Below are 57,671 nucleotides of genomic sequence, written 5' to 3'. Positions count from 1 at the left end.
GGCACAGGCAAAAATAGGCCGTATCAAGATTCTTGAACATATGATGACAACCATATCTTCGACTCGTGAAGAGTTGTCTGAATACGCACCGAAGATCGTGGTTATCCACATTAATCCGGACAAGATCCGCGACGTAATCGGACCTGGCGGCAAAGTCATCAATAAGATCATTGAGGAAACTCAAGTGAAGATTGATACCGAGCAGGACGGTACAATTTACATTTCATCACCGAACTCTGAAATGAATGCGAAAGCTAAGAGTATGATTGAAAATATCGTGCGTGAAGCAAAAGCGGGCGAATATTACTTAGCTAAAGTAAAACGTATTGAGAAATTCGGAGCATTCTTAGAAATCTTCCCTGGCAAAGACGGCTTATTGCATATTTCCGAAATCAAGGAAGGCCGTACGAAAGAAGTGGAAGACGAACTGAAGCTTGGAGATGAGCTGTTCGTCAAAGTAATTGAAATTGACAGACAGGGCCGCGTAAACCTTTCACGGAAAGTTGTGCTTGAAGAAGAAAAAGCTAAAGAAAATAAAGAGTAAGACAGAAGCGAACAAGCCTCTTCCTGCACAAGTTGCGGCGAAGGAGGCTTTTTGTACTTTTAAGGAGTGAAGTCAATGATTCAAACACATATATGCCAGAATGGCGTACGGATAGTCCATGAGAAAATGCCCCATGTGAAATCAGTTGCAGTCGGCCTGTGGGTTCATGCAGGATCTGCTGATGAAACAGCGGAACAGGAAGGAATTGCTCATTTCATTGAGCATATGTTATTTAAAGGGACAGCCACCAGAACTGCGCGGATGATTGCGGAACAGTTTGACCAGATCGGCGGAGACCTCAATGCGTTTACGTCTAAGGAAATGACTTGCTACTACACGACGGTACTCAGCCATCATGCATCGTACGCACTGACTATCTTATCGGATATGTTCTTTCATTCGCAGTTTGATGAGAAAGAGATGGAAAAAGAGAAATCCGTTATATTAGACGAAATTTCCTCTGTAGAAGATATGCCTGATGAAGATGTGGATGAAAGATTATGGGCAGCCATGTTTCCTGATGACCCGATCGGTAAGCCGGTAGGCGGCCGCAGCGAGACAATCAAGCGCTTTACAAAAGAGATGGCGGCTGAGTTCATGGAGCAGCATTACGGGCCTGAAAACCTTGTTATATCCATCGCAGGCAGCTATGATGAACGGCTTATCAAATTAATTGAAGCCCATTTCGGCTCATATCAGCGCAAAACCGCATGGCTGTCAGAAAAAAAGCAGCTTCCTGACTTTGCTGCTAAACAGTCGATCAAAGCAAAAGATATTGAACAGGCCCACGTATGCTTCGGCTATCCGTCACTTCCCGCAACACATGACAAAATTTTTGAACTTAGTTTATTCGACAGTATTCTTGGCGGTACGATGTCTTCCAGGCTGTTTCAGGAAGTCCGGGAAAACCGCGGTTTAGCCTATTCTGTGCACACGTATTATTCGGCATACGAAACAGCAGGAGGATTCGTTATTTATTGCGGCACGTCTCCTGAAAATTTTAAAGAGACATATCAGACCATTGAGAATGTTATTGCTGAATTATTGCACGACGGACTAACGGATAAAGAGCTGCATAATGCAAAAGAACAATTAAAAGGCAGCTTTGTATTGGGATTGGAAAGTTCCGAGTCACGCATGTACCGCAACGGTCGCAATGAACTCGTATTAGGCAAGCATGAGTCGATTGAAGAGGTAGTGGAGCGTATTGAACAGGTAGAGAAGCGCAGTGTCTACCGGCTTGGCCAGCAAGTACTGACGAGTGACCGAGCAGTTTCTCTTCTTGCCCCCGAAATAAATATTCATCAGTATAAAAAATTCCGCAACTAGTCGACTTCTCCCTTTCTCTACATATGATGATAGAAGATATGGAGAGAGGGAGGAACATGATGCTTCTGTCAGAGTTGGCGCAAAAAGAATTGATTCAAGTGGAAGAAGGCATGCGTTATGGCTTTTTAGGCGATACAGATTTGCTGTTCAATCCGAAAACCGGTGATATTATCGGATTTGAAATTAGGAAAAAGCTTGGTAAGCAACTGTTTCGTCAAAAAGACCAGGATATCATTGAATATATCCCGTGGCATGAGATCGTACTCGTAGGGGAAGACAGGATCTTATTCGGCAAAACACATGAATTGGACCGCAAGGATGTGTCGGACGATGAGTAAATGGCTGGTGGTCGGAACAGATCAGCGACTTAACATATTGAATGATGTATTAGAGGAAAAGGGACACGAAAGCTGCTATCTCGCCCAGGATTCTTTTGATGATAAATTGAAGCTCATCTTAGAGGAATGGCAGCCAAATCGCATCGTACTGCCGCTGCTGGCTATGAAGCAGCCGATCCCTGCTGAATTGATTGGGAAAGATGCCGTCTTGTATACCGGTCAGACTGCGCCGGGTTGGCTGGCTGAGCTGAATCAGTCCGGTATCAACTATCAGAGTTATTTGGAAAATGAATATTTTATATGGAAGAATGCACAATTGACTGCTGAAGCATTTGTGCAAGTTTTCTATGAACAGACAAAACGGCAAATTGCAGGCAAACATTTTTATATAGCGGGCTTCGGCCGTGTCGGAAAGGCAGTCGCTCATGTACTGCACAGCCTGCAGGCATCTGTCACCGTTGCTGCCCGTGCAGAAGAACAGCTGGCGGAAGCCGGTTTATTAGGCTATACGCCAGTAAGGTTAACACCGACTGTACATTTCCCAGACGGTTACTTAGTCAACACGATTCCTTCACAGTGGCTTGAAGCAGCCAGCTGCCTGCATATATTTGACGTGGCTTCGGCGCCCGGCTGCCTAAAGCCCGGCCAGACTTCTGAATACTATACGATACACCTCAAATTGCCCGGGATACATTTCCCTGCAGACGCGGCAGCAGTTCTGGCTGACGCGATTTTGAGAATGGATACAGAAGAAAGGGGAGCTACATGCTTGAAGGAAAACGAATCGGATTAGGGATTACGGCTTCGCACTGCACATATGACCAGCTGCTGCCGATGATTGCTTCATTACAAAATGAAGGTGCTTCAGTCGTGCCGATTATTACTCATTCTGTACTCCATGCCGCCACGCGATTTGGCACAGGAGAAGAATGGATTAAACGAATTGAAGAAGCGACGGGAGAAAAAGTTATATCGAGTATTGTGGAGGCGGAGCCGTTCGGGCCGACCAATCCATTGGACTGTATGATAATTTCGCCGCTGACAGGCAATTCGATGAGCCGCCTGGCAAATGCGGCGACAGATTCACCTGTATTGATGGCTGCCAAAGCAACACTTCGAAACGGTAAACCAGTGGTGCTCGGTGTTTCGACAAATGATGCACTGGGGCTGAACGGCATGAATCTCATGAAACTGCTGAATATGAAACATGTATTTTTTATACCGTTTGGGCAGGATGACTGCATAAAAAAACCAAACTCATTAATAGCAGATTTTACTTTATTACCGGCCACTGCGGCATCCGCCATACTAGGCAAGCAGCTGCAGCCATTATTGATCTCTCATAAAGATGCATAAAAATAGATTTTTTAAATTCCGCAAAATATGTTATAATTCGTACAATAACAATTAACGAGACGCGGTCTTTTCTAGTGGACCCGAATATTACTTGTTAATCATTGAAAGGGAGATTTAAATGAAGAATGTACATGTTGCCATTGTCGGAGCTACGGGAGCAGTAGGAACAAAAATACTTGAGAAATTGACAGAGCGGAAATTTCCTGCCGATTCGATTAAGTTACTTGCATCCAAACGTTCTGCAGGCAAAGAAATCAAAGCTGGAGGAAAAACTTACACAGTACACGAAACAACACCCGAAGCTTTTGAAGGAATTGACATTGCATTCTTTAGTGCAGGCGGCAGTATTTCAGAGAAATTTGCACATGAAGCAGTGAAAAGAGGCGCGGTAGTAATTGATAACACAAGTGCTTTCCGTATGGATCCGAACACTCCGCTTGTTGTGCCCGAAGTGAATCCGCAGGAATTAGCCAATCACTCAGGAATTATTGCCAATCCAAACTGCTCCACAATTCAGATGGTGGCGGCATTGCAGCCGATCAAAGAAAAGTATGGATTGAACCGTTTAATTGTTTCCACGTATCAGGCGGTTTCCGGTGCAGGAGTGGAAGCAATTGACGAGCTGGCTGAACAAAGCAAGCAGTTTACGGACCGCAGTGAAATTCAGGCGGAAGTATTGCCTTCAGCGTCAGCCCAGCGCCACTATCCAATTGCGTTCAATGCGATCCCGCAAATCGATTCATTTGATGAATCAGGCTTTACATTAGAAGAGCTGAAGATGATCAATGAAACAAAGAAAATATTTAACGATTACGATATGTCAGTAGCAGCTACTTGTGTCAGACTTCCTGTCGTATCAGGGCATTCCGAATCGGTCTACATCGAGATAGACCAGGAAGGCGTCTCAGTAGAGGATCTGAGAGGTTTATTGAAAAATGCTCCGGGTATTGTACTGCAAGATGATCCCGCTGCGCAACTCTATCCAATGCCTCTTTATGCAGAGGATAAAGATGAAGTGTTCGTCGGCAGAATCCGTAAAGATTTAAACGTGCCAACAGGCTTCCATATGTGGATCGTCTCGGATAACCTGCTGAAAGGCGCTGCATTAAACTCGGTGCAGATCGCTGAAGAACTGATTAACTGATTGAAGAACGATTTCTAGGCAAAGTATCAATAGAAAAGAGTTGATCAATGTGGAACTGGGTAATATAGGAACGGCAATGGTCACCCCTTTTTCTCCGGAGGGTACAATCGATTTCAAAAAAACAGCAGATCTGCTGGAACATTTAATCGCAAATGGAACAGATTCTGTTATTGTCAGCGGAACAACAGGTGAATCTCCAACTGTTACAGAAGCAGAAAAAAAGGAATTGCTCGATTTTGTGGTAAAGACAGTGAATAAGCGAATTCCTGTCATTGCCGGAACAGGTACAAACGGTACGGCGGAATCAATCGATTTGACTAGGGCTGCTGAATCAGCGGGAGCTGACGGCATCATGCTCGTCACTCCCTACTATAACCGGCCGGATCAGCAAGGGATGTACGCGCACTTTGCTGCTATCGCAAATGAAACGAAGCTTCCTGTGCTGCTCTACAACATTCCAAGCAGATCCGTTGTCAATCTTCTGCCTGAAACCATTATCGAGCTCTCGAAGATTGATAATATTAAAGCAGTGAAAGAGGCCAGCGGAAGTTTGGAGCAAATGGCCGCCATCATTGAAAATACGGCGGATGACTTTCAAGTGTACAGCGGAGATGACAGCCTGACGCTACCGCTGCTGGCAGTTGGCGGAAGAGGAATTATCTCCGTTTCTGCCCACGTTGTCGGAAATGAAATGCAGCAAATGATTCAAGCCTTCCAAAAAGGCCGGATGAAAGAAGCCGCAAAGATTCATCGTGCGCTTTTGCCAGTATTCAGCGCGTTGTTCTCTGCTCCGAATCCCGTGCCGGTGAAATACGCACTGAAAAAAGCCGGTATATCAGTCGGCGGTGTACGATTGCCGCTTGTGGAATTGGAGCCGGAACAGACGGCTCTCATCGATTTGGCATTAGAAAACTTCAAAAAAAACCAACTTATTCTCTAATAAAGTGAAGCCGGACAAAGAATCCGGCTTTTTTTGTTTGTACTGTGAGCCCACTATCTCGTATAATGGATTCTAGTCGTTGTGAACGGGAAAAGATAATAGGAGGAAACAATGTGACCAAAATTCAAAATGAAATAATTAGAGTGATCCCTTTAGGCGGGGTAGGAGAAATCGGGAAGTCCATGTACGTCGTAGAAATCGATGACGAACTGTTTATCATGGACTCCGGTTTAATGTTTCCGGAAACCGAAATGCTGGGGATCGATATCGTCATACCGGATATGACGTATCTGGAAGAAAATAAAGACCGGATCAAAGGAATCTTCTTAACGCACGGTCATGAAGACGCGATCGGTTCAATTGCTTATCTGCTGCAGAAAGTACAAGCACCGGTGTACGGAACAAAACTGACATTGGCGCTTGCCAAAGAACACCTGAAAAAAATGCCGGCTCCTTCAAACGTACGTTTCTTTGAAGTGACGAATAAAAGCCGCATGAACTTTAAACGCACGCATGTGACGTTCTTTTACACAACACACAGCATCCCGGACTCTCTTGGGATTGTCTTCCATACAAGTGAAGGGGCGATTGTCAATACAGGCGAGTTTAAGTTTGATCAGGCGGCAAAAGGAAAATACCGTCCGGATATCGCGAAAATGGCGACACTTGGAGAAGAAGGCGTCTTCATTTTGATGTCTGATTCTACAGAAGCGGAACGCCCGGGCTATACAACATCTGAGTCCGTAATCGTAAAACGCCTGTCGAAAACATTCCATGAAGCGCAAGGGCGCATTCTAGTGGCGCTGTATGCATCGAACTTTATCCGTATTCAGCAAGTGCTAGATCAGGCAGCTGAGAAAAAGAAGAAAGTAATTGTGATTGGGAAAAGTCTGGAGAGCTATTTTGAAGTCGGCTTGCGTTTAGGTTATCTGCAAGTAGAAGAGGATATCGTGATTCCAGTGAAAGATATGGATAAATACGACGATCAGGATATTGTCATCATCGTAACAGGCAACCAGGGCGAACCGCTTGAAGCACTTGAAAAAATCGTGCGCAAGCATCATAAAGAAATTAATATTAAACAAACAGATACTGTGCTTATCACGTTCACACCATCACCTGTCATGGAAATTTCTATGTTCCAGATGATGAATGAGCTGGCGAAAGCAGGAGCAAAAGTGCTGACTTCTACACGGAATGTCCACGTTTCAGGTCACGGTTCACAGGAAGATCTGAAAATGATGCTGAACTTGATGCGTCCAAAATACTTTATTCCGATTCAAGGGGAATACCGTATGCTGATCGCGCACTCCAAACTGGCGCAGGAAGTCGGATTATCCAAGAACCAGATCTTCATTGCGGACAAAGGTGATATCGTAGAATTTAAAAACGATAAGCTCCGCATGAGCGGCAGAGTACAGGCCGGCAATGTCCTGATTGACGGAATCGGCGTCGGTGATGTAGGGAATATCGTATTGCGTGACCGTAAGCTGTTGTCTCAAGACGGAATCTTCACGGTTGTTGTGACGCTTAACAGAAAACAGAAACGTATTGCAGCCGGACCTGAAGTCGTATCTAGAGGATTTGTGTATGTTCGTGATTCTGAAGAGCTTTTTGAAGAGGCAACTAAGCTGATCCGTAAAATCGTTGAGAAATATGTGAATAAAGAAACCTTTGAATGGACAAACATTAAACAAGAGATCCGTGAAACGTTAAGTTCTTATTTATATCAGCAAACGAAAAGACGTCCGATGATCATTCCGATCATTATGGAATACTGATTAATTACCAAATGAAACAACTACAGGATTTCCATGCCGAATAGGCTGGAAATCTTTTTTTCAGAAAGGGGGAAAACAGATGGCGAAAAAGAAAGCAAAGAAAAAAACGCCGGCCAAAAAAAGACCACAGCAGAAAAAACAAGGTCAGATCCAGCCGCTCTGGTTTGAAATTCTGGGTGTTGTCTTAATTGGACTGTCGATCATCCTGATATTTGAATACGGTGTGATCGGCAGGGGTTTAGCTGCATTCTCCCGCTTTTTATTAGGCAACTGGCATGCTGCATTACCGTTCCTGATCATTGTGCAGGCTTTGGTGTTTATGATCAAGCGGCAAATGGGCGGTTATAAGCATCGCATCGTGCTCGGCTGCTTGTTTATCTTAAGCAGTATGCTGCTGTTCAGCCATATCCATTTATTCCAGACACTTTACGAGAGTAAAGTACTGATGTCTAACTCTGCACTGAAAGAGACGTGGAAAGTGCTTGTGACGGGCGGCGGAATTTTTAATCAGGACGGAACGCTTGGAGGGGGCATGATAGGCGCCGTACTCTTTGCCATGTTCCATTCATTAGTGGATTCAGCCGGTGCCACTGTCGCAGGTGTGCTGCTGCTGCTGATTGGTATCATTTTATTGACGGGCAAAGCACTAATACCTTATGTAGCGGAACAAGCGCCTTTATTTATAGAACGAGTGAAAAAGAAATGGGCGGCAAGAGAGAAGAAGCCAGTGAAATCTCCAGAAGAAAATAGAAAAGAACTGTCGCGCAGCAATCGAAAAAAACAGCAGAAAAAAATTGCAGAACCGGTTATTGAAGAAATAGCAGAGGACATGGAGCCTGCATCAGAGCCGATCATTTCGAGCTTTACGTCCAAAATTGAACCTGTGGCTGAACCGGAGAAAGCAACAGAACCGTCTGAGCAAGAGGTTCAGGAAACACCCGCTGAAGGGGCACCGGAGTATCCGGTTATGGGAGGGGAACAGGAAAACGAATCTTATATACTTCCTTCTACGAGCCTGCTTGAACCGCCTGTTGCGAGCGATCAGTCAGGAGAATATGATTTAATTCAGACGAACGCCAAGAAACTTGAGAAAACGTTTTTGAGCTTTGGCGTAAAAGCGCGTGTGACACAAGTCCATTTAGGGCCGGCAGTGACAAAATATGAAATCTTGCCGGATGCAGGTGTTAAAGTGAGCAGAATTGTCAGTTTAACAGATGATATCGCGCTGGCACTTGCAGCTAACGGAATCCGCATCGAAGCACCGATCCCGGGTAAATCAGCTGTCGGTATTGAAGTGCCGAATAATGCGGTTGCGATGGTCAGTCTGCGGGAAATTCTCGAATCAAAAGAAAATAACCGTGCGCACTCTAAGCTGCTTGTCGGTCTCGGACGGGACGTTACCGGACAGGCTATGATGACAGAGCTCAATAAAATGCCGCATGTTCTGATTGCCGGTGCAACGGGAAGCGGAAAAAGTGTCTGTGTCAACGGAATCATTATGAGTATTATCATGCGGGCGAAACCGCATGAAGTAAAAATGATGATGATTGATCCGAAAATGGTGGAGCTCAATGTTTTTAATGGTATCCCGCATTTATTGGCTCCCGTTGTGACAGATCCGAGAAAAGCCGCACAGGCCCTGCAACGCGTCGTTTCCGAAATGGAAAGAAGATATGAATTGTTTTCCCATACAGGAACGCGGAATATTGAAGGCTATAATAATCACATTGAGCAGTGGAATGAAGATCATGATGAAAAACATCCGCGTATGCCTTATATTGTCGTCATTGTCGACGAGCTTGCAGATTTAATGATGGTCGCTTCAAATGAAGTGGAAGATTCGATTACCCGCTTAGCGCAGATGGCGAGAGCAGCAGGCATCCATTTGATCATTGCGACTCAGCGGCCGAGCGTGGATGTCATTACAGGAATTATCAAAGCGAATATCCCTTCGCGTATTGCATTTGCCGTATCGTCTGCAATCGATTCACGAACGATCTTAGATGGCGGCGGAGCTGAGAAACTGCTGGGCAGAGGAGATATGCTGTTTCTTCCTGCAGGCGCTTCAAAGCCAACGAGAATACAAGGAGCTTTTGTTTCGGATGAAGAAGTGGAAGCGGTCGTTAATTTCATTATTGAGCAGCAAAAAGCGCAATATCAGGAAGAAATGATTCCGACTGAAGTGGAAGTACTGCAGCCGCATGAAGAGACTGATGATTTATATGATGAAGCAGTTCAAATGGTTGTGGATATGCAGACTGCTTCTGTTTCGATGATCCAGCGCCGATTCCGGGTGGGGTATGCCAGAGCAGCGCGCATTGTCGATCAGATGGAAGCACACGGCGTGGTCGGACCGCCGGAAGGCAGCAAACCGCGGCAAGTATTAGTAAGTAAATCTGAACTGGATCAATAATTAATAGTTAATAAAATCAACTGAAATGTGCAACTTCAATGGTAACTCCAACTAGATATTTCCTTCTTCTAAAGAAGATGATATAGTAGAATCAATAGTAATCAGATGTCTGACGTCTTGGGAGGTGGCTAAATGTTCGTGAAGAAAGATCCGCGGCATTTATATATTCAGGTCATCGAGCGGTTAAAGCAAGAAATCCAATCGGGGCTGTTTCAGCGTCATGAACGACTTCCGTCTGAGGCGAAACTGTCAGAGATGCTCGGCGTCAGCCGTGCGACACTGCGTGAGGCGCTTCGGGTGCTCGAGGAAGAGAAAGTGATCTTCAGAAAGCATGGGGTCGGTACATTTGTCGCTTCGCAGCCGATGGTGATGTCAGGAATAGAACAGCTCTCCAGTATCACTACAATGATTCGCAATGCGAATATGGAGCCGGGCACCATCGTGCGGGAAATGTCGGTCATTCCCATGACCGGGGAGTACGCAGAACGGTTTCATTCAGCGGATAAAAAACTGGTGCAAATCAAGCGAATCCGTACGGCTGACGGGGAACCGGTTGTATACTGCGCAGATCTTGTACTGCTGGAATGTCTGCCTGAAGGGATTGAGGGGCTGAATGATATGTCATTATTTGATGCAATTGAGAAGTCCGGGGCGATTCAGATCGGACAGGCAGTTGCCGAAATAGAGCCGGTCAGCCATCATCCAGAAGCATTTGATGCTTTGTCATGCGATGCTGCTCAGTCTTTGTTACTATTGTCTCAAGAGCATTTCAGCGAAGAAGGAAAAATGGTTTTGTATTCTGAAAACTTTTTCCGTGCAGATAAGTTTAAGTTCCATGTAGTCCGGAAACGGGTATAAGACGTTTTACGTCCTGATTTCATACCAATATAAATAAAGGGGAGGTCTTTTGTAATGAAGAAAAGAAAATTTGGTTTGGCTATGTCTGTCGTTTTAGCTGCAGGTACGATGCTGGCTGCGTGTGGATCTGACAAAGCAGACGAAAAAGAGCCGGCTGATAAACCGGCAACAGGCAATGAAGGCGAAAAAAGTGAATTCTCAATTGCCATGGTAACGGACATTGGAGGAATCGATGATAAATCATTCAACCAATCCGCATGGAAAGGTGTTCAGGAATTTGGGAAAGAGCAAGGATGGGAAAAAGGCGATGGCGGATATGATTATTTGCAGTCTACAGGTGCTGCCGACTATACAACGCACTTAAATAACTTAACTCGTCGAAACTTTAGTTTAATTTATGGTGTCGGTTTCTTGATGGAAGATGCAATTGCTGAAATTGCAGCGCAGAGGACTGAAACAGAATTTACCATTATTGATGGTGTGGTCGATGCTCCAAACGTTGCAAGTGTTCTATTTAAAGAGCAAGAAGGTGGATTCCTTGCTGGTGTGGCGGCTGCTTTGATGACAAAGTCTGATAAGATCGGTTTTATTGGCGGTCAGGATATTCCTGTCATCGAGCGTTTTGAAGCTGGTTTCCTTGAAGGTGTTAAAGCGGTTAAGCCAGAGATCAAAGTAGACGCTAAATATACAGGGGCATTTGATAAAGCGGAACTAGGGAAAGCAGAAGCCGGCCGTATGTATTCTTCAGGCGTAGATGTCATTTTCCACGCAGCAGGCGCTACAGGTAATGGTGTATTCTCTGAAGCGAAAGAGCGTAAACAAGCAGATAAAGATGCTTACGTCTGGGTAATCGGAGTAGATTCTGACCAGTATGAAGAAGGTAAAGTCGGCGATGATAACGTAACATTGACTTCTATGTTGAAACGCGTTGATGTAGCTGTTAATGATATTTCTAAATTAGCTATGGAAGGCAATTTCCCTGGCGGTGAAACAAAAGTATATGGTCTACATGACAATGGGATAGCACTTGCAGATTCACGCGGGGCGATTCCGCAAGACGTGCTTGATCAAATTGATGAATATGGAAAAAAGATTGCAGATGGCGAAATCGAAGTTCCTGAATTTGTAGAAAAGAAGAAGTAATCTTCGAAATAAGATAGAGGCCGGTTTTTATGTCCGGCCTTTATTTGATAAAATTTGTAAACTAAAGGTTCTTTGACGATCGTGCTGGAACTTTTATTTTATTAATTTTAACTGTATACAGCAGAAGCTCCGGTTTCCTCAGCGTCATGTTTGAGATTAATAAGACAGTGATATAGCAATTATAATCAGATAGGTATAAAGACAGTGACAACGCTTACAGCTAAAAGCAGTAGTCATTCTGCTGTCTTCGAAAGAAACTCTATTACGGGCAAGGAAGTGATTGGATTGGATTATGTTATTGAAATGCTGGATGTCTCAAAAAAGTTTGGAACCTTCTATGCAAATGACCATATTACCTTGCAGCTGGAAAAAGGAGAAATTCATGCGCTATTAGGAGAGAATGGTGCCGGGAAGTCTACTTTGATGAACGTATTATTTGGTCTGTACCAGCCGGATGGCGGAGAAATTCGCGTGAGGGGAGAAAAAGTGGCGATCACTGACCCGAACGTAGCTAATGATTTAGGAATCGGAATGGTTCACCAGCACTTTATGCTGGTAGAAAACTTAACAGTTACCGAGAACATTATTTTAGGCAGCGAACCGACAAAGTCCGGTGTTATCAACATCAAAGATTCTGCTAAAAAAATAGCGGAGATTTCTAAGACATACGGACTGGATGTTGATCCTTATGCGAAAATTGAAGATATCTCGGTTGGTATGCAGCAGCGTGTTGAAATCTTAAAAACGCTTTATCGCGGAGCGGATATACTTATTTTTGACGAGCCGACCGCTTCACTGACTCCGCAAGAAATTGAAGAGCTCCTGAACATCATGCGCAAGCTGGTGGCAGAAGGGAAATCTATTATCCTGATTACACACAAATTGCAAGAGATTATGAATGTCTCGGATAAATGTACAGTCATTCGTAAAGGCAAGGGAATCGGTACAGTGATAACAGCTGAAACGAACCCGGAAGAGCTGGCGACACTGATGGTAGGACGTCAGGTTACGTTTAAAACTGAAAAAGGTCCTTCTCATCCAACTGAAGAAATATTGAAAATTGAGGATTTATATGTCAACGATTATCGTGGCGTCGCTAAACTGAAAGGTCTTAATCTTACTGTACGCCGCGGAGAAATTGTTGGCATTGCAGGGATTGACGGAAACGGACAATCTGAATTAATTGAGTCGATTACTGGCTTGGCTAAAGTCAAAAGCGGAAAGATTTTGCTTAACGGAGAAGATATTGCAAATAAAAAGCCGAGAAAAATTACAGAAGCCGGGCTCGGTCACATTCCGCAGGATCGTCATAAGCATGGCCTGATCCTTGATTTTTCAGTGGGTTATAACGCAGCACTTCAATCTTACTATCATGAACCGTTTTCTAAGAATGGCCTTATGAACTATAAGGTCGTGAATGAAGAAGCGGAGAAGTTGATTCAGGAGTATGACGTCAGAACGCAGGGCGTACATGAACCTGCAAGAGCACTTTCCGGGGGGAATCAGCAAAAATTAATTATTGGCCGTGAAGTTACGCGTAATCCGGACTTATTAATTGCAGCATTGCCTACACGCGGACTTGATGTCGGAGCTATTGAGTTCATCCACCGCCGTCTGATCGAACAGCGGGACAGCGGAAAAGCCGTGCTCTTGATCACATTCGAACTGGATGAAGTAATGAATGTTTCAGATCGAATTTCGGTTATTTATGACGGTGCAATCGTAGGAACCGTTATACCGCAGGAAACAACAGAACAGGCGCTTGGCTTAATGATGGCCGGCCATTCAAAAGATACGGCTATGAAAGAACAGGCAGCTGCTGAGAAAGATGGTGATGAACATCATGTCGAATAGAATGATCAATATGCTGGTGCCGGTCATCTCCATCGTTTTAGGTCTCCTTGTAGGTGCACTTGTAATGTGGGTCAGCGGTTATAGCCCGGTAACAGGATATAGTGCGCTGTGGAACGGGATATTTGGGGATTCGTACGCAATCGGTGAAACGATTCGTCAGATCAGCCCATATATCCTGGCTGGTTTAGCAGTTGCTTTCGCATTCCGAACAGGACTTTTCAACATCGGGGTGGAGGGGCAGCTGATTGTGGGCTGGTTCGCTGCCGCTTATGTAGGAATGGCGTTTGAACTTCCTAAAATTATACACTTGCCGCTTGCTTTATTGGCAGCTGCGGCAGCGGGCGCATTCTGGGCGTTTATTCCCGGTATTTTACGTGCGACATTGAAAGTCCACGAAGTTATTGTAACGATTATGATGAACTATATAGCTTTGCACGTAGTCAATGCCTTGATTAAGACACTTTCAGGCGGAGGATTCAAACTGGAGCGTATCCATCAATCAGCATCTCTTCGCTCTGATTTCTTATCCAATCTGACTGACTTCTCCACGCTGCACTACGGAATATTTGTTGCGCTGGCAATGGTAGTCGTCATGTGGTTCATATTAGAAAAAACAAAGACTGGTTTCGAATTAAAATCAGTAGGGTTTAATGATCATGCATCCCGCTATGCAGGGATGAGCGTTAAAAAGAATATCGTACTTGCGATGGTCATCTCAGGTGCATTTGCCGGTCTTGGCGGTGCCATGGAGGCACTTGGAACTTTCGGTAATATATCTTCCATGGGCGGTTTTACAGGTATCGGATTTGACGGAATTGCGGTAGCGCTTCTTGGAGCGAACACGCCGCTTGGTGTTATTTTCGGTGCGACGCTGTTCGGCTCATTGAAATATGGTGCAAACAACATGCCGAATGCGGCGGGTATTCCAGTCGAAATTGTTTCGATTATCATTGCATTGGTTATTTTCTTTGTAGCCTGCGGATATATCATTCGTATCGGTCTAATACGTTTACGTAAGAATAAGGAGGCGAAGTAAGATGTTAGATGTGTTATATTTCATTGTACCTATAACGATTGCTTCTGCTGCGCCTCTAATCTTCACTGCCATAGGCGGTGTGTTCTCTGAACGTTCCGGCGTCATTAACATCGGATTAGAAGGTCTGATGATTATGGGTGCGTTCATTGGAATTCTTTTTAACTTGTTTTTTGCAGATACCTTCGGAGCCTGGACGCCATGGATTTCCTTGATTGTCGCTATGCTTGTATCTGCCCTGTTTGCCAGCCTGCATGCGATTGCTTCCATTTCATTCCGGGCCGATCAGGTGGTCTCTGGTGTCGCAATCAACATGCTGGGTTTAGCAATTGCATTGTTCTCTGTTAAAATGATCTTTGATAAAGGACAAACTGATTTCATTCAGCAGAAAATTCCCAGATTCAACGTACCATATCTGCAGGATATCCCGATCATTGGGCCTATGTTCTTTAAATTGGTTTACGGATCTTCCATCATTGCGATTGCCGTGGCAATTATCGCCTGGTTCGTTATTTATAAGACACCGTTCGGTTTACGTCTGCGTTCTGTAGGAGAACATCCTATGGCAGCAGATACGATGGGGATCAAAGTGACGAAAATTCGTTATATCGCAGTGATTATTTCTGGCGGACTGGCTGGGATCGGCGGCGCTGTTTATTCACAGACCATTACGAATGACTTTGGCCATGCGACGATTAATGGGCAAGGATTTATGGCGCTTGCAGCCATGATTTTTGGTAAATGGCATCCGCTGGGTGCAATGGGAGCTGCTTTGTTCTTTGGTTTCGCGCAGGCACTGGCGATCAGTTCATCTAGCATTAAGATTTTAGCCGGAATCCCTTCTGTTTACTTCCTTATATTCCCATACGTGTTGACGATTCTGGCATTAGCCGGTTTCCTTGGAAAAGCAAGTGCACCAAAAGCACTTGGTAAGCCATACATTAAAGGGAATAGATAATAATCGAAAAAGCTATCTGGAGAACTTGGGTCTTCAGATAGCTTTTCTTAGTTTTTTACAGTTGTCTGCGTATACAATGTGTATCATTTTTCATTTGAAGAGTGAAAATGTATAGTGAGGGTAGGATTACATATAATAAGGTAAACGAGAGGTGTTTATATGTTCAATAAAATAAAATTGCAAGACGGCGTTAATTTGTATATACGAAAAACTGAACAATTTAAAACAGTAAATGTAACGATTAAATGGAAAGCTTCATTGGAAGAAAAATCCGCTTCGGACCGTACCGTTCTGGCAAATGTGCTAGAAGAGTCCAACCGCAGCTACCCGACTCAGAGTGAAATGCGAAAAGCGCTTGACCAGCTTTATGGGACCGTATTATTTACGGATGTTTCAAAAAGAAGCTCTCAGCATATCGTTTCTTTATATGCGGAATGTGTAAATGATGAGTTTTTTGAAGGGGAAGACATTTTCAAACAGCTGTGGCGTTTAATAAGAGCCACCGTTTTTGAACCGAAAATTTCGGATGGTGCATTTGAACAGGCTGTAGTGGATCGTGAAAAGCGCAATGTGCGGGATCGGATCCGTTCTATTTATGATGATAAAACGAGATTTGCACAAAAGCGCATGCTTGAAATCATGCGTCCGGACCAGCCGGCTTCTATTTCTGCTTACGGTACAGAAGAAGCAGTGGCAGCCATTACACCTGAAAGTCTTCGTCAGACATATGACGATATGATTAATCAGGATTTAGTTGAAATTTATGTTGTAGGCGATATAGATGAGAAAGAGATTATTGCACAGATCAAAGAGTTCCTGCCTTTTAATGCGCGCAATGTAAAGAAGCAGGATACCATACAATCTGAAAACACGGCAGTACCTGTAAAAACGGTTAAAGAGCGTCAGGATATGAAACAAGGGAAACTTCACCTGGGTTTCAGTACGCCGATTACTTTTCTTCATCCGGATTATAATAAAATGCAAGTAATGAACGGAATTTTTGGCGGTTTTGCCCACAGCAAGCTGTTTATGAATGTTCGTGAAAAAGAAAGTATGGCGTATTATGCAAACAGCGCTTTTGCTTCTCAATATGGGATTGTCTATGTGACAGCCGGCATTGATGCCGAGCTTGAAGACAAAGCAGTTAAACTGATTATTGCTCAACTGGAAACGATGCAGCAAGGCGATATTTCGGAACTAGAGTTAAATCAGACAGTAGCGCTGCTGGAGAACAGTATTCGCAGTTCAAATGATTCGGCACGCAGTCAAATTGAAATATACGACCAATACAAAGAGTTGGATGAAAACTTTACTGCTGAGGAACTGATCAGCAAATGGCAGGCAGTGACAATTGAAGATGTGAAAGAAATGGCAGATACCGTTCATTTAGAAGTGGTTTATCTGTTATCCGGCAAGGAAGGTGAAGAACAATGAAAGAAATAGTATTCGATGAACTGCAGGAAAAGATCTATACTGAAACATTGGATAACGGCTTAAAAGTCGTCATTCTGCCAAAACGCGGCTATTCTAAAACTTTCGTGACATTCACAACGAAATACGGATCAATCGACCGTACATTTAAACCGCATGGTAAAGATGAATTTATTACCGTGCCAGATGGCATCGCTCATTTTCTTGAGCACAAAATGTTCGAAAAAGAGGATGGCGACGTTTTTCAGAAGTTCAGTTTGAACGGTGCATCAGCAAATGCATACACGACGTTCGGCAGAACCGCCTATTTGTTTTCCGCCACGAATAAAGTAAAAGAAAATACGAAAGTTTTGCTGGATTTCGTTCAGGAACCTTATTTTACAAAGGAAACGGTTGATAAGGAAAAGGGGATTATTGCCCAGGAAATTACGATGTACGATGACCAGCCGGACTGGCGCCTGTATTTTGGTTCAATCGAAAATCTTTACGAGAACCATCCGGTAAAGATCGATATTGCAGGTACAGTGGAATCCATTCAAGATATTACCGCCGAACATTTATATACATGTTATGAGACATTTTATCATCCGTCCAATATGCTGTTATTCATCGTCGGCGCAGTAGATCCGCAAGAAATGATGGCTTTTGTGAAAGAGGATCAGGCAAAGAAAACTTTTGATGCGCCTGAGCCGATTGAACGCAAATTCCCAGCAGAACCGAATCACGCAGACATACCTGAACGTACGTTAACAATGGATGTCTCTAAACCGAAGCTGAATATCGGTATGAAGTGCAACGCTGCCGATCAGCAGGGTCAGGAAATGCTTGAAACGGAGCTGTCTGCCAATTTAGTGCTGGACAGTTTATTCGGACGTACGTCACCTTTCTACGAGAAAGCCAATGACGAAGGATTAATCGACGAGTCGTTTTCTTATGAATTTTCAATGGAAGACGGTTATGGATTTGCAATGGTCGGTTCTGATACAGAAGAGCCAGAACGTTTGGAAACACTTATCAAACAGACGATTCAGAATGCAAAAGATTATTGGCCGGTAAAAGAGGAAGATTTAGATCGCATGCGCAGAAAGAAAATCGGGCAGTTCATGCGTTCATTAAACTCCATAGAGTTTATCGCCAATCAATATACGCGTTATGAATTTAACGAAATGAATTTATTTGATGTAGTACCGACATTAGAGAAATTATCTATGGATAAATTAAAGCAGGCATTCTCCACTTTTTCTGATGATCAGAACTATACAATTTTCACCATAATGCCTCCAGCAGCAGAGCAATGAATGCAGTAAGATTTTCACTGGTCTTGGGCGCGTCGGGCGGAATAGGCGAGGCTGTCTGCCGCCAGCTTGCAGACGCCGGATGGTCTCTTTATCTGCACTACCATTCCAATAAACGTCAGGCCGATATACTGATGAACGATCTGAGTGATGAGTATCCTCATTTGGAATTCCGTACAGTTCAGGCGGATTTCCGGACTGACCTGGCAGCAGAGCAGCTGGCAGCAAACATCCAGGGGGTGCAGGCTATCGTCGCAGCGAATGGTCAAGCCCTTGTCAAGCTGCTGTCAGAAACGACAGACAGTGAAATGACAGAACTGTGGCGGGTGCATGTGCAGAATCCCGCACGTCTGATTGCTCTGCTGTCTGTGAAACTCAGAAAAAATCCGGTTTCCTATGTGCTGTTTATCGGTTCCATTTGGGGCAGCGCCGGAGCGGCGGGGGAAGTCATGTATTCTGCCGTAAAAGGTGCACAGCATGCTTTTGTGAAGGCGTATGCCAAAGAAGCTGCTTATTCAGGCATACGGGTTAACGCAATAGCGCCCGGATGGATTGATACACGGATGAATCAGGACTTTTCTGCAGAAGAACGGCAGATGGTCATGGAACAGATTCCGTTGCTGTCTGTCGGTACGCCGCAGGAAATCGCGAATATGGTCGAATTCATGCTGAGCGGCAAAGCGGACTATATGACTGGAGAAATTGTCCAGATCAACGGCGGCTGGTACATGTGATACTAAGAGAAAAGGACGGTTATTGCAGTCCTTTTCTTTTTTTTCTTTAATTCGCTCCTGCTATCCGTTATCATAGAACTAAGTGCAGAATTATGCGTCCTATTTAAAAGAAGCCAAAGGGAGTGTGTCGAATGGGAGAATGGTATGTCGAATATGAGATTCAAGTCAATCGGCCCGGCTTGCTTGGAGATATTGCATCCCTGCTCGGCATGTTGAGAGTGGATATTGTTACCATCAATGGCGTGGACGGCAGATACCGCGGAATGCTTGTACAGACAGATCACGATCAACAGATCAGGCGATTTGAATTGATAGCGTCTACAATGGATACAATTGTCATTCATAAAATTCGAGAGCCGAAATTGCGTGATGTGCTGGCTGTCCGTCACGGGCATTATATCCAGCGGGGGGCAGAGGAACGGAATACTTTTCAGTTTCTTCGGAGCGAACTGGGTATTCTTGTTGATTTTCTGGCTGAGATTTTCAAGCAGGAAGGCCATAAACTGATCGGTGTGCGCGGAATGCCGCGTGTCGGTAAAACCGAATCGGTCGTAGCTGCCAGCGTGTGCGCCAATAAAAAGTGGGTGTTCCTGTCCTCCACAATGATCAAGCAGACAGTGCGGACGAGCATGATGGGCGATGAATTTTCAAACGATAATATCTTTATTCTCGACGGCATTGTTACGCGCAAGTCACCGGACGAACGGCATATGCAACTGGTCCGTGAAGTGATGAGCCTTCCCACCATCAAGGTTGTGGAGCATCCAGATATGTTTGTGAAGCAGTCTGAATATACGATCAGTGATTTTGATATTATTATCGAATTGCGGACACATGTAGATCAGGAAATTACATATGATATCTTGGAAAGAAATGACCAGATGTCCAATCGCAGTTCTATGGGTGGCTTTGATATGTTCAACTAACGTAAATTTATTTTGATTAATTAGGCAGGTGTTAAAATTGACCGGATTAGGTGCTCGTCTGAAAGAAGCGAGAGTCGCGAAAGGCTATACACTGGATGATTTGCAAGGTATGACAAAAATTCAGAAGCGGTATCTTTCGGGAATTGAAAATGAAGATTACAGTATGATGCCGGGCGCGTTTTATATTAGGGCATTTATTAAGCAGTATGCAGAAGCTGTTGACTTGGATGCGGATGAAATGCTGGCACTCTATAAAGAAGAGTCCGGAAGCGTCCCTGAACCTGAGCGTGAAACAGTAACACCTCCTCCGCTACAGCGCAGCGGAGGATTGAAAAGCAACAGCCGGTTAAAAGAAGTGATGCCGAAAGTAATTGTGGCTTTGTTTATTGTGATGATTATCGTCGTTGTCTATATTTTATTCAGGGAGAAAGCGGCTGATAAATCCCCTGAGTCTGACAATGCTTCACAAAATGTACCGGCAGTGATCGAACAGCCATCAGAAAACCCTGAGAAGGAGCCGGCCGTTGATAAAGACGAGCCTGCAGAAGAACCAGCCGATGATGCAGAGGATGCCGAAGAGCCGGCAGAGGACACAGCTGCAGCTGGCCAGGTTGAATTCCAGTCTTCGTCAGGCGAAACATCGACATTCAAATTAACCGATTCACAACAGCTTAAATTGGTAATTAACACTTCGGGAGATTCTTGGATTTCCGTTACAGACCAAGCAGGTACAGAGAGAATGCCGCAGCCGGGTGGCAGGATTATGACGACGGGTGAGTCTGTCGAAATAGATGCGGCTGATGCGGCAAGTCTGCGTATCCGTGTCGGCAGGACTAACTCTACGGAATTGGTTATCAACGGTCAGACGGTAGAATATCAGAACGACCTTCAGACACAAAATATCATTATTCAAAAACCATAGTAAAAAATAGTCATCTCAAGGGATGACTATTTTGTTATTCTAAAGAACTTATTATGTTAGAGCCGGAAAGGTGGAATATTAATGAATTTACCTAATAAAATTACTTTATCACGCGTCTTGATGATTCCTTTCTTCATCCTGTTTATGGCAGTCGATTTTGGCTGGGGAATCATCCAGATCGGCGGTGTCGAAATGCCGGTTGAACATCTGGTCGGCGCCATTATCTTTATCATTGCTTCTACCACGGACTGGCTTGACGGCTATTTGGCCAGAAAAAATAATTTAGTAACGAATATGGGGAAATTCTTGGACCCGCTTGCCGATAAACTGCTGGTTTCTGCCGCTTTTATCTTACTCGTGGAAATGGGTTTTGCACCGGCTTGGATTGTCATTATCATCATCAGCCGTGAGTTTGCAGTCACGGGCCTGCGATTAATTTTGGCAGGCGGCGGAGAAGTAGTGGCGGCGAACCAGCTGGGTAAAATTAAAACAGTTACTCAGTTACTGGCGATCTCATTCCTTTTGCTGCATAATATATTTTTTGAACCGATGGGCATACCATTCGGAACGATCATGCTGTATATTGCGTTAGTCTTTACGGTCTGGTCAGGTGTTGACTATTTCATCAAAAACCGTAAAGTGTTAGTCGAGTCTATGTGAGGAGTTGGATTCATTTATGAAAGCAGAGATCATTGCAGTTGGTTCGGAACTTTTATTAGGTCAGATTACGAATACGAATGCCAAATTCATTTCAGGCAGGCTGGCGGAAGCAGGGTTTGATGTTTATTATCATACCGTGGTAGGAGACAATCCGGAACGGCTTGCAGATTCCATCCGTCTGGCACAGCAGCGTGCGGATATATTGATTTTCAGCGGCGGGCTGGGGCCGACGAAAGATGATCTGACGAAGGAAACCATTGCGCGTGAGCTGGGCAGTGAATTGATTTCTGATGACGAAGCAATGAACACGATTTTGCAGTATTTTAAACAAGTCGGAAAAGAGATGACTGAAAACAATAAGAAGCAGGCTTTGGTGCTTAAAGGCGCAAAAGTATTGCCTAATCGTCACGGCATGGCACCCGGAATGGGGCTTGAAAAAGACGGCAGGCAGTATATTTTATTACCGGGCCCTCCTCATGAACTGGAACCAATGTTTGAAAATGAAGCCATCCCTTATTTAATGGGTGTATATGGAAAGCAGGATATCATTTCATCTAAAGTGTTGAAACTGCAGGGAATCGGTGAATCTGAATTAGAAGTCCGTATTCAGTCATTGCTCGAGAAACAGACCAATCCTACGATTGCACCGCTGGCATCCCCCGGAATGGTGAAACTGCGGATTACTGCCAAAGCGGGATCAAAAGAAGAAGCACAAAAACTCATTCTTCCGGTAGAACAGGAAATCCGTTCGATTGTCGGGGAATTTATTTACGGAACAGACGACGATACGCTGGCATCGAAAACGACAGAGCTGCTTTTGCAGAACGATTGGTCAATTTCCGCCGCGGAAAGTCTGACTTCGGGTATGTTTATGGCTGAACTTGGTTCGGAGCCTGGAATCGGCAACGCATTAAAAGGCGGCACGGTCGTTTATAATAAAGAAATGAAAATAGAACAACTCGGTATACTGCCTTCATTGCTCGACTACCATGGCATCGTCAGTTCTGAGTGTGCAGAAGCGCTGGCAGAAAGTATCAGGGAGAAATTCTCTACGACGTTTGGCGTCGGACTGACAGGTGCGGCAGGCCCTGAACCGCATGACGGACAGCCGCCAGGCACAGTTTGGATCGGGATTGCATCTGAAGACATGGAGACAGTATCCTTTAAACTTCAATTGTCGGGATCGCGCAACTCGAACCGCAAAAGATCTGTGCAGTTTGCCTTGCATTATCTGATTCAGAAAATGAAAGAAAAAAAAGAGTTGAAATATTGATTTTGCCGCTGAAATCGCCGGTAAAAGTTAAAATTACTCCCATTTCCGATAGTATTATTTAATTTTCCAACGCAATTAATCGAATACCCGTTCGTTTATTTGTTGTGTATTTCAGTAGAAAAAGGTATAATAGAAATAGAAAAAGAGTTTGAGGAGGAATTTTAATTGAGCGATCGTAAAGCGGCATTAGATATGGCATTAAAACAAATAGAAAAGCAATTCGGTAAAGGTTCTGTGATGAAGCTTGGAGAGAAAACAAATCTTCAAATTGCAACTTCATCTTCGGGTTCACTGGCACTTGATTCCGCACTTGGAATAGGCGGATACCCGCGCGGCCGTGTAATCGAAGTATACGGACCGGAAAGTTCGGGTAAAACAACTGTCGCTCTTCATGCGATTGCAGAAATTCAGGCAAACGGCGGCACTGCAGCATTTATTGATGCTGAACACGCACTGGATCCTATTTATGCACGAAACTTGGGTGTAAATATAGATGATTTGCTATTGTCACAGCCGGATACAGGAGAACAGGCATTGGAAATTGCTGAAGCGCTTGTGCGAAGCGGTGCAGTGGATATGATCGTAGTGGACTCAGTGGCAGCATTGGTGCCGAAAGCTGAAATTGAAGGTGAAATGGGCGATGCGCACGTTGGTCTGCAGGCCCGCTTAATGTCCCAGGCTCTGCGTAAGCTTTCAGGCGCCATCAATAAATCCAATACCATTGCAGTATTCATTAACCAAATCCGTGAAAAAGTCGGCGTCATGTTCGGTAACCCGGAAGTAACACCGGGCGGCCGAGCGTTGAAGTTCTATGCTTCTGTACGTTTGGAAGTACGGCGCGGAGAAGCAATTAAGCAAGGCAATGACATAATGGGTAATAAAACAAGAATCCGTGTCGTGAAAAACAAAGTTGCTCCTCCGTTCAGAACTGCTGAAGTGGATATTATGTATGGAGAAGGAATTTCAAGAGAAGGCGAAATTCTGGATCTGGGTTCAGAATTGGAAGTTGTTCAAAAAAGCGGCGCCTGGTATTCATATGAAGGCGAGCGTTTGGGACAAGGACGGGAAAATGCAAAAATATTCCTTAAAGAAAACCCCGAAATGCGTGCTGAAATAGCAGGGAAAATCCGTTCAACATACGGCTTGGACAATACCGACTATGTAATCGGAGCACATGATGAAGAAGATGAGCTGGAAGAATTACTGTTGATCCCTGACGAAAAATAAATTGCTGCAGCAGGCCCGTCAATGGAAATTGGCGGGCTTTTTCTTGGCTTGCTGTTTACAATCTATTTAACCTTCGAATTTCCTTGGTGTTTCCTTGACACATGAAAAATACAACTATACAATTAAAGTGGTGTATTCTATACGCCTTACATGGATCAAACCAATGAATTGTTTTTTTGGCGGTATGTTGATTTTAACTTAATTCAGCAAACACTTTGCTCAACTTCAGAGCAGCAGAATGAATGCCAAATAGTCCCGAAACAACAGGGTTCCCGCCCGCATACGGGGCACACCCGTTGGATTAAGTTAGAGCCTTCGGTGCTTTCACAGAAAAGTAGGGACATTACCGGTCTGGTACGGTAAACATGTGAAATCATAACACCAGGGCAAAATTAATTATACGAGCCGACTGAAAAGAAAAGAAAGCAGGAGGAGGTGACCTCAATGGTTATTGAAATACTCATCTCCGTTTTGCTAAGTCTCATCGTCGGTGCAGTTGTTAGCTTTTTTATATTGAAAAATGTGAATGATTCAAAAGTGACTGGTGCCAAGCAAACAGCGAATCAAATCGTTGAAGAGGCGAAGCGTGAAGCGGAGTCAGTGAAAAAAGAGGCACTATTAGAAGCGAAAGATGAAACTCACGAACTGCGAATTGAAGCGGAAACAGAAGTCCGTGAGAGACGGGCAGAATTGCAGAAGCAAGAAAACCGACTCGTACAGCGGGAAGAAAACCTTGATCGCAAGGATGATGCACTCAATAAGAGAGAAGCAGGTCTAGAACGCAAAGAAGATGCGCTTTTAGAAAGACAACAGCATATTGAACAGATGGAACGCAAAGCGGAAGAACTCGTTACCGCTCAGAAGACGGAACTCGAAAGAATCTCTTCTCTGACAAGAGATGAAGCGAAACGGGTCATCCTGGAAGATGTAGAGGAAGAGCTGTCGACTGACATTGCGGTCATGACCAAAGAATCGGAACAGCGCGCAAAAGAAGAATCGGAACGTAAAGCACGTGAGATTCTATCACTTGCATTACAGCGATTTGCAGCCGATCATGTGGCGGAAACTACTGTTTCTGTCGTGAACTTGCCAAACGATGAAATGAAAGGCCGTATCATTGGCCGTGAAGGAAGAAATATCCGTACACTGGAAACATTGACGGGTATTGATCTGATCATCGATGATACACCAGAGGCAGTCATTTTATCAGGCTTTGATCCCGTACGGAGAGAAACTGCCAGACTGGCACTGGAGAAACTCGTACAGGACGGACGAATACATCCGGCACGTATTGAAGAAATGGTGGACAAGTCCAGAAGAGAAGTAGATGAGCTGATCCGGGAGAAAGGTGAACAGACTACATTTGATATAGGCATTCACAATTTACATCCGGATTTGATTAAAATTCTCGGACGTCTGCATTTCCGTACCAGTTACGGCCAGAACGTCTTGAAGCACTCGATTGAAGTGGCCTATCTGACTGGGTTGCTCGCGGCTGAACTTGGTGAGGATGTGAACCTGGCAAGACGTGCCGGTTTACTTCACGATATTGGTAAAGCGATCGATCACGAGGTAGAAGGAAGCCATGTTCAAATCGGTAAAGAGCTTGCAGTGAAATACAAAGAACATCCGGTAGTGATCAACAGTATCGCTTCGCACCACGGTGACGAAGAAGCGACCTCTGTCATCGCCGTGCTGGTTGCAGCAGCAGACGCATTGTCAGCCGCAAGACCTGGTGCTCGCAGTGAAACACTGGAGAATTATATTAAACGTCTGCAAAAACTGGAAGAAATCTCTGAATCTTACGAAGGTGTGGAAAAATCATTTGCGATTCAAGCGGGACGTGAAGTACGGATTATTGTCCGTCCGGAACAAATTGATGATATAACTGCACACCGTCTGGCAAGAGATATTCGAAAACAGATTGAAGAAGAATTGAATTATCCAGGGCATATCAAAGTGACGGTCATTCGGGAGACCCGCGCAGTAGAGTATGCAAAATAACGAATAACTAAGTTAACAGCTTCCGGTTCGATGGGAAGCTGTTTTCATTTTGGAAAGAGGTTTAAAGGATGAGAGTAATTTTTATTGGTGATATTGTCGGCTCAATGGGGCGCGATATGGTGATGGATAATTTATCACGTCTGAAAAGAAAATACCAAGCGGATGTAATTATCGCAAATGGTGAAAATGCAGCATCGGGAAGAGGCATTACAAAAGCCATCTATCAGGATTTGCTGTATGCCGGTGTAGACGTCATTACGATGGGGAATCATACATGGGATCAAAAAGAAATTTTCGATTTTATTGATGATGTCGATTATTTAATCCGTCCTGCAAACTTTTCTGATCAGGCGCCGGGCAAGGGCATGACAGCGGTCACGAAGAACGGGGTAACATTATCGGTTATTAATTTGCACGGCCGGACGTTCCTGCCGCCGCATGATGATCCATTCGCTAAAGCAGATGAATTAATTGCAGAAGCAAAAGAACTGTCACCACTTATTTTCGTTGATTTCCACGCAGAAGCTACAAGCGAGAAAATTGCGATGGGCTGGCATCTGGACGGGAAAGCATCAGTTGTGGTCGGTACGCATACGCATGTGCAGACAGCAGATGAACGCATATTACCAGGCGGCACAGCGTATTTAACTGACGCCGGTATGACAGGACCCTATGATGAAATACTCGGAATGAAAAAAGAGGATGTTCTGTATCGATTCTACACGAATTTACCGACACGCTTCGAAGTGCCGAAAAAAGGCCGGCCGCAGCTGAATGGGATGTTTGTGGAACTGGATGACAGTACCGGGAAAGCCCTTCGCATTGAACGTATTCGAATAAACGAAGATCATCCATTTACAAACTAATCCGAATAGCGTCTAATTCCTCCTGATCTTTCATAGGATGGCTTATGGAATATAGCTTTTCCATAGACATTGCAAAATAAGGAGGAAATATCGTGAGTCCCTTGAAAGTATCTTCCAGATCAAATCCAAACTCCGTTGCGGGTGCATTGGTTGCAGTCATCCGCGAACAAGGCTATGCAGAAATCCAGGCAGTCGGAGCTGGCGCATTAAATCAAGCAGTGAAGGCCATAGCAATTGCAAGAGGTTTTGTGGCCCCGAGTGGCGGAGACCTGATCTGCGCACCTGCATTTACAGATATTGAAATCAATGGAGAAGCAAGGACAGCTCTCAAACTTCTGGTAGAGAAAAAAACTCGTTGAGCTGTTTAGATTCATAATGTTACTCTTCAAACCACAGAAAATAATCTGTGGTCTTTTTTAGGTCTGCGGCAAAATCAGTTCTTGACAACTTGTCATGTTAGAATTACTAAAATCATGCTGCAGGTAAACCCGCTACGACGCGTGATGAGCTTGCTGGCGAAAAGCGTGGCTGCCTGCCAAAGAAGTTTCGCGGATGATCATGCCATCTGCCCAAGCGCTCATAGCCCAGCCTCAGCCGCTCATACACACCGTCCACGTGATCATTCGGCTCGGCCACGTGATCATACCGCAACCCGCCGTGATCATTGAATGGGCCTCTGCGCTCATAGCCGCCCTGCAGCTGCGTCTACGCTGGTATGTCAAATACTCACTCTGTTCATGAAATAGACTATCAAGCACATGTTTTGGAGAAGAGCCCTTTTTTTGATGACAAACCAGCGACAATTTAGTCCTTTGCTGTCATATAAGATAAAAGTTCAGTATAATAACATCATGTATGCTTATTTCCCGATAAGTATTAGAAAGGGGCTGCTGCAATGAATGAAGAACAGCGTTTGCAGGCTGGACTCGCAACAGAAAATGCACCAACTGCCAAAACAACTGAAAAAGACTATAGCAAATATTTTGAGTCTGTGTATAGTGCACCTTCTTTGAAAGATGCAAAAAAACGCGGGAAAGAAGAAGTCGAATATCATGATAATTTTCAAATAGATCAGCGCTTTAAAGGCATGGGTCAAGGACGGAAGTTTTATATCCGTACATATGGCTGCCAAATGAACGAGCATGATACAGAAGTCATCGCCGGTATTTTCATGGCTCTCGGTTATGAATCCACCGATACCGTACAGGACGCGGACGTTATTCTGCTGAATACCTGTGCAATCCGTGAAAATGCAGAGAATAAAGTATTCGGCGAACTGGGGCATCTGAAATCGCTGAAGCGGGAACGTCCCGAACTGTTGATTGGTGTCTGCGGCTGTATGTCGCAAGAAGAATCTGTCGTCAATAAAATACTGAAGACGTACGATCAGGTGGATATGATCTTCGGTACGCACAATATTCACCGCCTGCCGCATATTTTGCATGAGGCCTATATGTCAAAAGAGATGGTCATTGAAGTTTGGTCAAAAGAAGGCGATGTCATTGAAGATTTGCCGAAAGTTCGACATGGCAAGATCAAGGCATGGGTCAATATCATGTACGGCTGTGATAAGTTCTGCACGTACTGTATTGTGCCGTATACACGCGGAAAAGAACGCAGCCGCCGACCAGATGATATCATCCAGGAAGTTCGTCAGCTCGCTGCAGAAGGCTATAAAGAAATTACTTTGCTTGGCCAGAACGTCAACGCGTATGGGAAAGACTTTGATGACATCACCTACCGTTTAGGCGATTTGATGAATGATCTTCGTCTGATCGACATCCCAAGAATTCGTTTCACGACGAGCCATCCGCGGGATTTCGATGATCATTTGATTGAGGTTCTCGCAAAAGGCGGCAATCTGGTCGACCATATTCACTTGCCGGTACAGTCCGGATCAAGTGAGATGCTGAAGATTATGGCGCGTAAATATACACGTGAACATTACTTAGTTCTCGTTGATAAAATTCGTAAAGCCATCCCTACTGCTTCTCTGACAACAGATATTATTGTCGGTTTCCCGAATGAAACGGATGAACAGTTCGAAGAAACGATGTCGTTGTATCGTGAAGTGGGATTTGACACGGCGTTTACGTATATTTATTCACCGCGTGAAGGAACGCCGGCTGCGAAAATGATCGACAATGTACCGATGGAAGTGAAGAAAGAACGTCTGCAGCGACTGAACAAACTGGTAAATGAGATGTCCGCAGAAGCAATGAAGCCGTATCAGGGACAAGTCGTAAAAGTTCTGGTAGAAGGCGAAAGTAAGAAAAATCCTGATGTTCTTGCGGGGTATACGGAAAAAAGCAAGCTGGTAAACTTTAAAGCACCCCGCTCCGTAATAGGACAAATTGTAGAAGTCAGAATCACAGAAGCAAAAACATGGTCGCTCGATGGAGAATACATCGGAGTATCTAAAGAGGAAAAGGTGATGGCATAATGGAAAAGCTGTACACGAAAGACGATATTATAGCAAAAGCGCGCGACTTGGCGCATATGCTTGCAAACACGGAAGAAGTAGAATTCTATAAGCGCGCAGAAGCGCAAATCAACGAAAATCAAAAAGTGCGTGAAAAAATTGCCAGTCTGAAATCACTTCAGACACAGGCGGTAAATTTCCAGCACTATGAAAAAGAACGTGCTTTGAAAAACATCGAGAAGAAAATTGAACAGGTACAGGGTGAGATTGACGAAATTCCATTGGTTCAAGAATTCAAGCGATCACAAGACGAAGTGAATGATCTGCTGCAGCTTGTTTCGAATACCATTGCAAACAGTGTTACGGATGAAATTATCGAATCTACCGGCGGCGATGTATTGCGCGGCGAAACCGGTTCATATGTAGAAAATACATCAAAAAAATCATTGTCTTAATAAAAAATCGGCTGGGGATAAAATTCCTTGCCGATTTTTTTCACTTTCTGGGCTGCTGTTGCATAGGATGGATAGAAGCCTAAGAAGGAGGAAGAAAACTGAAAAACTTACGACAAATTGTGACGAAAGCTGTTATTGCCAAAGGAAAGCATCGATCAGAGAGCACTGTGACGTTAAAACCGCCAAATCAGCCTTCGAGTATTTTGGGCTGCTGGGTCATTAACCACACATATCAGGCGAAGAAAACAGGAAATCATGTGGAAGTGACAGGGAGCTTTGATGTAAACGTCTGGTATTCTCATCACGATCACTCCAAAACATCGGTCTTCACGGAATCCGTTCCATACAAAGATAAAATTGCCCTGCATTACCGGGATGAGCCAACGTCAAAACACGAAGAGACGATTGTGTCTGTCATTCAGCACCCGAACTGTACGGAAGCCAGCATTTCGGAATGCGGAAAGAACTTTGCGATTTCAATTGAAAGAGAATTGGTCGTGGAGATGGTGGGGGAAACGAAGGTGTCTGTAACGATTCACCCCGATCCATATGAAGAAGAATGGCCACTGGCATACACAGAATCATCTTCGATTGTCATGGAAGAAAAGAAAACACAGGGACCGCCTGCAAAACAAGAAACACCTCAGTCGATGAGACGTAAAGATTCACCGTTTTAAAAGCCGGTTTTTTTTCCGGCTTTTTTATTTTGCCTGAAGAAAACCTATTTCTTTTGATTCGTTAACTACCTGCAGGTTTGTTATAATGGAAAGAAAATGAGCGAATAAATGAGGGTTAAAGATGTCTGAACACACACCGATGATTAAACAGTATTTACAAATTAAAGAGCAGCACAAGGATGCGTTTTTATTTTTCCGTCTCGGCGACTTTTATGAAATGTTTTTTGAAGATGCGCTGAATGCTTCTTCTATTTTAGAAATCACACTGACGAGCCGGGATTCCGGATCAAAGGACCGAATTCCCATGTGCGGAATACCCTATCATTCTGCTGCGGGTTATATTGAAACATTAATTCAGAAAGGGCATAAAGTAGCGATTTGCGAACAGATGGAAGATCCAAGGTCAGTGAAAGGCATCGTCAAACGGGAAGTGGTGAAAGTTGTCACACCGGGAACACTTACAGAAGGCAAAACAATTGATACGGAAGCAAATCATTTTATAGGAGCGGTTCATAATATTGCCGACCAGCGTTTTGCACTGGCTTATTTGGATGTTGGAACAGGCGAAGGAAAAGTCGAACTGATTGAAGGCACGGAGCGCTCGCTGCTTGCTGAAATTGAATCGCTCGGAATGAAAGAAATAGTCGTGGATCAGCAGCTTCATCTGGCTCTGCATGAAATGTTCGAAAGCCGGGAAATCATGCTTTCTATAGAAGATACAGAGCAGCTGCAAACGATCGGTCAAGATACATATGCACATCTTCCCGCTGAACTTCAGGAAGCATGCCGAAAGCTGCAGGCTTATCTCCTGAGGATGCAAAAAATGGTATTCGGCCATATCCGTCCGTTCGTCTATATTGAAAAAGACGCTAAACTGTCCATTGATGCGAATTCCATGCGAAATCTGGAGCTTGTTCAAACAATCCGTTCCGGCAAAAAAGAAGGCACGCTGTTTTGGGTGCTTGATGAAACCGTCACGGCAATGGGCGCTAGAAAACTGAGAATGTGGATTCATCAGCCGCTGGCGCAGCACCGTGCAATCGAAGACCGGCTGGAAGCAGTCAGCAATTTAGTTGATGAATATTTTCTGCGTGAAGAATTGGTTGAAGAACTGAAGAATGTTTATGATCTCGAGAGGCTTGCCGGGAGAATATCAATGGGAAGCGCGAGTGCCCGTGACTTAGCACAATTAAGAAATTCATTGACACATATACCAAAACTTAAACAAATACTCGATGAATCACAGCGTCCGATGCTACAAAAACTTGCGGAACAGATGGACCCATGTAAAGAAACCTATCACTTACTGGCTGATGCCATTGCAGAAAATCCGCCGCTGTCAGGCAAAGACGGCGGACTGATCAAAGACGGCTACCATGACAGACTCGATCAGCTCCGCGACGCTTCGCGCAACGGCAAGAACTGGCTGGCGCAGCTTGAACAGAAAGAGCGCCAGGCAACTGGAATTAAAACGTTAAAAATCGGCTACAACCGAATATTCGGCTATTATATTGAAATTACGAAATCCAATATTCATTTGGCAGATCTAAGTCGTTATGAACGGAAACAGACACTTGCGAATGCAGAGCGTTACATCACCGCAGAACTTAAAGAGAAAGAAGAATTGATTTTGAATGCCGAAGCGGACAGCCAGACGCTTGAAACAGAGCTGTTTTCAGCCATTCGTGATCAAGTGAAGAATGATGTGCAGCGCATTCAGCGGCTCGCTTCTGTGATCAGTGAACTGGATGTCTTACTTTCATTTGCTGCGGTGTCAGAAAAAAATCAATATGTCAGACCTGAATTCCATGAAGGCCGTGCACTCCATATTCAAACAGGCAGACATCCTGTCGTTGAAAAGATGATGAATCATTCACTCTATATTCCGAACTCTTGTGAGCTGGCTGAAAACAGCAATATGCTGCTGATTACAGGGCCGAATATGTCGGGTAAAAGCACCTATATGCGCCAAGTCGCTTTAACGGTTGTAATGGCACAGATCGGATGTTTCGTCCCCTGTGAAAAAGCGATGCTGCCGATTACCGATCAAATTTTCACGAGAATCGGTGCAGCCGATGATGTGGCATCCGGCCAAAGTACATTTATGATGGAAATGATGGAGTCCCAGTATGCGCTTGCCCATGCCTCTTCACGAAGTCTGCTATTATTTGATGAAATCGGGCGAGGTACGTCTACTTATGACGGCATGGCGCTCGCGCAGGCGATGATGGAGCATATTCATGAAGAAATTCAGGCCAACACGTTATTTTCCACTCATTACCATGAACTGACGAAACTGGAAGACGTCCTTGCACGTCTCACGAACGTTCACGTAGCGGCAAAGGAGCAGAATGGCAAAGTGGTATTTCTGCATAAAGTTCTGCCGGGTGCTGCGGATAAAAGTTACGGCATACATGTCGCGGAATTGGCGGGACTGCCGAAAGAACTGGTTGGACGAGCCAAAGATTTGCTGTATCGTTTTGAAGAAGAAAGCGCAGGGAAAGATGCGAATTCAGTGTCTGAACAGCTTGCATTATTCGATTCATTCGAAGGGCCGGCTGTTTCTCATGAAAAAATTCAGCTGCTTGAAGAGATTGAAGCAACAGACATCATGAACATGACACCGATGCAGGCCATGCAGAAGCTGGCAGAATGGAAAACGCAATTAGCTGTAAAATGAAAGGCGGGATCGAATGAATCACATTCACATCATGGAAGACACGTTAGCCAATAAAATTGCAGCGGGTGAAGTGGTGGAACGTCCTGCTTCTATCGTCAAAGAACTCGTGGAAAACGCGATTGACGCAGACAGCACGAAAATTGAAATCACACTGGAAGAGGCGGGCCTGACTTCGATCCGAGTGACAGATAACGGCAAAGGAATGTCGGAAGAAGACGCCCTGCGCTGTTTTGAACGTCATGCAACGAGTAAAATTTCCAATGAACACGATCTGTTCCGTATCCGGACATTAGGGTTTCGGGGAGAGGCGCTGGCAAGTATCGCAGCCGTCTCGAAAGTCACACTGTGGACATCGGACGGCGAAGAACAAGGAACCGTCGTTGAAATAGAAGGCGGCAAAGTCATAAAACATGAAGCCGGCGCGCTGCGGAAAGGAACCGATTTTCTCGTGCAGCATCTTTTCTTCAATACTCCTGCCCGTCTGAAATATATGAAGACGATACAGACAGAACTTGGACATACGATCGATCTGCTGAACAGGCTGGCACTGAGCCATCCTGATATAGCATTCACACTGACTCACGATCAGCATCAGCTCCTGCGAACAGCGGGTTCAGGTGATCTGCTGAGAGTCCTGGCCGATATATACGGAGTATCTGTAGCACGCAAAATGATCCCGTTTGAAAAAGAAGATGCAGATTTTAAAGTGAATGGATTCATCACACTGCCTGAAATGACCAGAGCATCTAAAAACTATATTTCCCTTTTGATGAATGGCCGCTGGATCAAAAGTTATCCGGGAACGCAGGCTAGTATCGACGCGATGCACACGTATTTGCCTATCGGCAGATTTCCGATTGCGGTCGTTAATATAACAGCGGACCCGATCTTGACGGATGTCAACGTGCACCCTGCAAAGCGTCATATAAGAATCAGCAAGGAGCAGGAATTATTTTCGTTGATCAAACAGGCGATACAAGAAGCCGTGCAAGGTGTGTCGATTATTCCGGATGCCGTTAAAAAAGAAAAACCTGTCAGGACAGAGTCTGAACAGCAGACGATCTGGACACCTTCAATCCGGCATCCGCAAGTAGAAGTTCAAGGCCCGGTACAACCGTATCAGTCAACCGTACAGACTCCGGTAAGAGAGCAAGATATGCCCGCTATTCAGCAGGAGCCGGACTTTCCTGAAGTAATATTTGAAGAGCCTGAAGAACAAAAAGTGTCATCTGAACAACAAAAAATGCCAACTGAACAACAAACAGAAATACCCAGATCCAGCCATTTTCCTGCAATTGTTCCAGTTGGACAGATTCACGGTACGTATATCGTTGCGCAAAATGAGGATGGTTTTTATTTGATTGACCAGCACGCTGCGCAAGAGAGGATAAAATATGAATATTTCAAAACGAAGCTCGGGCAAGTAAGCGCAGAGGAAAGGCAGCAGCTGTTGTTGCCGATGGTCTTTCATTATTCAGCAGATGAACAATTGAAAATTGAAGAATGCAAAGATGCACTAGAGCGGGTGGGAATTTATTTAGAAGCATTCGGGCCTTCCACCTATACGGTAAAAGAATATCCAATATGGTTTCCCGAAGGACAGGCTGCCGCTATCATTGAAGAAATGATTGAGCAGGTCCTGGAGAGCCGGAAAGTAGATGTGGAGAAACTGCGGGAAGAGAGCGCGATCATGATGAGCTGCAAACGGTCAATTAAAGCGAATTATTATTTGACACAAGCAGATATGGAACGCCTGCTTACAGACCTTGGAAACTGTCATAACCCCTATACTTGTCCGCACGGCCGTCCTGTTTTAATTCATTTCACCACGTATGAGTTAGAAAAAATGTTCAAGCGGGTGATGTGAACTATAGAGAGCGGAGTCTGATTACATGAGATGGACGATGAAAAAAACCGTTGATTTACATGCTATAATAAACGCGATTGCAGTAGCGAAGGGAAGTGGATCACAGTGAATGAAAAATGGATGGAGATGCGTGACGGGACAATCATTTACAGTAAGTGCAAAAAGCCTGAAGGATTGAAAAAAGCCCGGGTTCATCTGGTGCATGGGCTGGCGGAACATTCAAGGCGATATGAGCAGTTTATGGATTATTTGGCTTCCAATGGATATGAAGTCGTTGTGCATGATCAAAGAGGACATGGCAAAACAGCTGCAGCCAACTATCATCCATATGGCTATCTGGGAGAAAATGCGACATTTGATCATTTGGTTGACGACGCATTTGAAGTACTTCAAGATTATCGCGCGGACGGACCCGATCTGCCGATTATCATAATTGGGCACAGTATGGGTTCTTTCGTAGTCAGACGTTTCATTCAGCTGTATGGAAATGCGGTGGATGAAGTTGTTTTATCCGGAACAGGAAGTAACGCGAAACCAGTGGGCTTTGCAGGAAAGCTGCTGTCAGAATATAGAGAGAGCAGGTTGTCTGATCAGGAGCCGGATGAATTTCTGAATAACATGATATTCGGCAGTTATTCTAAACTTTTCCCTGAAGAGTCTTCATTCGCCTGGTTGTCAAGGGACAAAGAAAGCGTGCAGGATTATGTAGAGGATGAAGCCTGCGGATTTGTACCGACTGCCCAGCTGTTCCGGGTGCTTCTCGAAGGCATGAATTCAATTGAATCACCTGAACTCCTTCAGAACATCCCGCATGATCTGCCTATTTTATTAGTATCGGGTACTGAAGATCCTGTCGGCAACGGAGGAAAAGGTGTTTGGAAAACAGCGAAACAGTTTATCAAGGCCGGGCAGGAGAGTGTGACGGTTCAGCTGTATGAAGGCGGACGTCATGAAATGCTGCAGGAGACAAATCGGCACGAAGTATTCAAGTATATAGTCGGGTGGATGGAACAGCATGAACGGAGTAATTGATGTAATTGCAGTAGCGGGGCCGACTGCATCAGGGAAGACGGCCCTAAGCACGGCATTGGCCAAAGAACTGAACGGTGAAATTATCAACGGTGATGCAATGCAGGTATACAAGGAGCTGGATATAGGCACCGCGAAAATCCAGCCGTCTGAAATGCAGGGAATTCCTCATCATTTCTTTGATGTAAAAGAGCCGACAGAAAGTTTTTCCGTAGCAGAATATCAACAGGTAGTAAGAGGATGGATTGCAGATATTCAGTCGAGAGGGAAACTGCCGGTCATTGTCGGAGGCAGCGGAATGTATATTCAGGCGGTTTTATTTGATTATCGCTTCACAGAGCAGGCAGCTGATCCTGAGGTGCGTGCCAGACTGGAAAATGAATTGGAGGAGTTCGGATCTGCCGTACTGCACAGCAGACTGGCGGAACTGGATCCTAAAAGTGCAGAAATCATCCATCCGAATAATCACAGGCGGTTAATCCGTGCGCTTGAGATTTTGGAAGTGACGGGACAGACGAAGCAAGAACATGAGCAGCAGCAAGGAAATGAACCGATGTACAATGAGCTTATTATCGGACTCGATCTTCCGCGGGAAATGCTGTATGAACGCATCAATCACCGGGTAGACTTGATGGTGGAAGCGGGGCTATTTGCGGAAGTGGAAGAGCTGTGGAATCGCGGAATTCGAAATACGCAGTCAGTCCAGGCAATCGGTTATAAGGAATTGATCTCTTATTTTGACGGTCATCTGACAAAAGAACAGGCGATTGAAGCAGTCAAAAAAAACACCCGTAACTATGCAAAACGGCAGCTGACTTATTTCCGCAATAAACTTCCTGTGGAGTGGGTGGAGGCCGACCAGCCAACGGATGAAATTTTTCGAAAAACATGTGAAATAATAAAGGGTTTTAAGAAGTAAGTGGGGAATAATTCATGTAATAGATATAGGGAGGCAATTGAATGGCACAAGGGAATATGCAGGATACGTTTTTGAATTCTTTACGGAAGAACAACACGTTTGTTACGGTTTTTCTATTGAATGGTTTTCAATTGAAAGGCTTGATCAAGTCCTATGACAATTATACGGTCTTGCTGGAATCAGACGGAAAACAGCAACTCATCTATAAACATGCGATATCAACCTATGCACCGGCAAAACCCGTTATTTTAAAAGATGAACAGTAAAACAGGCTGATGCCTGTTTTTTTATGTTCTTTAGTAGGGCAACCCGGCTCCTTCTGCTAAAATAGATGTTGAACAAAATGAAAAGAGGTACTACCTATGCAAATCGCACCGATCAATGAAGAACTGCTTCAGAAATCTTACGAAGCAGAGCAGAAAATTGCACCTTATGTAAAAAAAGTAGAAGAAATCGCTTTTTATAATCAGCGAAAAGTGCTTCAGGCTTTCAAGCAGAATAAAGTCAGTGACTTTCATCTGTCCGGTTCAACAGGCTACGGCTACGATGACAGCGGGCGTGATACTCTTGAACAGGTCTATGCAGATGTTTTCGGGGCAGAAGACTGTCTTGTCCGAAATCAAATCATTTCAGGCACTCATGCCATTACCATCAGTTTGTTCGGTATACTCCGTCCGGGGGATGAATTGATCTATATCACCGGCAAACCGTACGATACACTGGAATCAATCATTTCAGGAAACGGCAAAGATACTGGTTCACTGGAAGACTACCAAATTTCATATCGGCATATCGATTTGAAAGAAGACGGCAAAGTGGATTATGAGAAAGCTGAAGAAGCGATTTCTTCCAAAACAAAAATAGTCGCAATTCAGCGCTCAAAAGGCTATTCGAGCAATCCATCATTCCGGATACATGAAATTAGAGAAATGATTCAAGAGATACGCAAAATAAAAGAAGATGTCGTCATCTTCGTGGACAATTGCTATGGTGAATTTGTGGAGCTGCAGGAACCGACGGAAGCAGGCGCCGATTTGATGGCTGGTTCACTTATTAAAAATCCGGGCGGCGGCTTAGTGAGAACCGGCGGATATATAGCAGGAAAAAAAGAACTGGTAGAAAAATGTGCGTACCGAATGACTTCTCCGGGACTTGGCGCAGAAGCCGGAGCATCACTGGATACATTACTCGAAATGTATCAGGGCTTTTTCCTGGCACCCCATGTGGTGAGCCAGGCAGTCAAAGGCGCATTGTTTACTGCTGCTTTCTTTGAACAGTTTGGAATGGACACGACACCGCACTACAGCGTGCAGCGCACAGATCTCATCCAATCGGTAAACTTTTCAACACCGGAACAGATGATCACATTCTGCCGGATGATACAGGACAATTCTCCAATAAATGCCCACTATGCGCCTGAACCATCTTATATGCCGGGCTATTCGGATGACGTCATTATGGCCGCCGGCACGTTTATCCAGGGTTCCAGCATCGAGCTGACAGCTGACGGCCCCATCAGATCGCCTTATACCGCTTATATACAGGGCGGACTGACATATGAACATGTCAAAGCTGCTGTGCTGGCATCTACTGAGCAGCTTTTGGAACAAAAACTGATATAAAACAAAAAGTGTATCAAAAACCATAATGGTTTTCGATACACTTTTTTTAATGAATCATCCGATAAACTCCGACAACTTTCCCGAGTATCGATACTTGGTCAACGATAATCGGTTCCATAGACGAGTTTTCAGGCTGCAGACGGAAATAGTCCTTCTCTTTAAAGAAACGTTTCACCGTTGCTTCATCTTCCTCAGTCATAGCTACTACAATTTCGCCGTTCATAGCGGAATGAGTCTGTCTGACAATCACACGGTCGCCATTCAAGATGCCTGCTTCAATCATACTCTCTCCAACAATCTCAAGCATGAAGATTTCATCATCTGAAGAGCCGAAACTGTCCGGCAGCGGAAAGTACTCTTCTATATTTTCAATAGCAGTTATCGGAGCACCTGCAGTAACTTTACCAATCAATGGAACATGCATGACCCCGCCTTTTAATTCTTCAAGGCCTTCGGGATCTAATATTTCTATCGCACGGGGCTTCGTCGGGTCCCGCCGGATAAATCCTTTGTTCTCCAGACGTGACAAGTGGCCGTGCACAGTAGAGCTGGATGCAAGACCGACTGCTTCTCCGATTTCCCTTACGGATGGCGGATATCCTTTTAAACGGACTTCATCTTTAATGAAAGCAAGTATTTCTTCCTGTCTTTTAGAAATTTTCTTCAATTCATTCACCTCTTCAATTGGTTTGCCGGTAAATCGAAATATCCAACAAGTATTTTGAATATAGTATAACATGCGTTCGGCTAGTAATCAAACAAAGGTTCGAATTTTGCTTGACAGCCAATCGTATGTTCTCTTATAATTGAGAACAAGCATTCCGAACATGCATTCTAAAAATAGAGTAATAGGAGGATTCAGCATGAGATTCTTTAAAGAAAATTATTTTTTTATTGTACTTATAGTAGTTATTCTATCCGTGGCGGCCTACCAATTGGACAAGTTGTCATCAGATGAAGGGTATATGGAAATAGTTATTGACGATGGTGACACATTATGGGATCTGGCAGCGAATTATGCAGACGCCAAGACGCCTCCTCACCATTGGATTGAACAAGTAAAATCCTTGAATGAGCTGAAGAGTGACCAGATCAAATCCGGTGACTTGCTGCGTCTGCCTGTTAAGATGGACAGACAGCCCGATCATAGGCTGGCTGAAATGGGAGAGGGAGCAAATGAATAACAAGAAATGTGTGATATATTGCCGTGTGAGTACAGAAAAAGAAACGCAGGAACAGTCTCTGGTGAGGCAGCAGGAAGAACTGGAGCAATTAGCGGTGGAACTTTCCTATGAATGTGCCGGTATTTTTACTGATCGGCAAAGCGGTTATGAAATGGACCGGGACGGACTGCTTGCTCTGCTCGATCAGCTACAGAATGAAAAAATCGATGCATTGCTTGTACAGGACGAAACCCGTCTTGGACGCGGCAACGCCAGAGTGGCTATTTTGCACGTTATAGCTAAATCGCAGACCACCGTGATATCCAATCATTCAAACGGGACGATAGAACTCAATGAAATGGATACGATGCTGCTTGAAATTCTGGCAATCGTTGAAGAATATCAGCGTAAACTGCATAATGCGAAAATTCGAAGAGGCATGAAGCGGGCTGTCCAAAAAGGTTATGACCCATCAAAAAACTTACATAATATTGATAAAGGTCCCGGCAGAGAACGATTAGTTATTCCAATAGAAGAAATTATTTCGTTGCGCGATAAGGGGCTGACCTTTGAAGAAATAGCATCTGTATTGAACGGACTTGGCCACTCAGTCAGCAAAGCTACCGTTCATAGAAGATATAAAGAGTTTATAGAGAAGGAACACTAATCTGTTGCACTTTTCCTCCAGGTTGTTTACATTTTAATAAACAAGAAATTTTGGAGGTTCTTAAAGATGCTATCAGAAAAGAAAATTAGTCGAATCAATGAGCTTGCTAATAAGTCGAAAACGACAGGTCTGTCAATTGAAGAAGCGAAGGAACAGACACAGCTTCGAAAAGAATATTTAGAAACATTTCGTTCAAGCATGCGGGAAACAATTGAATCTGTCAAAGTGATCGATGCAGAAGGTAATGATGTGACGCCAGAAAAGGTCAAAAAAGCACAGGCCGGTCATAAACCGTTAAATTAAGTATTGACAGCTGATTAATATTGTAATTGGTTAAGGAATTGACTACACTAGAGAAGGAATACTCACAAACATAATCAGAAGAGACAGTACGGAAAGGATGTACAGAATGACCGAAAAAATCGATCAACTGGCAATAACAACAATCCGAACGCTATCAATCGATGCGATCGAAAAAGCGAACTCCGGACACCCGGGTCTTCCTATGGGTGCAGCACCAATGGCATACACCTTATGGACAAAGTACTTACACCATAATCCGTCAAATCCCCAATGGTTTAACCGCGACCGTTTTGTTCTTTCGGCAGGCCACGGTTCGATGCTGCTCTACAGCCTGCTTCATTTAAGCGGGTATGGTTTGACAATCGATGATATTAAGAATTTTAGACAGTGGGATTCAAAAACACCAGGGCATCCGGAGTACAAACACACAGCAGGTGTAGAAGCTACAACAGGACCTCTAGGACAAGGAATTGGTATGGCTGTAGGTATGGCAATGGCTGAGAAACATTTAGCCGCAACATACAATAAACCTGGTTTTGACATCGTTGATCATTACACATATGCCCTTTGCGGTGATGGAGATCTGATGGAAGGTGTGGCAGCTGAGGCAATTTCACTAGCCGGCCACTTGCAGCTGGACAAATTAATCATACTTTATGATAGTAATGATATTTCATTGGACGGCGACTTAGGCATGTCATTCTCTGAAAATATCAAAAAACGTTTCGAATCATACGGCTGGAATTATCTTCGTGTAGACGACGGCAATGACATCAATTCGGTTTCCGGCGCGATTGAAGAAGCAAAAGGAAACACCGGCGGTCCTACGATCATAGAAGTAAAAACAGTCATCGGATATGGCTCGCCAAATAAATCAGGTAAATCTGACGTTCACGGCGCCCCGCTTGGTGAAGATGAACTAGCGTTGACAAAAGATTACTACAAGTGGACATTTGAGGAAGATTTCCATGTTCCGGATGAAGTATATGACCGTTTTAAAGAAACATCCGAAGAACTAGGCGTGAAATCGGAAAATCAGTGGAACGAACTGTTCAGTCAATATGAAAATGAACATAAGGAATTGGCAGCACAATTGAAAACGGCTATTGCCGGCGAACTGCCTTCTGACTTGAAAGAAGGCATGCCTGTCTATGAGGCAGGTGCTTCAGTTGCGACTCGTTCGGCTTCCGGAGATTCCATTAATGCGCTGGCTTCTGTATTGCCTTCTTTGTTCGGCGGAAGTGCCGATCTTGCGGGTTCGAATAAAACTTCTATTAAAAATGCTGGAGATTTCTCTTCTGAAAATTATGAAGGACGAAATATTTGGTTCGGCGTTCGTGAATTTGCCATGGGTACAGCATTGAACGGAATGGCTTTACACGGTGGAGTTACTGTCTTTGGCGGTACATTCTTTGTGTTCAGTGACTATGTAAGACCTGCAATTCGCCTGTCTGCCCTGATGGGTCTGCCTGTCACATATGTTTTTACTCACGACAGCGTGGCAGTCGGAGAAGACGGTCCTACACATGAACCGGTTGAACAGCTGGCTTCATTGCGTGCGATGCCCGGCTTATCTATTATTCGTCCGGCAGACGGCAATGAGACATCTGCCGCTTGGTATACAGCCGTAACGTCTAAAAACACTCCAACGGTTCTGGTACTCTCCAGACAAAACCTGAAAGTACTTCCGAAGTCAAAAGAATTGGCAATGGAATCTGTACAAAAAGGGGCATATGTCGTGTCTCCTGCTTCTAAAGAAATTGCTGATGGTATTTTGATTGCGAGTGGATCTGAAGTCAGTTTGGCAGCGGAAGCACAGCAGGCTCTAAAAAAACAAAACATCGATGTCAGTGTAGTTTCTATGCCTTCTTGGGATCTATTTGAAAAACAAGATCAGGCATATAAGGATTCTGTTCTCCCGAAATCAGTGAAGAAACGTTTGGCAATTGAAATGGGCGCTTCGCTCGGATGGCATAAATATGCCGGCGATGAAGGGTCGGTTATGGCAATCGATACGTTCGGCGCAAGTGCACCCGGCGATCTTGTCATTGAAAAATACGGTTTCACTGTAGAGAACGTAGTGAAGCAATTTAAAAAACTTCAAAATCAATAATTAATTTATAAAACACATCCCTTCGTTTCTTGCGGAAGGATGTGTTTTTTATATTTCAGATGAGATGGGCTTCGCAACTTTCCGACAATAATAGTGAGGAAGTTTTCCGCCATCTGACAAGAATTTAGTGAGACAAGCTCTATGATAGTAATCAGGAGGTGTTCGTTATGAGGAAATATGAAATTTTTAAAATTAAAGCAGAGTATCAATCCTTCATAATGGGACGTGAACGGTTACTATTTGATTTGTTAGCGGTGGGTCCTTCTACTAACTATCAGGAAATTGAATATTTATGTGATCAATTGAATGAATCGGAACTCGACCGGCTGATCCAGCAGAAATTGGGTAAAAGCTTTGATGCTATCGATTCCTGCCATAATGAGTACCGGTTAACCCATTTAATTAAAGGGGAAGTGTTCATCAAAATGGGGACACATTGTATACAAGTCTATTGCCAAGGCTCCAGAATGCTTGACTTGGATTTATTCGTAGCGCTCTCGAGTTCGACAGACCGCTTTTTTGCAGTGATGAACGAGCAAGAGGAGTGCGGCTGGCTGAAACCCGTAAAATATTCAGAGCGTATGATCTTAGAAGACTCGGTTATGTAAAAACTTCTGAACAATTAGCGAACAGTTATTGCTATTCACTGCTGCTATGTTGTATAATCCTTCTTGGTAGTATGTAATCGAACTATTTTTAATGAGGGAGGTTTGGCAGCAATGACTCTATGGATAGCAATTCTCTTGATCGTCGTCGCTTTGATCGGCGGGGTAGCACTCGGCTTTTTCATCGCGCGTAAATATATGATGAATTATTTGAAGGAAAACCCACCAATTAATGAACAAATGTTACGTATGATGATGATGCAAATGGGACAGAAACCCTCACAAAAGAAAATCAATCAAATGATGGCTCAAATGAACAAGGTTCAAGACAAGCCCGATAAAAAAAAATAAGCTGAACATTGATATAAAGCCGTTTTAACAGCATTTGAAATAAATAATATAGGTCATTCATTTGATCTCATTTATTTTTTCATGTTGTTAAAATTAAGGTTATATTTCAAAGATAAATCACTTTTCACTGATGGAAACTTAATCAGTGGGAGGTGATTTTTTGTTGTTGTTGAGCGATTTAATAGAAGAACATATCTATCATGCGAAAGCAGAAAACTTAACCAAGAAAACAATTATTAATAAAACGCATGAATTAGGTCATTTATGTTCATATCTTCAAGAAAAAAGAGCAATTACAGAACTTGATAAAATTACTGTTCATGATTTACGTTCTTATTTTAGATTCAAGCAGAAACAGAACTTGCAGCCACAATCAATTGTTACGAAAATGAAACTTATTTCTGCCTTTTTTAATTGGTGTATTAAAGAAGAGTATATAGAAGATAATCCAATGAGAAAAGTAGACAGACCTAAAGTACAGAAAAAAGTTTTAGAGGGATTTACTCAAAATGAGGTAGCTAAAATGGTCAGCTCATACAGTTACCAAGATTTCTATGAGTGTAGAAATAAAGCGATTGTAGCTATGCTTGCTGATTGTGGCCTGAGAGCAATGGAATTACGTGGACTTACTATTGAGAGCGTACGAGATACCTCTATCTTAGTGAATGGCAAGGGGAATAAAGAAAGAGTAGTTTATATCAGCCCCACCTTAAAGAAAATATTAATCCGGTATGAACGTATGAAGAAGAAGTATTTTGAGGATAAAATTGTGAAATCTAATCATTATTTTTTATCCTATCAAGGCGATTATTTAAGTCATATGTCACTAGACAAGATTGTAAAAGAAGCAGGCAGAAGAGCAGGAATAGGAGGTAAAAGAGTTAGTCCTCATTCATTCAGGCATTTCTATGCAGTTACTTGTATCACTAATAATATAGATGTTTACACGCTTTCTCGATTGCTAGGTCATTCAGAAATCGGGACAACTCAACGGTATCTCAGTAGTATGACAGATTTACAAATTGAACAAAAAGCAATGAATACAAGTCCACTGAGCAACTTAGGGAGGTCAAAAAATGAATAATGTATTAGATGATCTTAAAGAATGGCTGAAAGCTTACAATCATGAATCTGATGGCTATAAAGATACAGATGCTATCACATGTATTCAAAATGCACTCAAAGAATTGGAAAAGTATCATACTCATTTTGAGAATGAAAAATTCTAAACGCAAAAAAGGACATATGCGCTAACATATGCCCAGCAATAAATAAATCTACCCATAACTTAATATGGTTTACCCGTCTTTACAATATCAAAATTTTATTGATATTGCAAGGTTTATTAAATATTGCCTTTTTTAAGTAGGAAAACCAGTCGAGGTTGCCGATAAATCGACTATAAACACACATCGTCAGGACATGCCCCTTCCACTGCATAAAGTGGGGATATATCACTCTTTAAAGCGTTCCTTATTCCGCTGAGTGACGAATGGTGAGCGCAACCATTAATGGCGTGATGGGATTATCGGGTTACTATGGTAACGGTAATTACATTCTGGATTCACTAAGGACGATAATTTAGTGGGAATGTAAAAGGTGAAAACCTTCATTTGAATAAGGACATACAAGCTACCTCAAACTACACGAATATGATGCTGAATGTAAATGTTACTTTATTTCTTTCAACTATTTTTTTGTTGTCAGAAGTAAGGTAACATTTTTACGCCAATTTCCTAAAACTTCCGCCTATTCTGCTGAATGTGAAGCCCAATGTCAAGCGTAAACTCTTATGAATCCTAAAAATAAATCCTAAATAAAAATGTAAACCATATGAATTTATAGTATATATAATAGAGAGTTGCATAACGGATTATATTATATATTAAAATTATTAATATCATATAGAAGGAAGAGTATAAATCTATTCACCTATATTCATCTACTATAAATTCATATGTTTTACAATAATATTAAAAGTGGATCATATCGAATAAGTAGATAAATCAGTAATAATATAAAAGGGAAATTTTATCGGATTAGAAACGTGATACCTATGCGGTTTGTGAGGTGTTACTTTATTGAGAAAATAAATAAAATAGCAGTTGCGGATGAGGGTCTGAAACCCTATAATGTATAATGAGGGAATAAAAGTAAATTGGGGATAGGGGAAGATAGAATGAATTTTAAAGAGAAGATACAGGCACATAATGCAGGGGGATATGATTTCACAGGAGAATTAATTTCGCTTGCTCTTTCTGATTGTTTTAAGACGACTATGACAGTAACTTATAACGAGCATTTGTATACAGATTTCACGTTACCGCCTGATGAACAGATAGAAGAAACCGTGTATTTGCCACATTGGCGACCAGAATACTCAGAAGGTAAAACTTATGAGGAAAAATTGGCGAGGAATTTTAAAGTGATGATTGCACGCTACACACGTAAAGCGAATGGAATCCGTAAGAAGAAAGAATTTGAAGGTACTCAAGAGAAGTTGATGAATGTTAATAATGACCGTTTACACTACATTTATAGTAAACTCATTGAATACGGCTATCACTACTACAAGGATGATTTTGACAAGCTACCTCTTAAAATGATTTACAAGCGTATTGAAAAGCGTGAAGGCATTTATGAGAGGACTGCATTTAGAAATACTATCAAACCATTTCTTGATATACTCCCACATATCAATCGGGACAAACAGAAGCTACTGGATCAATACATACCTTTAATCGAGGACGCGATCATTGAGGTATTACCCAGAGTGGATTTACAGCGAACAGAAAGAGATATTATTGCGTATATCGCCGTTAGCGTAAGGAATAATGTGAACAGGAAGATTACTAAACTACTTGAATCTAAAGTTCATCAAATTGACGGTGAGAAATACTATCTTTCTAAAGAGCAGATTAGAGCAAAAAAATTCAATAAAACTAAGGCGAATACAATCTTGAAAATTAATGAAAAGAAGCTTACTGCCAATCAATATGTGTTTTTCGATATGCTATGTAGGCAGATAGAAGAAGAGTTTAAGGCATTAAATGTTCATCCCTTCACATTCGACAAAGAAGGGAATCCTATTAATATTAATAAGCGGTACTTTGCCAAGAAGATGGGAATGAATGAAAGTGCGTTCAAACAACGTCTGAGACGGTTTCCAAAATCATCATAAAATGTCACACTTTTTTACTATAATTAGGTTTATTGAGAGCTACTTTTGTCAAGTGGTTTTATAGTATTTATTACCTCCTAGTAAATAGATACTTTATATTATCAAGATTTATTTTATAATTGCTCAGGGCGTGCTACTGCCATATAGCACGTCTATTTTTTATGTCTATCAGTAAAATATTTCAATAAATAATTTTAATATAGTTGTCACTCCGGTGATAGCAATAAAAACATACTGCCAAACGGCAAAAAGGAGAAGAAGAAAATGTCAGAAGAAAAAGTAGAAAAAACATGGGAAGAACACAAACAGGAAATTGAGCAAGAAGTTGAAGCAAATGGTGGACTGGATGAAGTATATAAGCATATGACACCAAAAGATCATATTGCAGAAATGACTGATAAACGTTCATTTGATGAAAAGATGAATGACCATATGACTATTAAAGATCATATTGCTGAGTTAGAGCAGATGCAAGCAGAAAGTAAGAAACGAATTGAAGAAAGAGAACAAGAATTATTCCAGAAGGAAGTAGCGTTCTCGCTATCACAGCATAACCTAGAAGCGTTTAAAGACATTATTAATGTTAGTACACCTGATGAACTAGAGGACGCTGTACAGAAGCTCTGCGGCATTGTGAATGAAATTAAAATTGGTGCTTCTTATGTACCAAAAGAAAATCTAAAGCAAGCAGAATATGAAACAGCCAAAGAAAATAAAGACGTTAAATCTATGATTGGCTCAAAGTTAGCCAATTTATTTAAATAATACAGCAATCACAAAAAAACTAAAACTAAAAAATAGAATGGAGAAATATATAATGTTTAAATCAACAGATTTCACAGCAACAGAACAAATTTCATTATCACAGGAGCTTGCGGTACTCGGTATCGAATCTACACCATTTACATCTTTACTATTGTCTAAAGGCGTGGATAAAGCAATGTCAACAATCCACACATGGAAAGAAAAATCCCTTGCAACAGACGGTGAAACAGATGCAGTAGAAGGATCAGACACAACTACTTTCCAACAATCTGCAAAACGTGAGATTTCAAATATCTTACAAATTTTTAAGCGGGCTGTCAGTATCAGTGGGACTGCTTCTTCTATGCAATCTACTAAATTTTCCGAAGAGGTAGCGGATCGCCTTTTGGAACTAAAAATTAAACTAGAGTCAGTCCTTATTAACGGAGAAAAGGCGGACGGTTCTTCTGCTCCATTTATTCGTCAAATGTCAGGATTAGTTGAATTTGCAGGCAATGAAGTATCAGGTGCAGACGTTGAACAACTACTTAAAGACGGTATGCGTAATTTGTGGAATCAGAAACTGACAAGCGGTAATTACTATGCATTTGTAAACGCTGATGTAAAAGATAAGATTGACGCTATCTACAAGAATTCTTATTCTTATCAGCACAAAGAAAATAACTTTGGGATGATCGTTGAACAGATTAATACTAACTTTGGAGTTGTAAATGTTGTTCTTTCCCGTGACATTCCAGCGGATAAAGTTGTATTGTTCAATGATGACTATGTGAATATGGTTGCGTTGCGTGAAGCAACATTTGAACCTCTTGCTAAATCAGGCGACAGCACTAAAGGTCAAATTGTAGGCGAGTATTCACTTAAAGTGGGATCACCTAAAGCAGTAGCAGTTCTTACAGTAGGCGAATAATTAACACTATCAAGCTCTTACTCTTAATCGAGTAGGGGCTTTTTATTTTGAATCAAACTTAAAAATTTTAATGAGAAGAAGGAGAATGAAATATGGAGAAAATAGAATACTATTTCTTGCAACGGAGAAGAAAGAAAATCACTCTAAAAGAGCTTGCCGTAGCATGTGATTGTTCTATCGGGCTAATTTCCCTTTATGAAAATCATAAGGCGAACATGTCACCTGAAAAGGTAAAAAAGTATCAAGAATTTATCACTAACAAATAAAAATATAAAAAACACTTATGAGAAGGAGTTGTAAAAATGAACTACCTTGTAACTTAGCTTTCCTTTTTCTCATTTATGTAAGCTATCCCTCGTTAAATTTGACGCAGGGGTGTTTTTACTGGTTTTTAGAAACCTTTGGAGAAAAAGGAAAGCATAATATGCTTAGGGTGGGCTTGTCACCTGATTCACAAACAAGTAACGGAAATCTATTTTGCATTAGTTCAATATGCTATGCAAAAAGAAATCAGAGAATTATACCCGAAATTTATTAATGAAATTGATGAAAAGAAATTTGTATCAGGATTTACAGCGGATATGGACGGCTTACTATGCGCTTCATTTGCTAAACACCATTTAGGATTAGAAGTAAATAGTTTTTATGATTTTAAAGGATTATATGTAGTTGATAACTCAGAAGAAAGAGAAACAGTATTTTTCGATTGTGCTTTAAAGGAAGGTAAATGTTTTGACAATCATATTACTAAATTTGGTGTTGATAGTTTGCTTAATCCAGAATCAGCCAATATAAATAGTGTAATGGACGTTCATAGAGGGCGTTATAGAGATAAGTTTGCAATGAGTACGCTTATACAGCTCTATGCATTATACAATGTTCCACTTCCTAAGACGCTTCAAGGTAAACTCACTGTCCTTTGTTGTGATGTCGGATTTAAGGGTTTCTATGACAATCGTTTTAGAGATCAATTTTTATCTTACCTTCAATATTTTGACATGGTAGAACTTGTAGAGGTCTTAGAGCAATTTACACAAGATCAAATGTATGAATTTATGTTAAGAGCGCAGATGAATATGAGTATTCAAGTACAAAACAATAAACATTTGTATATAGATATGGCCAGTAAAAACTCATACGGTGCTAAATGGCATAACTTTGAAACAGGAATGGACTTAGATTTCTTTTCTAAGCATTTAGAGTACCCTGTGGAACTCCCTGCTTCAAAATTTGAGCTTGTAGAGAAATTTAGGACTGTTACCCTGCAAGCCAGTCAACTGAGCAATGAGATTATAGAGAATGCTCACAGCTATGCTTTCATTAACAGCCAAAAAGTAATGGTATCACTAAAAACGAGAGGACGATAAAATATGAAAAACCTAAATGAAATTACAGAAAAGGATTTCTTTTTCTGCTACACAAAGAAACTTTCCGACTTCCTAAGAGATAATGGTATGAGATATATCATTAAAGCTCATAGCGTAAAGGACGGTAATGTTTTTAGTATGTACCCGCGTACTACTGAGCTTACTAAGTTACTGATTAAATTTAAACAGACAAACTAAGAGAATACTATAAAATATGAAAAACATTAGGAGAAGATAATTATGAAATTTGAAGAGATTAGTAAGGTACTTAACTATGATGAAAAAGAATGGAAAGTATTTATTTCCAATGAAATATTGGGAGAATTGAAGAATCATATTAAAAGTGGTTCACATATTGCATTTGCTTACAGTTACATGTATTTAATAACTTACTTATACCGTTATGCTAAATATTTTAGTGTAGCCGAAATCTTGAATAACGCAAAAATTAAGGAAATTTTAGGATATAATCCGAAACAACAAACTTTAGATTATTTAATCAAGCGTAACGGTCTTTTAGATAAGATCGGCTATACAAAGACAACAAAAGATTATCCAGTAGTATGGGAATACTCAAAAGAAGAAGGATTAGAGTTCACCATGCGTTCAGAATTAGATAAAGAGATTGCTGATATGACTATGCCTATTCCTAAAGGTTTTTTCCTGAAAGAGCCGACACTTTCATTAGATAAAGAGGTGCAGGAGACATTAGAAAACGGTGAAATTGATGAATATGTTATAGATGGGACATTTAAAGACGTAGAAAATACTACTATGATTCCGTTTGAAGTATTTATGTACTGTATGAGTAATGAAAAAATTGGTTGTATAGGATTTTATTTATACGCTTTCTTGAAGCGTGGTAATGATGTTTTTGCAGAGGGTTATGATGTTTCATTTGAAGAGTTGATAGAAGAAACAGGTTTATCTAATGGAACGGTCAATAAATACATGGCAATACTGAAGAGTTATAAAATGATCGACTTTGAACATAAACAAGAATATTTCTCGCTTGCACTTCCCAGAGAAATGAGAAAGAAAACTAGATATAATGTGAGAGATTTTGATTTCTTCAATGAAAAACCTTCTAAATTCCAAAAAATGAAGAAAATCAGTGCAGAGGAATGTGCAATGCTGCTACAAAAAGAGAGAGAAGAATTACAGAAAGAATATGCCCCGAATAAAATTGAAATAGATACAAATATTTTACCGTTTTAAATTAAATAAGATGTAAAAAAGGGTTCTATTGACTAATTATTATAAAAGTCGATAGAACCCTTACTACATATTCATGTGTTTTACAAAAGGAGAAGATGAAATATGAATATATATGACAAACTAAATCAATTATCACCTAAAAAGAGGACTTATACCATTTGGCGTTTTAATTTAGAGTGGGATCAGTCAAAGCCCAAACGTACAGAAGAAGAATTATGTGAAGTGTTGGGCGTGAAGTCACTCAATGAATATTTGCGTTGGGAGAAAAAACCTGAATTTCTCGAGATTACACAATTGTACCTGCAATCAAAATTTAGCAATGACATTGAAGAAGTTTATTTATCAGTCGTAGAGAAAGCAAAAGAGGGCGATACGCAAAGTGTGAAACTCATGCTGCAATTGCAAAAAGAAATAAGAAGTTTTAATGAATTGAAGTATAAAAAGAAATCAAATAATGATGACATGTTTGATGATTTGGAGATTGTTTGATTATGACTAAAAAGAAAATACTTACACCACAAGAAAAGATAAAGTTGATATTTAATGATTTTGAGCTATTTGCAAAGAACTTTTTGTATATAACTGATAATAATAACGATGTAGTTCCGTTTGAGTTGAATGAAGCGCAGAAAGATATTGAAAAATTGATGAAAACTAATCGTTTTATTGTGGTAGGAAAAGCCAGACAGGCGGGAATTTCAGTTTTTACTCTAAGTCGAGCGTTGTACCGCGCCCTAACAAATGAAAATGAGAATATTCTTATTGTTTCCTATAAATCAGACAGTGCAAAAAGTTTATTCGACACGTTGAAGAAAATTGAGTCGTATCTTCCCAGAGAACGCTACAAGGGGCTATTTCCTACTGTAAAGCGTGATAACCGTGGGGAGTTGCTATTTAGTAATGGCTCTAAAATTAGTAGTGTGACCTGTGGAAGCAAGTCAGTTGGACGTGGATCGACTTACACTTATATCCACTGCTCAGAATTTGCTTTTTGGCAGAATCAGGAATCACAATTATTGTCATTAGAGCAATCCTTAGCAAAAGGGGCTAACAGTCAATGCACCATAGAAACTACATCAAACGGAACAGGAAATTATTTCTTTAAATTATATACGGCTGCTATGAAGGGTGAATCTAAATATGTCCCTGTCTTCATTCCGTTTTATCATAAATTATATAAAAAACAGTTCGCTTATGACCATGAAGAAGCTATGCAGTGGTATATGGCAAATAATAAAGGTAAACGACTGAGTAAAGCCGATTTAGATGATGAAGAGTTACAATTATTTGAAGCAGATGCAAACCTCAAAATGTTAGCATGGAGACAGTGGAAGATAATGGATATGGAAGGTGTAGAGCAATTTTATCAGGAGTATCCTGCTAATCCTATGCAGTCATTTATTTCTACTGGAAACAGCGTTTTCGATCAATCTAAGGTGCTTAATCGTATGGGTAATACTATTGAACCTTTAAGCCGTGAGGACGTAATAGAGGGTATACAGGACTTCCCTGAGTACCTTGTCCGATTCATTGGCAAAGGATTAGATATATTCCATTTACCAGTACCGAATATGCGCTATTGGGGCGGCTCAGATGTTTCATCAGGTGGTGGAAATGACAGTTCAACTCTAACCATTTTAGATAGTGACGGACAGGAAGTAATCCATTTTAATAGCAACAAAGTACCTGTATATGAGTTTGCTGAGGTATTGAACGATTTAGGGCGTATCTGGGGGTATGCTTTTTTGTGCGTGGAGAGAAATAGTTATGGATTGCCTTGCATTGAGCGTTTAAGAAAAGACCACGAATTTATGAATTTATATAAGCAAAAAATTTTCAATGAGCGTGGAGTACGTTCTACTCAGTTAGGATTTACTACTACTCAAAAAACAAAAGCGATTATGGTATCTGACTTCAAAGAGTCGTTTGAAAAGGGATTAATTAATATTGACAGTCAGCAGACGTTACAGCAGATGCAATTATTTTTAGAGACAGACGGTAAAACTGGAAACAAAAGAGGGAACTCTAGTTCGCATCATGATGATAGCGTTATTTCGGCATGTTTAGCAGTACAGGCAATGAAAATGAACAAATACTATGTAGATTGAAAGGAATGGAATACATGAATTTAAAAGAATATGTAAAAGTAAAACATAATAATAAATCAGATTGGTTCTTGCAGGAAGTAAATAGTGTATCTAATGCCCAGAAAATTATGAAGGTGAAAGCCAATAAAGATTATTTAGACGGTAATCATGATATTTTACAACGCCCACCGTTCTATCATAATGGGGTGCTTGTAGAGCCACGTAAGATAGTTATTAACCTTGCTAGACAGTTGATTAATTGGCAGACAAGTTTCCTATTGCGGCATGATGTAGTGGTAGTAGGACAGCAGAGAGTAGCAGATGAACTGAATGAGGTAAGCAAACGTGCAAAGTTTAATCTAAAGAATACTGAAATCTTGAAGAAACTACTTTGCTACGGACAATGTGCAGAATATATCTACCTCGATAAAGGAAGAATTACAAGTAAAATCATTGATCCTTCACAGTATACACCTATATATAATCGACACAATGAATTGATTGGATTGGTTGAGTTCTATTCATGGAATGGTAGAGATTACTATACAGTTTATGATGAAGAAAAGGTACAGGAATATGAGAGCGTAAAGGGTAGATTACAATTAACGGCTCAGTATGCTTCATTAACTGGATTGCCTGTAATCTATTCTAGTAATGATCTGATTGGTAATAGTGAGGGCAGAAGTGATTTAGAAGATTGGAAGGGTATTCTTGATAATATTGAAGATTTATTGTCAAAATATACTGACAGTTTTTACAGTTACCTTAATCCGATACCAGTCGTTTCAGGTCAGCAGTTAAAAGGTGGGATGGATAAAAACCAAGTATCGCAAGGGCTTATCTTAGATGACGGGGCTTCATTCTCTTTAGTAACAGGTAAGATGGACAGTAACACGTTTAATTCACTGTACAAGACGCTATTCGATACACTAATGCAGGTGTCAGCAACGCCTTCCGTAGCATTTGGAGACAGTCAGATCAGCAACGTATCAGAGCAGACGGTTAAGCTACTGTTCAGTTTAAGTGAGGTCAAAGCCAATCAGAACGAGAGCCATCTAAAGCATGGATTCAATAAGCGTATGAGTAAGGTACGTGAGCTATTGACTTATAGAGGGTTCACAATGACAGATGATGAGTTCTATTCAGTTGATTTCACATTTACCTATAATATTCCTATGAATGAAGGGGAAATTATTAGTAATATGCAGAAATTACGTGAAATGAGTGGAATTAGTATTGATACACTGCTAGAGAATAATCCCTATGTGCAAGATGTAGAAATGGAAAAGCAAAGGTTACAGAATGAGAGTGTAAATACTATGGGTAATAGGGAAGATACTTTAGCGTGATAAAGGATTAGTTTTAGGGAGTAGCGGGAAATAAGTAGGGGGAAGTTTGAATGGAAACGTGATAGGTATAGGGAAAAGTGAGATAGTGTATATATTGAAAATTTCTCGCCTGTTATATGTGAGAATCGTTATCAATTAGATTTTTTAGTAGGGGTATATATTTTTTTTTTATTTCCATTCCTATTCCGTTCTCATTCATCTTTTTATTTTCATTATCCATACTAGCTCATTCATCTATTTTTGAGTTAAAATTCAATCCTGTTTAGTTTTAATTATATTTAATATTGAACAGGTATTCATTTTATATAACAGTCCCATATTTCCCTGCTCATTATAATCTGCCTATATATTAATGATCCAGTATATCCGTTATCTGCTCATATATGAAAATTATAGTATAATCAGAGTATGGCAATATATAGAGAATATATGTAAATTATATGTAAAAATATTGAAGTTGATATATAGGGAAATTACAGAAAAAGGGTATAATTAGAAATGTATAAAAAATGTATAATATAATCCAATTTGACACAAATTAGACACATTTAATGCCGATAACTTTAATTATGTATTCTAAAGAATATTCTGATTATTAACGTATACCTTGATATTACAACGTTTGTAACGTGTTGGTTGTTGGTGGATTAGAATATGGAATATTATAGGAAATACATATTTATTCATATTAATAGGAATCGCATAGGTATCACGTTTGTTAATTAATGGGATAATATATAGATGGTAAATTATACAGTGAATATACATTAAAATTATAGGGGAATACGCTATATGAATGGAAATAATATGGAATAATTATAATGGTGAGTTTGCTGCGTATAATATGGGGATGTATAGGAAAATATATAATATAGTGAAATATATAGGAAAATTATAGAAAAAATATAATAGTGGCGGTTTGAATTGATATATATATATTATGGAATACATTAAAAAAGTTTAATAAAATGATAATTTTAATCTGATAATATACAAGGGAATAGGGATAAGAAGAAAGAAAAATAATTAAAATATAAAATAAAATTATCAATAACTCTAATTAAAAAATAAAATTTTATACCATATCACTTTTTTCACGCACATAATATTCTGCTTTCCCACAACATAACTAATCCTATCCCTTTCTTCTCATATCCAATAGCCAGCGTTCAAATATAGCCACTATATATTAATCCCAGTATGATTCATCCTGAACTATCTATTTAACCGTACAGATTAGAATAGAAATTAAAAATTGTGTCCTCATAATAGAGGGCTTTTTATTTTGAAATTGACTTCCAAATTTAGTAGGTAATATGGTAGTATGGAAACAGGATAATATTACTATGGAAGGTGATTATATGAATAAGTGGTATATAACTATTCCTTTTGCTTCTATATTATTAATAAGTGGATGTGGCAGTACAAGTTCTACTGACAATGATGATTCCAAACTGTCTGTAACAGAAACCATTGAGGAATCGAGTGTTAAAGAACAAGAAGAAGTAAGGGGTAGAGATAAAACAGCTACATATATTACACAAGAAGAACTAGAAAAAAGAAGAGAAGAAAGGGATAGGGCATATCGTTTAGAACATGGTACTGATAATGCTTCATCTAGTAAACAGGCGCCAACAATCGGCATGACAGATTATGAAGTTATAGAAACGACATGGGGAAAACCTACTAAGATAAATAAAACAGAAACAATAAATGGAATTAGAGAACAGTGGATATATTCAAATGGCTATTTATATTTTGAAGATCATTATCTGGTTTCTATAAGTTCTTCAAGATAATACAACTTGTAGAAATGAAAAATTGTCACTTATGGAGGGTATTAAATGAAAAGATTGTTTATGATTATTCCGATTGTTTCTATTTTATTGTTAAGTGCTTGTAGTGATTCTAACAAAGATGAAAAAGAATTAGAGAATCAAGTTGCAGCGGAAGAAGTGGAAAAGGAAGAAGAAAGAAATGCTGAGGAAGAGAAACAACTACTAGAAGATCAGGCGGCAAAAGAAGCAAAAGAGAAAGAAGAAAGAAAGAAAAAGGATCGGGAAGAGATGGGCAAAGAAATACTTGATAATTTGATTATAGAAGAAACTTCTTGTGAAGCAGTCAGAAACTTTATACAGGTAAATGGTTATGTGAAAAATGAAAGTATTTATGGGTTGATGAGTATTAAAGTAAGAGTTGAATATCTTGATTCTTCACAAAATGTAGTAGATACAGATTATACATTTGCAGTAGCACCTGGTGAGGTTTTATTACCTAATGAAAGAAAGTCATTTAGTTTAATGTCTCCAGTAAATGATAGCATATCTAATTGTAGCTATTATGTATATGACGTTGATTATTAAAGTATAAACTAAATTGTAAATCAATAAAGGTATTACTTCCTGTATATTGAATTAGGTATATATGAGGGGGTGAGAAATATGGATAAAGCGGAGTTATTGCTAAATAAGGTTATTCCCGTGAGTATAAATAAATTATTATTAGATGACAACAGTGATTTTTTTCTAATGGAAAATAATCATATTAAACACAAAGACAAATTAAGAGAAAGATTTAATGAAATATCAAAGGAATATTTAAATGGTTTATTAAAAGAGAAAGAACAATACTTGCTGGAGTTAAAAGTTAAAGAAGAATTGTTAAAGTATACGCTAACAATGTTGGAAGGTATTCTATCTCATGATGAAAAAGAGAAGTTGAAGAGTGAGATTGAAATAGTTATGGTAGATATTAATAATTTTTCTAAGGAATTTAAAAATATTCAGAACCTTGAAAATGTATTATACAGCGTATTTAAATAATTACCTAAGTCACATCTAAATGGTGTGGCTTTTTCTTATGTATAAAACGAATAAAAGGAGAGAACACATA

General features: G+C 41.5%; 55 protein-coding genes (1 of these 55 running past the window's edge). 54 read left to right on the top strand and 1 reads right to left on the bottom strand.

Features of this window, described 5'->3' with window-relative positions; all coding sequences use genetic code 11:
• The 34 genes from pnp to NCCP2331_RS01290 form a co-directional block, all read left to right on the top strand.
• Positions 1-544, top strand: partial view of a polyribonucleotide nucleotidyltransferase gene (gene pnp, locus NCCP2331_RS01455; protein WP_251668027.1) — the final stretch only. Its footprint begins 1,571 nt before the window's first position; only the last 544 of its 2,115 coding nucleotides appear in the window; the start codon falls outside the window, past its left edge; it ends in the stop codon at positions 542-544.
• A gap of 75 nt (positions 545-619) precedes the next feature.
• The gene (locus tag NCCP2331_RS01450; protein ID WP_251668025.1) at positions 620-1,873 is read left to right on the top strand and encodes a M16 family metallopeptidase; all 1,254 of its coding nucleotides are present in this window, start codon (positions 620-622) and stop codon (positions 1,871-1,873) included.
• Between the two features lie 59 nt (positions 1,874-1,932).
• Positions 1,933-2,211, top strand: coding sequence for a YlmC/YmxH family sporulation protein (locus NCCP2331_RS01445; protein WP_153720661.1), 279 nt, complete (start codon positions 1,933-1,935; stop codon positions 2,209-2,211).
• Entirely contained in the window at positions 2,204-3,004 is an 801-nt protein-coding gene (locus NCCP2331_RS01440; protein WP_251668023.1) for a dipicolinate synthase subunit A, read from the top strand. Before NCCP2331_RS01445 ends, NCCP2331_RS01440 begins: the two co-directional genes overlap by 8 nt.
• Positions 2,977-3,567 carry a dipicolinate synthase subunit B gene (locus NCCP2331_RS01435; RefSeq protein ID WP_153720386.1) on the top strand — a complete coding sequence of 197 codons (591 nt, stop codon included), beginning with the start codon at positions 2,977-2,979 and terminating at the stop codon, positions 3,565-3,567. Before NCCP2331_RS01440 ends, NCCP2331_RS01435 begins: the two co-directional genes overlap by 28 nt.
• Before the next feature lie 118 nt (positions 3,568-3,685).
• Complete coding sequence (gene asd / locus NCCP2331_RS01430; protein ID WP_251668021.1) at positions 3,686-4,711, top strand: aspartate-semialdehyde dehydrogenase; 1,026 nt, start codon at positions 3,686-3,688, stop codon at positions 4,709-4,711.
• Between the two features lie 49 nt (positions 4,712-4,760).
• On the top strand, positions 4,761-5,651 hold the full coding sequence (dapA, locus tag NCCP2331_RS01425) for a 4-hydroxy-tetrahydrodipicolinate synthase (protein WP_251668019.1): 891 nt from the start codon (positions 4,761-4,763) through the stop codon (positions 5,649-5,651).
• Positions 5,652-5,764: 113 nt separating this feature from the next.
• On the top strand, positions 5,765-7,432 hold the full coding sequence (locus NCCP2331_RS01420; RefSeq protein WP_251668017.1) for a ribonuclease J: 1,668 nt from the start codon (positions 5,765-5,767) through the stop codon (positions 7,430-7,432).
• A 79-nt stretch (positions 7,433-7,511) separates the two neighbouring features.
• Positions 7,512-9,845, top strand: coding sequence for a DNA translocase FtsK (locus tag NCCP2331_RS01415; RefSeq protein ID WP_251668015.1), 2,334 nt, complete (start codon positions 7,512-7,514; stop codon positions 9,843-9,845).
• 132 nt (positions 9,846-9,977) lie between these two features.
• The gene (locus NCCP2331_RS01410) at positions 9,978-10,703 is read left to right on the top strand and encodes a GntR family transcriptional regulator (RefSeq protein ID WP_153720381.1); all 726 of its coding nucleotides are present in this window, start codon (positions 9,978-9,980) and stop codon (positions 10,701-10,703) included.
• Positions 10,704-10,757: 54 nt separating this feature from the next.
• The gene (locus NCCP2331_RS01405) at positions 10,758-11,846 is read left to right on the top strand and encodes a BMP family lipoprotein (protein ID WP_251668013.1); all 1,089 of its coding nucleotides are present in this window, start codon (positions 10,758-10,760) and stop codon (positions 11,844-11,846) included.
• A 285-nt stretch (positions 11,847-12,131) separates the two neighbouring features.
• Positions 12,132-13,700, top strand: coding sequence for an ABC transporter ATP-binding protein (locus NCCP2331_RS01400; RefSeq protein WP_251668179.1), 1,569 nt, complete (start codon positions 12,132-12,134; stop codon positions 13,698-13,700).
• Positions 13,690-14,736 carry an ABC transporter permease gene (locus tag NCCP2331_RS01395; protein WP_251668011.1) on the top strand — a complete coding sequence of 349 codons (1,047 nt, stop codon included), beginning with the start codon at positions 13,690-13,692 and terminating at the stop codon, positions 14,734-14,736. The genes NCCP2331_RS01400 and NCCP2331_RS01395 overlap by 11 nt, the downstream gene beginning before the upstream one ends.
• A gap of 1 nt (position 14,737) precedes the next feature.
• On the top strand, positions 14,738-15,691 hold the full coding sequence (locus NCCP2331_RS01390; protein ID WP_251668009.1) for an ABC transporter permease: 954 nt from the start codon (positions 14,738-14,740) through the stop codon (positions 15,689-15,691).
• 159 nt (positions 15,692-15,850) lie between these two features.
• Positions 15,851-17,125 carry an EF-P 5-aminopentanol modification-associated protein YfmF gene (gene yfmF, locus NCCP2331_RS01385; protein ID WP_251668007.1) on the top strand — a complete coding sequence of 425 codons (1,275 nt, stop codon included), beginning with the start codon at positions 15,851-15,853 and terminating at the stop codon, positions 17,123-17,125.
• Positions 17,122-18,420 (top strand): EF-P 5-aminopentanol modification-associated protein YfmH, encoded by a 1,299-nt coding sequence (gene yfmH / locus NCCP2331_RS01380; protein WP_153720375.1) that lies wholly within the window; start codon positions 17,122-17,124, stop codon positions 18,418-18,420. Before yfmF ends, yfmH begins: the two co-directional genes overlap by 4 nt.
• Positions 18,417-19,151, top strand: coding sequence for an elongation factor P 5-aminopentanone reductase (gene ymfI / locus NCCP2331_RS01375; RefSeq protein WP_251668005.1), 735 nt, complete (start codon positions 18,417-18,419; stop codon positions 19,149-19,151). Before yfmH ends, ymfI begins: the two co-directional genes overlap by 4 nt.
• A 131-nt stretch (positions 19,152-19,282) precedes the next feature.
• Complete coding sequence (locus NCCP2331_RS01370) at positions 19,283-20,077, top strand: DUF3388 domain-containing protein (protein ID WP_153720373.1); 795 nt, start codon at positions 19,283-19,285, stop codon at positions 20,075-20,077.
• Positions 20,078-20,114: 37 nt separating this feature from the next.
• Positions 20,115-20,999, top strand: coding sequence for a helix-turn-helix domain-containing protein (locus NCCP2331_RS01365; protein ID WP_251668003.1), 885 nt, complete (start codon positions 20,115-20,117; stop codon positions 20,997-20,999).
• An 81-nt stretch (positions 21,000-21,080) separates the two neighbouring features.
• A complete protein-coding gene (gene pgsA / locus NCCP2331_RS01360) occupies positions 21,081-21,659 on the top strand; it encodes a CDP-diacylglycerol--glycerol-3-phosphate 3-phosphatidyltransferase (RefSeq protein WP_251668001.1) in 579 nt (192 codons plus the stop codon).
• Positions 21,660-21,675: 16 nt separating this feature from the next.
• The gene (locus NCCP2331_RS01355; protein ID WP_251667998.1) at positions 21,676-22,932 is read left to right on the top strand and encodes a competence/damage-inducible protein A; all 1,257 of its coding nucleotides are present in this window, start codon (positions 21,676-21,678) and stop codon (positions 22,930-22,932) included.
• Positions 22,933-23,097: 165 nt separating this feature from the next.
• Positions 23,098-24,159, top strand: coding sequence for a recombinase RecA (gene recA / locus NCCP2331_RS01350; RefSeq protein ID WP_264879168.1), 1,062 nt, complete (start codon positions 23,098-23,100; stop codon positions 24,157-24,159).
• A gap of 444 nt (positions 24,160-24,603) precedes the next feature.
• Positions 24,604-26,163 (top strand): ribonuclease Y, encoded by a 1,560-nt coding sequence (rny, locus tag NCCP2331_RS01345; RefSeq protein ID WP_251667996.1) that lies wholly within the window; start codon positions 24,604-24,606, stop codon positions 26,161-26,163.
• Between the two features lie 68 nt (positions 26,164-26,231).
• Entirely contained in the window at positions 26,232-27,029 is a 798-nt protein-coding gene (locus NCCP2331_RS01340; RefSeq protein WP_251667995.1) for a TIGR00282 family metallophosphoesterase, read from the top strand.
• A 92-nt stretch (positions 27,030-27,121) separates the two neighbouring features.
• The gene (locus NCCP2331_RS01335; RefSeq protein WP_153720366.1) at positions 27,122-27,388 is read left to right on the top strand and encodes a stage V sporulation protein S; all 267 of its coding nucleotides are present in this window, start codon (positions 27,122-27,124) and stop codon (positions 27,386-27,388) included.
• 536 nt (positions 27,389-27,924) lie between these two features.
• Positions 27,925-29,472: a tRNA (N6-isopentenyl adenosine(37)-C2)-methylthiotransferase MiaB gene (gene miaB, locus NCCP2331_RS01330; RefSeq protein WP_153720365.1), complete on the top strand. Its 1,548-nt coding sequence runs from the start codon at positions 27,925-27,927 to the stop codon at positions 29,470-29,472.
• Positions 29,472-29,906 carry a YlbF/YmcA family competence regulator gene (locus tag NCCP2331_RS01325; RefSeq protein ID WP_251667993.1) on the top strand — a complete coding sequence of 145 codons (435 nt, stop codon included), beginning with the start codon at positions 29,472-29,474 and terminating at the stop codon, positions 29,904-29,906. The genes miaB and NCCP2331_RS01325 overlap by 1 nt, the downstream gene beginning before the upstream one ends.
• A 98-nt stretch (positions 29,907-30,004) precedes the next feature.
• Complete coding sequence (cotE, locus tag NCCP2331_RS01320) at positions 30,005-30,583, top strand: outer spore coat protein CotE (protein WP_194841025.1); 579 nt, start codon at positions 30,005-30,007, stop codon at positions 30,581-30,583.
• Between the two features lie 121 nt (positions 30,584-30,704).
• Complete coding sequence (mutS, locus tag NCCP2331_RS01315) at positions 30,705-33,263, top strand: DNA mismatch repair protein MutS (RefSeq protein WP_251667991.1); 2,559 nt, start codon at positions 30,705-30,707, stop codon at positions 33,261-33,263.
• 13 nt (positions 33,264-33,276) lie between these two features.
• On the top strand, positions 33,277-35,130 hold the full coding sequence (gene mutL, locus NCCP2331_RS01310) for a DNA mismatch repair endonuclease MutL (RefSeq protein WP_251667989.1): 1,854 nt from the start codon (positions 33,277-33,279) through the stop codon (positions 35,128-35,130).
• Between the two features lie 105 nt (positions 35,131-35,235).
• Entirely contained in the window at positions 35,236-36,162 is a 927-nt protein-coding gene (locus tag NCCP2331_RS01305) for an alpha/beta hydrolase (protein ID WP_251667987.1), read from the top strand.
• Complete coding sequence (gene miaA, locus NCCP2331_RS01300) at positions 36,146-37,078, top strand: tRNA (adenosine(37)-N6)-dimethylallyltransferase MiaA (protein WP_153720359.1); 933 nt, start codon at positions 36,146-36,148, stop codon at positions 37,076-37,078. Before NCCP2331_RS01305 ends, miaA begins: the two co-directional genes overlap by 17 nt.
• Before the next feature lie 41 nt (positions 37,079-37,119).
• Entirely contained in the window at positions 37,120-37,344 is a 225-nt protein-coding gene (gene hfq / locus NCCP2331_RS01295) for an RNA chaperone Hfq (RefSeq protein ID WP_153720358.1), read from the top strand.
• Between the two features lie 96 nt (positions 37,345-37,440).
• Complete coding sequence (locus NCCP2331_RS01290) at positions 37,441-38,700, top strand: methionine gamma-lyase family protein (RefSeq protein WP_153720357.1); 1,260 nt, start codon at positions 37,441-37,443, stop codon at positions 38,698-38,700.
• Between the two features lie 46 nt (positions 38,701-38,746).
• On the opposite strand, the gene lexA is transcribed toward NCCP2331_RS01290, so the two are convergent.
• A complete protein-coding gene (lexA, locus tag NCCP2331_RS01285; protein WP_153720356.1) occupies positions 38,747-39,367 on the bottom strand; it encodes a transcriptional repressor LexA in 621 nt (206 codons plus the stop codon).
• 196 nt (positions 39,368-39,563) lie between these two features.
• Here lexA and yneA point away from each other — a divergent pair, with 196 nt between their 5' ends.
• The 20 genes from yneA to NCCP2331_RS01185 all read left to right on the top strand — a co-directional run bounded on the left by yneA (position 39,564) and on the right by NCCP2331_RS01185 (position 57,601).
• Positions 39,564-39,884, top strand: a complete 321-nt coding sequence (gene yneA, locus NCCP2331_RS01280; RefSeq protein ID WP_194841006.1) for a cell division suppressor protein YneA — start codon at positions 39,564-39,566, stop codon at positions 39,882-39,884.
• A complete protein-coding gene (locus NCCP2331_RS01275) occupies positions 39,877-40,530 on the top strand; it encodes a YneB family resolvase-like protein (RefSeq protein ID WP_153720354.1) in 654 nt (217 codons plus the stop codon). Before yneA ends, NCCP2331_RS01275 begins: the two co-directional genes overlap by 8 nt.
• A 66-nt stretch (positions 40,531-40,596) precedes the next feature.
• On the top strand, positions 40,597-40,833 hold the full coding sequence (locus NCCP2331_RS01270; protein WP_153720353.1) for a DUF896 domain-containing protein: 237 nt from the start codon (positions 40,597-40,599) through the stop codon (positions 40,831-40,833).
• 106 nt (positions 40,834-40,939) lie between these two features.
• Complete coding sequence (tkt, locus tag NCCP2331_RS01265) at positions 40,940-42,946, top strand: transketolase (protein ID WP_251667985.1); 2,007 nt, start codon at positions 40,940-40,942, stop codon at positions 42,944-42,946.
• A gap of 167 nt (positions 42,947-43,113) precedes the next feature.
• Complete coding sequence (gene sirA, locus NCCP2331_RS01260; RefSeq protein ID WP_153720351.1) at positions 43,114-43,554, top strand: sporulation inhibitor of replication protein SirA; 441 nt, start codon at positions 43,114-43,116, stop codon at positions 43,552-43,554.
• A gap of 111 nt (positions 43,555-43,665) precedes the next feature.
• Entirely contained in the window at positions 43,666-43,902 is a 237-nt protein-coding gene (locus NCCP2331_RS01255) for a YneF family protein (protein ID WP_153720350.1), read from the top strand.
• 145 nt (positions 43,903-44,047) lie between these two features.
• The gene (locus tag NCCP2331_RS01250) at positions 44,048-44,986 is read left to right on the top strand and encodes a tyrosine-type recombinase/integrase (RefSeq protein ID WP_251667983.1); all 939 of its coding nucleotides are present in this window, start codon (positions 44,048-44,050) and stop codon (positions 44,984-44,986) included.
• Positions 44,979-45,131: a hypothetical protein gene (locus NCCP2331_RS01245; protein ID WP_251667981.1), complete on the top strand. Its 153-nt coding sequence runs from the start codon at positions 44,979-44,981 to the stop codon at positions 45,129-45,131. Before NCCP2331_RS01250 ends, NCCP2331_RS01245 begins: the two co-directional genes overlap by 8 nt.
• Positions 45,132-46,081: 950 nt before the next feature.
• Positions 46,082-47,083, top strand: a complete 1,002-nt coding sequence (locus tag NCCP2331_RS01240) for a hypothetical protein (protein WP_251667979.1) — start codon at positions 46,082-46,084, stop codon at positions 47,081-47,083.
• A 264-nt stretch (positions 47,084-47,347) separates the two neighbouring features.
• On the top strand, positions 47,348-47,848 hold the full coding sequence (locus NCCP2331_RS01235) for a hypothetical protein (RefSeq protein WP_251667975.1): 501 nt from the start codon (positions 47,348-47,350) through the stop codon (positions 47,846-47,848).
• Between the two features lie 52 nt (positions 47,849-47,900).
• Positions 47,901-48,758 (top strand): SU10 major capsid protein, encoded by an 858-nt coding sequence (locus NCCP2331_RS01230; RefSeq protein ID WP_251667974.1) that lies wholly within the window; start codon positions 47,901-47,903, stop codon positions 48,756-48,758.
• A 92-nt stretch (positions 48,759-48,850) separates the two neighbouring features.
• A complete protein-coding gene (locus tag NCCP2331_RS01225) occupies positions 48,851-49,024 on the top strand; it encodes a helix-turn-helix domain-containing protein (RefSeq protein ID WP_251667973.1) in 174 nt (57 codons plus the stop codon).
• 135 nt (positions 49,025-49,159) lie between these two features.
• On the top strand, positions 49,160-50,125 hold the full coding sequence (locus NCCP2331_RS01220; protein ID WP_251667972.1) for a hypothetical protein: 966 nt from the start codon (positions 49,160-49,162) through the stop codon (positions 50,123-50,125).
• Between the two features lie 240 nt (positions 50,126-50,365).
• Positions 50,366-51,343 carry a hypothetical protein gene (locus NCCP2331_RS01215; protein WP_251667971.1) on the top strand — a complete coding sequence of 326 codons (978 nt, stop codon included), beginning with the start codon at positions 50,366-50,368 and terminating at the stop codon, positions 51,341-51,343.
• Between the two features lie 102 nt (positions 51,344-51,445).
• Positions 51,446-51,832: a phBC6A51 family helix-turn-helix protein gene (locus NCCP2331_RS01210; RefSeq protein ID WP_251667970.1), complete on the top strand. Its 387-nt coding sequence runs from the start codon at positions 51,446-51,448 to the stop codon at positions 51,830-51,832.
• A gap of 2 nt (positions 51,833-51,834) precedes the next feature.
• Complete coding sequence (locus NCCP2331_RS01205) at positions 51,835-53,451, top strand: terminase large subunit (protein ID WP_251667968.1); 1,617 nt, start codon at positions 51,835-51,837, stop codon at positions 53,449-53,451.
• Between the two features lie 14 nt (positions 53,452-53,465).
• Positions 53,466-54,779, top strand: a complete 1,314-nt coding sequence (locus tag NCCP2331_RS01200; RefSeq protein ID WP_251667966.1) for a phage portal protein — start codon at positions 53,466-53,468, stop codon at positions 54,777-54,779.
• 1,346 nt (positions 54,780-56,125) lie between these two features.
• Positions 56,126-56,578 (top strand): hypothetical protein, encoded by a 453-nt coding sequence (locus NCCP2331_RS01195; protein WP_251667964.1) that lies wholly within the window; start codon positions 56,126-56,128, stop codon positions 56,576-56,578.
• A 45-nt stretch (positions 56,579-56,623) separates the two neighbouring features.
• On the top strand, positions 56,624-57,142 hold the full coding sequence (locus NCCP2331_RS01190) for a hypothetical protein (RefSeq protein WP_251667962.1): 519 nt from the start codon (positions 56,624-56,626) through the stop codon (positions 57,140-57,142).
• Positions 57,143-57,220: 78 nt separating this feature from the next.
• Positions 57,221-57,601, top strand: coding sequence for a hypothetical protein (locus tag NCCP2331_RS01185; protein ID WP_251667960.1), 381 nt, complete (start codon positions 57,221-57,223; stop codon positions 57,599-57,601).
• The last annotated feature ends 70 nt before the right edge of the window (positions 57,602-57,671 follow it).

The organism is Sporosarcina sp. NCCP-2331, assembly GCF_023707945.1.
In the GTDB taxonomy this organism is placed as follows: domain Bacteria; phylum Bacillota; class Bacilli; order Bacillales_A; family Planococcaceae; genus Sporosarcina; species Sporosarcina cascadiensis.
Note: the sequence above shows the minus strand (reverse complement) of the source record. Positions and strands in the feature narration are given on the sequence as shown.

What these genes read in the sequence shown, in the direction of transcription:
- NCCP2331_RS01450 (WP_251668025.1), top strand. Translation starts at nt 620, where the DNA reads ATGATTCAAACACATATATGCCAGAATGGCGTACGGATAGTCCATGAG.
- NCCP2331_RS01445 (WP_153720661.1), top strand. Translation starts at nt 1,933, where the DNA reads ATGCTTCTGTCAGAGTTGGCGCAAAAAGAATTGATTCAAGTGGAAGAA.
- NCCP2331_RS01440 (WP_251668023.1), top strand. Translation starts at nt 2,204, where the DNA reads ATGAGTAAATGGCTGGTGGTCGGAACAGATCAGCGACTTAACATATTG.
- NCCP2331_RS01435 (WP_153720386.1), top strand. Translation starts at nt 2,977, where the DNA reads ATGCTTGAAGGAAAACGAATCGGATTAGGGATTACGGCTTCGCACTGC.
- asd (WP_251668021.1), top strand. Translation starts at nt 3,686, where the DNA reads ATGAAGAATGTACATGTTGCCATTGTCGGAGCTACGGGAGCAGTAGGA.
- NCCP2331_RS01415 (WP_251668015.1), top strand. Translation starts at nt 7,512, where the DNA reads ATGGCGAAAAAGAAAGCAAAGAAAAAAACGCCGGCCAAAAAAAGACCA.
- NCCP2331_RS01410 (WP_153720381.1), top strand. Translation starts at nt 9,978, where the DNA reads ATGTTCGTGAAGAAAGATCCGCGGCATTTATATATTCAGGTCATCGAG.
- NCCP2331_RS01405 (WP_251668013.1), top strand. Translation starts at nt 10,758, where the DNA reads ATGAAGAAAAGAAAATTTGGTTTGGCTATGTCTGTCGTTTTAGCTGCA.
- NCCP2331_RS01395 (WP_251668011.1), top strand. Translation starts at nt 13,690, where the DNA reads ATGTCGAATAGAATGATCAATATGCTGGTGCCGGTCATCTCCATCGTT.
- NCCP2331_RS01390 (WP_251668009.1), top strand. Translation starts at nt 14,738, where the DNA reads ATGTTAGATGTGTTATATTTCATTGTACCTATAACGATTGCTTCTGCT.
- yfmF (WP_251668007.1), top strand. Translation starts at nt 15,851, where the DNA reads ATGTTCAATAAAATAAAATTGCAAGACGGCGTTAATTTGTATATACGA.
- yfmH (WP_153720375.1), top strand. Translation starts at nt 17,122, where the DNA reads ATGAAAGAAATAGTATTCGATGAACTGCAGGAAAAGATCTATACTGAA.
- ymfI (WP_251668005.1), top strand. Translation starts at nt 18,417, where the DNA reads ATGAATGCAGTAAGATTTTCACTGGTCTTGGGCGCGTCGGGCGGAATA.
- NCCP2331_RS01370 (WP_153720373.1), top strand. Translation starts at nt 19,283, where the DNA reads ATGGGAGAATGGTATGTCGAATATGAGATTCAAGTCAATCGGCCCGGC.
- pgsA (WP_251668001.1), top strand. Translation starts at nt 21,081, where the DNA reads ATGAATTTACCTAATAAAATTACTTTATCACGCGTCTTGATGATTCCT.
- NCCP2331_RS01355 (WP_251667998.1), top strand. Translation starts at nt 21,676, where the DNA reads ATGAAAGCAGAGATCATTGCAGTTGGTTCGGAACTTTTATTAGGTCAG.
- rny (WP_251667996.1), top strand. Translation starts at nt 24,604, where the DNA reads ATGGTTATTGAAATACTCATCTCCGTTTTGCTAAGTCTCATCGTCGGT.
- NCCP2331_RS01340 (WP_251667995.1), top strand. Translation starts at nt 26,232, where the DNA reads ATGAGAGTAATTTTTATTGGTGATATTGTCGGCTCAATGGGGCGCGAT.
- miaB (WP_153720365.1), top strand. Translation starts at nt 27,925, where the DNA reads ATGAATGAAGAACAGCGTTTGCAGGCTGGACTCGCAACAGAAAATGCA.
- NCCP2331_RS01325 (WP_251667993.1), top strand. Translation starts at nt 29,472, where the DNA reads ATGGAAAAGCTGTACACGAAAGACGATATTATAGCAAAAGCGCGCGAC.
- mutS (WP_251667991.1), top strand. Translation starts at nt 30,705, where the DNA reads ATGTCTGAACACACACCGATGATTAAACAGTATTTACAAATTAAAGAG.
- mutL (WP_251667989.1), top strand. Translation starts at nt 33,277, where the DNA reads ATGAATCACATTCACATCATGGAAGACACGTTAGCCAATAAAATTGCA.
- miaA (WP_153720359.1), top strand. Translation starts at nt 36,146, where the DNA reads ATGAACGGAGTAATTGATGTAATTGCAGTAGCGGGGCCGACTGCATCA.
- hfq (WP_153720358.1), top strand. Translation starts at nt 37,120, where the DNA reads ATGGCACAAGGGAATATGCAGGATACGTTTTTGAATTCTTTACGGAAG.
- NCCP2331_RS01290 (WP_153720357.1), top strand. Translation starts at nt 37,441, where the DNA reads ATGCAAATCGCACCGATCAATGAAGAACTGCTTCAGAAATCTTACGAA.
- yneA (WP_194841006.1), top strand. Translation starts at nt 39,564, where the DNA reads ATGAGATTCTTTAAAGAAAATTATTTTTTTATTGTACTTATAGTAGTT.
- NCCP2331_RS01275 (WP_153720354.1), top strand. Translation starts at nt 39,877, where the DNA reads ATGAATAACAAGAAATGTGTGATATATTGCCGTGTGAGTACAGAAAAA.
- NCCP2331_RS01270 (WP_153720353.1), top strand. Translation starts at nt 40,597, where the DNA reads ATGCTATCAGAAAAGAAAATTAGTCGAATCAATGAGCTTGCTAATAAG.
- tkt (WP_251667985.1), top strand. Translation starts at nt 40,940, where the DNA reads ATGACCGAAAAAATCGATCAACTGGCAATAACAACAATCCGAACGCTA.
- sirA (WP_153720351.1), top strand. Translation starts at nt 43,114, where the DNA reads ATGAGGAAATATGAAATTTTTAAAATTAAAGCAGAGTATCAATCCTTC.
- NCCP2331_RS01255 (WP_153720350.1), top strand. Translation starts at nt 43,666, where the DNA reads ATGACTCTATGGATAGCAATTCTCTTGATCGTCGTCGCTTTGATCGGC.
- NCCP2331_RS01245 (WP_251667981.1), top strand. Translation starts at nt 44,979, where the DNA reads ATGAATAATGTATTAGATGATCTTAAAGAATGGCTGAAAGCTTACAAT.
- NCCP2331_RS01240 (WP_251667979.1), top strand. Translation starts at nt 46,082, where the DNA reads ATGAATTTTAAAGAGAAGATACAGGCACATAATGCAGGGGGATATGAT.
- NCCP2331_RS01235 (WP_251667975.1), top strand. Translation starts at nt 47,348, where the DNA reads ATGTCAGAAGAAAAAGTAGAAAAAACATGGGAAGAACACAAACAGGAA.
- NCCP2331_RS01230 (WP_251667974.1), top strand. Translation starts at nt 47,901, where the DNA reads ATGTTTAAATCAACAGATTTCACAGCAACAGAACAAATTTCATTATCA.
- NCCP2331_RS01225 (WP_251667973.1), top strand. Translation starts at nt 48,851, where the DNA reads ATGGAGAAAATAGAATACTATTTCTTGCAACGGAGAAGAAAGAAAATC.
- NCCP2331_RS01215 (WP_251667971.1), top strand. Translation starts at nt 50,366, where the DNA reads ATGAAATTTGAAGAGATTAGTAAGGTACTTAACTATGATGAAAAAGAA.
- NCCP2331_RS01210 (WP_251667970.1), top strand. Translation starts at nt 51,446, where the DNA reads ATGAATATATATGACAAACTAAATCAATTATCACCTAAAAAGAGGACT.
- NCCP2331_RS01205 (WP_251667968.1), top strand. Translation starts at nt 51,835, where the DNA reads ATGACTAAAAAGAAAATACTTACACCACAAGAAAAGATAAAGTTGATA.
- NCCP2331_RS01200 (WP_251667966.1), top strand. Translation starts at nt 53,466, where the DNA reads ATGAATTTAAAAGAATATGTAAAAGTAAAACATAATAATAAATCAGAT.
- NCCP2331_RS01195 (WP_251667964.1), top strand. Translation starts at nt 56,126, where the DNA reads ATGGAAGGTGATTATATGAATAAGTGGTATATAACTATTCCTTTTGCT.
- NCCP2331_RS01190 (WP_251667962.1), top strand. Translation starts at nt 56,624, where the DNA reads ATGAAAAGATTGTTTATGATTATTCCGATTGTTTCTATTTTATTGTTA.
- NCCP2331_RS01185 (WP_251667960.1), top strand. Translation starts at nt 57,221, where the DNA reads ATGGATAAAGCGGAGTTATTGCTAAATAAGGTTATTCCCGTGAGTATA.